Annotated in this window: 42 protein-coding genes (2 of these 42 running past the window's edge); 40 read left to right on the forward strand and 2 right to left on the reverse strand. The window is 47.7% G+C overall.

Annotated elements, in window-relative coordinates:
• Together lgrB and BBR47_RS14680 are read left to right on the forward strand one after the other, a co-directional pair.
• Positions 1-10,387: the final stretch of a linear gramicidin non-ribosomal peptide synthetase LgrB gene (lgrB, locus tag BBR47_RS14675; RefSeq protein WP_015891189.1), read on the forward strand. Its footprint begins 12,851 nt before the window's first position; 10,387 of the gene's 23,238 nt are visible here — the last part of the coding sequence; its start codon lies beyond the left edge, outside the window; it ends in the stop codon at positions 10,385-10,387.
• Positions 10,388-10,391: 4 nt separating this feature from the next.
• Entirely contained in the window at positions 10,392-29,591 is a 19,200-nt protein-coding gene (locus BBR47_RS14680; RefSeq protein WP_015891190.1) for a non-ribosomal peptide synthetase, read from the forward strand.
• 13 nt (positions 29,592-29,604) lie between these two features.
• Here the strand turns inward: BBR47_RS14680 and BBR47_RS14685 are convergent, their stop codons facing one another.
• On the reverse strand, positions 29,605-30,948 hold the full coding sequence (locus BBR47_RS14685; protein WP_015891191.1) for a recombinase family protein: 1,344 nt from the start codon (positions 30,946-30,948) through the stop codon (positions 29,605-29,607).
• A gap of 242 nt (positions 30,949-31,190) precedes the next feature.
• Positions 31,191-31,571: a helix-turn-helix domain-containing protein gene (locus BBR47_RS14690; RefSeq protein WP_015891192.1), complete on the reverse strand. Its 381-nt coding sequence runs from the start codon at positions 31,569-31,571 to the stop codon at positions 31,191-31,193.
• 209 nt (positions 31,572-31,780) lie between these two features.
• On the opposite strand from BBR47_RS14690, the gene BBR47_RS14695 reads away from it, so the two are divergent.
• The 38 genes from BBR47_RS14695 to BBR47_RS14880 all read left to right on the forward strand — a co-directional run.
• Complete coding sequence (locus BBR47_RS14695; RefSeq protein WP_015891193.1) at positions 31,781-31,999, forward strand: helix-turn-helix domain-containing protein; 219 nt, start codon at positions 31,781-31,783, stop codon at positions 31,997-31,999.
• 825 nt (positions 32,000-32,824) lie between these two features.
• Positions 32,825-33,067 carry a helix-turn-helix domain-containing protein gene (locus tag BBR47_RS14705; protein ID WP_015891195.1) on the forward strand — a complete coding sequence of 81 codons (243 nt, stop codon included), beginning with the start codon at positions 32,825-32,827 and terminating at the stop codon, positions 33,065-33,067.
• 36 nt (positions 33,068-33,103) lie between these two features.
• On the forward strand, positions 33,104-33,355 hold the full coding sequence (locus BBR47_RS14710) for a hypothetical protein (RefSeq protein WP_015891196.1): 252 nt from the start codon (positions 33,104-33,106) through the stop codon (positions 33,353-33,355).
• A gap of 146 nt (positions 33,356-33,501) precedes the next feature.
• Positions 33,502-33,786: a hypothetical protein gene (locus BBR47_RS14715; RefSeq protein ID WP_041749433.1), complete on the forward strand. Its 285-nt coding sequence runs from the start codon at positions 33,502-33,504 to the stop codon at positions 33,784-33,786.
• Complete coding sequence (locus tag BBR47_RS14720) at positions 33,779-34,060, forward strand: hypothetical protein (protein WP_015891199.1); 282 nt, start codon at positions 33,779-33,781, stop codon at positions 34,058-34,060. Before BBR47_RS14715 ends, BBR47_RS14720 begins: the two co-directional genes overlap by 8 nt.
• A complete protein-coding gene (locus BBR47_RS14725) occupies positions 34,057-34,302 on the forward strand; it encodes a hypothetical protein (protein ID WP_041749434.1) in 246 nt (81 codons plus the stop codon). The genes BBR47_RS14720 and BBR47_RS14725 overlap by 4 nt, the downstream gene beginning before the upstream one ends.
• Positions 34,299-35,066 (forward strand): conserved phage C-terminal domain-containing protein, encoded by a 768-nt coding sequence (locus BBR47_RS29750; RefSeq protein WP_015891200.1) that lies wholly within the window; start codon positions 34,299-34,301, stop codon positions 35,064-35,066. The genes BBR47_RS14725 and BBR47_RS29750 overlap by 4 nt, the downstream gene beginning before the upstream one ends.
• A gap of 109 nt (positions 35,067-35,175) precedes the next feature.
• On the forward strand, positions 35,176-35,826 hold the full coding sequence (locus BBR47_RS14735) for an ATP-binding protein (RefSeq protein ID WP_041749435.1): 651 nt from the start codon (positions 35,176-35,178) through the stop codon (positions 35,824-35,826).
• Complete coding sequence (gene dnaB, locus BBR47_RS14740) at positions 35,819-37,198, forward strand: replicative DNA helicase (protein WP_015891202.1); 1,380 nt, start codon at positions 35,819-35,821, stop codon at positions 37,196-37,198. Before BBR47_RS14735 ends, dnaB begins: the two co-directional genes overlap by 8 nt.
• Positions 37,199-37,339: 141 nt before the next feature.
• Positions 37,340-38,116 (forward strand): Rha family transcriptional regulator, encoded by a 777-nt coding sequence (locus tag BBR47_RS29755; protein WP_050763832.1) that lies wholly within the window; start codon positions 37,340-37,342, stop codon positions 38,114-38,116.
• A 22-nt stretch (positions 38,117-38,138) separates the two neighbouring features.
• Positions 38,139-38,795 carry a hypothetical protein gene (locus BBR47_RS14750; RefSeq protein WP_015891204.1) on the forward strand — a complete coding sequence of 219 codons (657 nt, stop codon included), beginning with the start codon at positions 38,139-38,141 and terminating at the stop codon, positions 38,793-38,795.
• Positions 38,796-38,828: 33 nt separating this feature from the next.
• Positions 38,829-38,993, forward strand: a complete 165-nt coding sequence (locus tag BBR47_RS31260) for a hypothetical protein (protein WP_015891205.1) — start codon at positions 38,829-38,831, stop codon at positions 38,991-38,993.
• A 145-nt stretch (positions 38,994-39,138) separates the two neighbouring features.
• Positions 39,139-39,861, forward strand: coding sequence for a glycosyltransferase (locus BBR47_RS14755; protein WP_015891206.1), 723 nt, complete (start codon positions 39,139-39,141; stop codon positions 39,859-39,861).
• Between the two features lie 67 nt (positions 39,862-39,928).
• Positions 39,929-40,573 (forward strand): hypothetical protein, encoded by a 645-nt coding sequence (locus tag BBR47_RS14760; RefSeq protein WP_015891207.1) that lies wholly within the window; start codon positions 39,929-39,931, stop codon positions 40,571-40,573.
• Positions 40,574-41,123: 550 nt separating this feature from the next.
• Positions 41,124-41,477 carry a P27 family phage terminase small subunit gene (locus BBR47_RS14770; RefSeq protein WP_015891209.1) on the forward strand — a complete coding sequence of 118 codons (354 nt, stop codon included), beginning with the start codon at positions 41,124-41,126 and terminating at the stop codon, positions 41,475-41,477.
• Between the two features lie 22 nt (positions 41,478-41,499).
• The gene (locus BBR47_RS14775; RefSeq protein WP_419761090.1) at positions 41,500-43,194 is read left to right on the forward strand and encodes a terminase large subunit; all 1,695 of its coding nucleotides are present in this window, start codon (positions 41,500-41,502) and stop codon (positions 43,192-43,194) included.
• A 5-nt stretch (positions 43,195-43,199) separates the two neighbouring features.
• Complete coding sequence (locus tag BBR47_RS14780; protein ID WP_015891211.1) at positions 43,200-44,414, forward strand: phage portal protein; 1,215 nt, start codon at positions 43,200-43,202, stop codon at positions 44,412-44,414.
• Positions 44,411-45,004 (forward strand): HK97 family phage prohead protease, encoded by a 594-nt coding sequence (locus BBR47_RS14785; RefSeq protein ID WP_015891212.1) that lies wholly within the window; start codon positions 44,411-44,413, stop codon positions 45,002-45,004. The genes BBR47_RS14780 and BBR47_RS14785 overlap by 4 nt, the downstream gene beginning before the upstream one ends.
• The gene (locus BBR47_RS14790; RefSeq protein WP_015891213.1) at positions 44,986-46,266 is read left to right on the forward strand and encodes a phage major capsid protein; all 1,281 of its coding nucleotides are present in this window, start codon (positions 44,986-44,988) and stop codon (positions 46,264-46,266) included. The genes BBR47_RS14785 and BBR47_RS14790 overlap by 19 nt, the downstream gene beginning before the upstream one ends.
• Positions 46,267-46,307: 41 nt before the next feature.
• The gene (locus BBR47_RS31975) at positions 46,308-46,424 is read left to right on the forward strand and encodes a Rho termination factor N-terminal domain-containing protein (RefSeq protein ID WP_081437242.1); all 117 of its coding nucleotides are present in this window, start codon (positions 46,308-46,310) and stop codon (positions 46,422-46,424) included.
• Positions 46,415-46,690, forward strand: coding sequence for a hypothetical protein (locus BBR47_RS14795; RefSeq protein WP_015891214.1), 276 nt, complete (start codon positions 46,415-46,417; stop codon positions 46,688-46,690). Before BBR47_RS31975 ends, BBR47_RS14795 begins: the two co-directional genes overlap by 10 nt.
• Positions 46,687-47,304 carry a phage head closure protein gene (locus tag BBR47_RS29760; RefSeq protein WP_015891215.1) on the forward strand — a complete coding sequence of 206 codons (618 nt, stop codon included), beginning with the start codon at positions 46,687-46,689 and terminating at the stop codon, positions 47,302-47,304. Before BBR47_RS14795 ends, BBR47_RS29760 begins: the two co-directional genes overlap by 4 nt.
• Complete coding sequence (locus BBR47_RS29765; RefSeq protein ID WP_015891216.1) at positions 47,301-47,744, forward strand: phage tail terminator family protein; 444 nt, start codon at positions 47,301-47,303, stop codon at positions 47,742-47,744. The genes BBR47_RS29760 and BBR47_RS29765 overlap by 4 nt, the downstream gene beginning before the upstream one ends.
• Complete coding sequence (locus BBR47_RS14810) at positions 47,737-48,165, forward strand: HK97 gp10 family phage protein (protein WP_015891217.1); 429 nt, start codon at positions 47,737-47,739, stop codon at positions 48,163-48,165. Before BBR47_RS29765 ends, BBR47_RS14810 begins: the two co-directional genes overlap by 8 nt.
• A gap of 12 nt (positions 48,166-48,177) precedes the next feature.
• On the forward strand, positions 48,178-49,236 hold the full coding sequence (locus BBR47_RS14815; protein WP_015891218.1) for a phage tail sheath subtilisin-like domain-containing protein: 1,059 nt from the start codon (positions 48,178-48,180) through the stop codon (positions 49,234-49,236).
• Positions 49,237-49,255: 19 nt separating this feature from the next.
• Positions 49,256-49,690 (forward strand): phage tail tube protein, encoded by a 435-nt coding sequence (locus BBR47_RS14820; RefSeq protein ID WP_015891219.1) that lies wholly within the window; start codon positions 49,256-49,258, stop codon positions 49,688-49,690.
• 24 nt (positions 49,691-49,714) lie between these two features.
• Positions 49,715-50,098 carry a phage tail assembly chaperone gene (locus BBR47_RS14825; protein ID WP_015891220.1) on the forward strand — a complete coding sequence of 128 codons (384 nt, stop codon included), beginning with the start codon at positions 49,715-49,717 and terminating at the stop codon, positions 50,096-50,098.
• Positions 50,099-50,399: 301 nt separating this feature from the next.
• Positions 50,400-52,109, forward strand: coding sequence for a tape measure protein (locus BBR47_RS14830; protein WP_155801090.1), 1,710 nt, complete (start codon positions 50,400-50,402; stop codon positions 52,107-52,109).
• Between the two features lie 20 nt (positions 52,110-52,129).
• Complete coding sequence (locus BBR47_RS14835) at positions 52,130-52,543, forward strand: hypothetical protein (protein ID WP_015891222.1); 414 nt, start codon at positions 52,130-52,132, stop codon at positions 52,541-52,543.
• A 4-nt stretch (positions 52,544-52,547) separates the two neighbouring features.
• A complete protein-coding gene (locus BBR47_RS14840) occupies positions 52,548-53,564 on the forward strand; it encodes an XkdQ/YqbQ family protein (RefSeq protein WP_015891223.1) in 1,017 nt (338 codons plus the stop codon).
• 11 nt (positions 53,565-53,575) lie between these two features.
• Positions 53,576-54,040 carry a DUF2577 domain-containing protein gene (locus BBR47_RS14845; protein ID WP_041749438.1) on the forward strand — a complete coding sequence of 155 codons (465 nt, stop codon included), beginning with the start codon at positions 53,576-53,578 and terminating at the stop codon, positions 54,038-54,040.
• Positions 54,037-54,474 (forward strand): DUF2634 domain-containing protein, encoded by a 438-nt coding sequence (locus BBR47_RS14850; protein ID WP_015891225.1) that lies wholly within the window; start codon positions 54,037-54,039, stop codon positions 54,472-54,474. Before BBR47_RS14845 ends, BBR47_RS14850 begins: the two co-directional genes overlap by 4 nt.
• Positions 54,474-55,532 (forward strand): baseplate J/gp47 family protein, encoded by a 1,059-nt coding sequence (locus BBR47_RS14855; RefSeq protein ID WP_015891226.1) that lies wholly within the window; start codon positions 54,474-54,476, stop codon positions 55,530-55,532. The genes BBR47_RS14850 and BBR47_RS14855 overlap by 1 nt, the downstream gene beginning before the upstream one ends.
• Complete coding sequence (locus BBR47_RS14860; protein WP_015891227.1) at positions 55,525-56,127, forward strand: putative phage tail protein; 603 nt, start codon at positions 55,525-55,527, stop codon at positions 56,125-56,127. Before BBR47_RS14855 ends, BBR47_RS14860 begins: the two co-directional genes overlap by 8 nt.
• Positions 56,128-56,139: 12 nt before the next feature.
• On the forward strand, positions 56,140-56,499 hold the full coding sequence (locus tag BBR47_RS14865; RefSeq protein ID WP_015891228.1) for a hypothetical protein: 360 nt from the start codon (positions 56,140-56,142) through the stop codon (positions 56,497-56,499).
• Positions 56,500-56,503: 4 nt separating this feature from the next.
• Positions 56,504-56,824 carry a hypothetical protein gene (locus BBR47_RS14870; RefSeq protein ID WP_015891229.1) on the forward strand — a complete coding sequence of 107 codons (321 nt, stop codon included), beginning with the start codon at positions 56,504-56,506 and terminating at the stop codon, positions 56,822-56,824.
• A gap of 1 nt (position 56,825) precedes the next feature.
• Positions 56,826-57,380, forward strand: coding sequence for a hypothetical protein (locus BBR47_RS14875; RefSeq protein ID WP_015891230.1), 555 nt, complete (start codon positions 56,826-56,828; stop codon positions 57,378-57,380).
• A 16-nt stretch (positions 57,381-57,396) separates the two neighbouring features.
• Positions 57,397-57,671, forward strand: partial view of a hypothetical protein gene (locus tag BBR47_RS14880; RefSeq protein WP_015891231.1) — the beginning only. 1,399 nt of this gene lie beyond the right edge of the window; the window shows 275 of its 1,674 coding nt (coding positions 1-275); the start codon lies at positions 57,397-57,399; its stop codon lies off the right edge, out of view.

The raw sequence follows: 57,671 nt of genomic DNA on the forward strand, positions 1-57,671 counted from the left end.
GCAGGACGTTTTCCTGCAAGCATCGACAGTATCATTCGATGCGGCGACCTTTGAAATTTGGGGTAGCTTGCTGAATGGGGCAAAGCTGGTGCTGATGCCGCCTGATCTGCCTTCCTTGGAAGAACTGGGACAAGCCATTCAGGTGCACAAGGTTACAACGCTTTGGCTGACGGCGGGACTGTTCACACTGATGGTGGATCATCACAAAGAGTACTTGGCGGGGGTTCGCCAACTGCTCGTGGGTGGAGATGTCGTTTCGGTTCCTCACGTAAGAAAAGCGTTGGAACTCGAAGGACTCACGATCATCAACGGGTACGGTCCAACAGAAAACACGACATTCACTTGCTGCTATCCAGTCACGGAGTTGCCAGAGACGATCGGTTCATTCCCGATTGGCCGTCCGATCAAGAATACGACTGTGTACGTACTGGACAGCAACATGCAGCCCGTTCCGATTGGTGTAACAGGTGAGTTGTACATTGGCGGAGATGGTCTGGCGCAAGGATATTTGAATCGTCCTGACTTAACCGAAGAGCGCTTTGTACCAAACCCGTTTTCAACCGATTCGCAGGCAAGGCTCTATCGGACGGGTGACCTGGTTCGTTACCTGCCAGATGGTGTTATCGAATTCATCGGACGAATCGACAATCAGGTAAAAATCCGCGGATTCCGCATCGAGCTGAGTGAAGTAGAGGCAGTTTTAGCCAAACATCCTGCTCTTGCCGCATCCGTCGTCATTGTCCGCGAAGATGAACCGGGCAAAAAACAGCTCGTCGCTTATGCGGTCAAGCAAGCTGAGCAAGAGGTTGACACAGCCGAGCTGCGCCAGCATTTCAAAGCACATGTTCCGGATTATATGGTACCAACTGCTTTCGTCATGCTGGATGAATTGCCGCTTACGCCAAACGGGAAAGTAGACCGTCGGGCCCTGCCAAAACCTGACTATGCGCACTCAAGTGATGAGCACTACGTGGCACCACATACCTTGATCGAGCGCAAACTGTCTGAGATTTGGCAAGACGTTCTCAGAATCGAAGAAATCAGTATCAACGCTAACTTTTTCGAACTCGGAGGAGACTCGATCCTGAGTATCCAAATCGTCTCTCGGGCTAACCAAGCAGGGATTCGTCTTACACCTAAACAGATCTTTGAAAACCAAACAATCGCTGAACTGGCAGCTCTTGTTTCCACAACTGGAAACGGGGAAGGTGCTATTCAACTGGCGGAACAAGGCCTCGTGACTGGCAATGTGTTGCTTACGCCAATCCAGAAGTGGTTCTTTGCCGCTAATCAACCGTCCATCCATCACTGGAATCAATCCTTCTTGTTGACAGTCGAGGAGCCGGTTGATACGAGCGCATTGGAGCGTGCCATTGCCGAGTTGCTTGCACACCACGATGCTTTACGCATGCGTTATACGAACAACGACGGCATATGGTCACAACACATCGAGGGCTTGGGCGAACCTGTACCTTTCCATTTGGTTGATTTGTCTGGCATCGCAGCAGAGGAACAATTCGCGCGATTGGAAGAAATTGCAGGCGAGAAGCAGGCAAGTCTCAACATCACAGAAGGCCCGATGTTCCGAGCCGCGTACTTCCATCTTGGAAAAGAACGCGCGGGACGACTCCTGCTCGTTATTCATCACTTGGTAGTCGATGGGGTATCCTGGCGCATTTTGCTGGAAGACTTGCAGTTGGCCTATGAACAAGCGGTGAATGGTCAGGCGGTGCATTTCCCGTCAAAAACGACGTCGTTTAAGGCATGGGCTGAACAGTTACACGCTTATGCCAAGTCTGATTCGCTTGATAAGGAAAAAGCCTTTTGGGCAAATCAAGCGTATGAAGTAGATCCACTTCCTGTCGACCGTACGTATGAGCCAGCTCAAAACATCGAGGCATACACGAAACAGATTACATTGACGCTGACCGCCGAAGAGACGCGCAACTTGCTTCACGAAACGCTCCCTTCCTACCGTCTGCAAATCAATGACGTATTGCTTGCTTCCTTAGCAAAAGCGTTGAATCGATGGACAGGAAAAGAGAAGATCGTCGTTACGCTGGAAGGACATGGACGCGAGGAGATTATCGAGGGGGCAGATTTATCCCATACGGTTGGCTGGTTCACAAGTATGTACCCGATACAGATTTCTATCGAGCAAGAAAAACCTTGGGGGCATACGCTGAAGGCAGTCAAGGAACAGCTCCGCCAGATTCCAAATAAGGGTGTCGGCTATGGGATTTTGCGCTATTTAAGTGATGATCTCGAGCTACAACACCAACTGAAAGCCCAACTGAAACCGCAAATCAGCTTTAACTACCTCGGGCAATTTGATCAAACCGTAGCGGTATCCTCTACATTTGGCATAGCGTCTGAATGCAGTGGAGCCAATCTTGCCCCTGATTCGATTCGAGAGAACTTGCTCGATATTATTAGTGCGGTTACAGGAGATCAGCTACACGTCACCTGGTTATACAACGAAAACATCCATGACGAACAGACGATTGCGGCGGTTGCTGATCATTACATGGAAGCACTGCGGGAGATTATGACTTACACCCAATCGGCAGAAGAAATCGGCTACACACCGTCAGACTTCCCGCTGGCTAATCTGAATCAGCAGTCAATCGACAAATACATCGCTTCGGATCGTCAGCTCGAAAATGTATACCTGCTGACCCCACTGCAAGAGGGGATGCTGTTCCACTCCCTGTATGAACAAGAGGGTGGCGATTATGTTGTACAGTTCCTCATGACAGTGCGAGAGATTAGCTTGGAAGCTTTCGAGCAAGCGTGGCAGAGAATCGTCGACCGTCATTCGATTCTTCGTACCTCCTTTATCTGGGAGGGCTTGGAACAACCGCATCAAATCGTCCGAAAACAAGTAAAAGTAAGCGTGGAAAAAATCGACCTACGCCATGTGGATGCCGATAAGCAGGAAGCTGAAATCCAAGCGTACATGGAAAAAGACCGGGTGCGAAACTTCCAGCTTAATCAGGCGCCATTAATGCGGTGGACATTGTTTCACACAAACGATAATACGTATCGCTTCTTATGGGGCTTCCATCATATCTTGCTAGATGGCTGGAGTATGCCACTTGTCTTGCAAGATTGGCAGGCGAGTTATCAAGCGATTGATAAAGGCGAAGAAGAAAAACTAGAAGCAGTCCAACCATTCAGTCGTTATATCGCATGGCTCCATAAGCAAGATAAACAAGTTGCGGAGCGCTATTGGCGCGAGCAGTTAAAAGGCTTCTACGAATCAACGCCACTTGCTATGGGAAAAGCAGGCAGTCATGCCATACAGCCTAAAGCCTACAGAGATCGCACCGTTTACTTATCCAAGGAAGTAACGGAACATCTGCAAGCTTTTGCCCGCAAGCAGCAGTTGACGCTAAATACGCTGGTGCAAGGGGCATGGGCACTCATCCTGAGCGGTTACAGCGGATCAGACGATGTTGTCTTTGGAACAACAGTTTCTGGTCGTCCAGCGGAGCTGCCAGGAGTGGAAAACATGGTAGGACTCTTTATTAATACGCTACCTGTCCGCGTCATGTTTGACCCAAGCCAAACGATTCAGGAATGGTTACAACACTTGCAAAAGACACAATTAGACATCCGCCAGTATGAATACACACCACTTGTAGACGTCCAAGGCTGGAGTGAGGTTTCACATGGACAATCGTTGTTCGATAGTATTCTCGTTTTTGAGAACTACCTGAATAGCACAAGTGAGGGATCAGATTCCGGCGTGTCGCTGAGTGAAGTCCAAGCAGTGGAGCAAACCAATTACCCATTGACATTGGTGGTAGCTCCTGGCGATGAACTTGCTCTCAAATTGATCTATGAGCAAGGACGTTTTGATTCGGAAGCGATTGTGAAAGTATTGGAACAGATGTCTCAGGTTCTACAAGCCCTAACTGCACAAGCGGAACAGCCGTTGACTACACTTTCATTTATTACAGACGAGGAACGCCACAAGCTGTTAGTGGAATGGAACGCAACGGAAACGGAATATGCTCGTGACGCGGTGATGCACCAGCTATTTGAAGCACAAGTAGTTGCAACACCGGATGCAGAGGCTTTAATCGTCGGAGAAGACAGACTGACGTACGCAGAGCTGAACTGCCGAGCAAACCAGTTGGCTCACTATCTGCGTTCTCAAGGAATCGGCCCAGAGGTCTTGGTGGCTGTTCTCATGGAACGTACGACCGAGATGATCGTTGCGATGATGGGCATTCTCAAAGCTGGTGGCGCGTATGTGCCGATTGATCCCGCGTATCCACAAGAGAGAATCGGCTATACGTTGGAGGATTCGCAAGCGGCAATCCTATTAACCCAAGGAAGCCTGCTATCCATGCTGCCTGAACATACAGCACAAGTGATCTGCCTGGATCGTGACTGGGAGGTTATCGCAGAGCAAAGCGAAGAGAACCTGCTTAATCTGGTAGAGCCAACGAACCTTTCCTATGTCATATACACCTCGGGCTCGACAGGTCTGCCTAAAGGGGTGGCGATTCAGCACAGTAGTGTCATTGCCTTCATCGCGTGGGCGAAAACGGTCTTTTCCGCAGAAGAAATGAGTGGGGTGCTCGCCTCCACATCCATCTGCTTCGATCTGTCTGTCTATGAAATATTCGTTACCTTAGCCTACGGCGGGAAAGTCATCTTGGCTGACAACGCCTTGCATATACCGACCCTGCCAGCAGTCAACGAAGTGACATTGATCAATACCGTTCCATCTGCTGCCAAAGAACTCGTGCGGATGAACGCGATCCCGTCGACGGTACGCGTGGTCAACTTAGCAGGAGAGCCACTGCCAAACACATTGGCGCAAAGTCTATATGCAATGGGACATGTGGAAAAAGTCTTTAATCTTTATGGTCCGTCTGAAGATACGACTTACTCCACGTATGTACAGGTCACCAAAGGCGCCACGTCAGAACCGACAATTGGTCGTCCTTTGTCCAACACACAAGCGTATATTCTCGATGCCAACCTGCAGCCTGTCCCGTTGGGCTTACCTGGGGAACTGTATCTTGGTGGTGACGGATTGGCTCGCGGGTATCTGAATCGCCCAGAGCTTACCGCAGAACGATTCTTGTCCAATCCATTCCACGCTGACTCACATGCGCGGATGTACGGCACCGGTGACTTGGTCCGTTATCTCCCAGATGGACAAATCGAGTACTTGGGACGGATTGACCATCAGGTGAAGATTCGCGGTTATCGGATCGAGTTGGGAGAGCTGGAGGCTGTCCTTCGCACCCATCCGGCTGTCAAGGAAGCCGTTGTGATGGCAAGAGAAGACAAGCAGGGTGACAAACGTTTGGCGGCTTATGTAACGACAAGAGAGGAAAGTAGCGAAGGGGCCACTGACTTAGCCGTCTGGGCAAAAGCAAAATTGCCAGAGTTTATGGTTCCATCCGTCTTTGTCTGGCTGGACGCGATGCCGCTCACACCAAACGGCAAGATCGACCGGAAGCAACTGCCAGAGCCGGAGTGGGGCCAAATCACTTCTACCCAAGAGTATGTAGCGCCACGCAACCAAACGGAGGAGATGGTCGCCACCATCTGGTCGCAAGTGCTCGGTATCGAAAAAGTCGGCGTTCATGACAACTTCTTCGAGTTAGGCGGGCATTCTCTCTTAGCGACACGGGTCATTTCCCGTCTTCGTGAGATGTTTACAGGAGAAGTACCGATCCGTACGCTTTTTGAAAACCCAACCGTTGCAGAACTGTCCGAAGCACTCGGAAGCTTTTTGCAAGAAACAACCGGAACTGCGATCGAACCTGTTTCACGGGAAGGTCATCTGCCATTGTCCTTTGCGCAGCAGCGCCTGTGGTTCCTGGATCGTCTGATGCCAGACAGCGCTTTGTACAACATCCCGTCAGCCATGCGATTGCATGGAGACCTGAATATAGAGGCTTGGAACAAGAGCTTGCAGCTACTGATCCAACGCCACGAAAGCTTGCGGACAACCTTTGACCACGTAGATGGTCAAGCTGTACAAATCATTCACCCTTACCAAGAACAGCCGCTACGCGTAATCGACTTGCGCGAGCTACCAGCGATCAAGTGCGAAGCAGAAACACAGCGCTTGGCAGGAATCGAGGCAGCTACGCCATTTAACCTGAGCGAAGGTCCGTTGTTCCGTACCACCTTGATTCGCGTAAGCGAGCAAGAAACGGTCTTCCTTTTGAACATGCATCACATCATCTCTGACGGTTGGTCGATGGGCGTATTCATTCGCGAATGGTTCACTTCCTACGAAGCGATTAGTCAAAACGACTTACCCGCATTGGTTGATTTGCCTGTACAGTATGCGGACTACGCGGTTTGGCAACGGGATTGGCTCCAAGGTTCAGTATTAGACGAACAGCTTTCTTACTGGAGTGAAAAATTAAGTGGTGCTGAACCGCTTCTGACCCTACCGACCGACCGTTCACGTCCAGCTGTACAAACGTACGAGGGAGCGATTTACTCAACGACGCTCGCAGGTGAACTTCTCGACAAATTACAAACACTTAGCCGTAAAGAAGAATCGACGCTGTTCATGACCTTGCTGGCTGCGTTCCAAACTCTGCTCTACCGCTACAGTGGACAGGAAGACATCCTCGTCGGAAGCCCTGTCGCAGGCCGCAATAGACCAGAGACGGAACAATTGATTGGATTCTTCATTAATACAATGGTGCTCCGTACGGATATGTCAGGGGAACCGACATTCCGTGACTTGCTGGCAAGAGTGAAGGAGACGGCGCTAGAAGCCTATGCCCATCAGGACCTACCGTTTGAAAAATTGGTCGATGAACTGGCGCTAGAGCGTAGTCTCAGCTACTCGCCGCTGTTCCAGGTGATGTTTGTCCTCCAGAACTTCCAACTAGATTTAGACGAACAGGCTGGCATACGCGTATCGGAATTCGATATGGACAAACACCTCGTCACCGCCAAATATGACCTGACGTTGACGATGGCAGAAAAACAAGACGGATTGATCGCAACATTTGAGTACAATACAGCGCTGTTTGATGAAACGACGATTGTGCGTATGTCACAGCACTTCCATCACTTACTCGAGGCCATCGTCCAGATGCCGGAGCAGACCATTACCCAATTGCCGCTTTTGCCTCAGGCAGAACGAGAGCAGCTGCTGGTGGAATGGAACAACACCACGACGGCTTACCCACGAGATCAACGCGTGGATCAATTGTTCCAGCAGACCGCGATGCGTTTCCCGAATCAAATTGCAGTGGTAGCGGGAGACCAAAGTCTCACCTACTCCCAGTTAGAGAAGCGAGCCAACCAAGTGGCCAACTACCTGCAAAAACAAGGCGTTCGCCCAGGTTCACTCGTTGGTATTTGCGTGAAGCGTTCGCTCGAAATGCTGATCGGGGTGCTCGGGATTCTCAAAGCTGGTGGGGCTTACGTACCGCTCGATTCGGATTATCCGAAAGAACGTCTGGCATACATGATGGACGACGCGCACGTTACGGTTTTGCTCACACAGGAGCAGCTTCTACCGTCACTCCCATCCGGAGAGCATACCGTGATATGTCTGGATTGCGACTGGGTGATGATTGCCGAAGAAAGTGAACAGGCACCTGACATTGACACCACAGCGGAAAGTCTCGCTTATGTGATCTACACCTCAGGCTCTACCGGGTTGCCAAAAGGAACGCTTGTAATCCATCGAGGCATTGTCCGTCTCGTCAAAGAAACCGACTACGTGACGATTACAGAGCAGGACGTTTTCCTACAAGCGTCCACGGTATCATTCGATGCGGCGACCTTTGAGATTTGGGGTAGCTTGCTGAATGGGGCAAAGCTAGTGCTGATGCCGCCTGATCTGCCTTCCCTGGAAGAGCTGGGACAAGCCATTCAGACGCACAAGGTTACGACGCTTTGGCTGACGGCGGGACTGTTTACACTAATGGTGGATCATCACAAAGAATCGCTGACAGGGGTTCGCCAACTGCTCGTGGGTGGAGATGTCGTTTCGGTTCCTCACGTAAGAAAAGCGTTGGAGCTCGAAGGACTCACGATTATCAACGGGTACGGTCCAACGGAGAACACGACATTCACCTGCTGCTATCCAGTCACAGAGTTACCAGAGACGATCAGTTCATTCCCGATTGGCCGTCCGATCAAAAATACGACTGTGTACGTACTGGACAGCAAAATGCAGCCCGTCCCGATTGGTGTAACAGGTGAACTGTACATCGGCGGAGATGGTCTGGCGTATGGATATTTGAATCGCCCTGATTTGACGGAAGAACGCTTTGTACCTAACCTGTTCTCAACCGATCCGCAGGCACGACTCTATCGGACGGGTGACCTGGTTCGTTACCTGCCAGATGGTCTTATCGAATTCATCGGCCGAATCGACAATCAGGTAAAAGTCCGTGGATTCCGCATCGAACTGAGTGAGGTAGAGTCCGTTTTAGCCAAACACCCTGCTCTTGCCGCATCCGTCGTCATTGTCCGCGGAGATGAACCAGGCAAGAAACAGCTCGTCGCTTATGCGGTCAAGCAAGCTGAGCAAGAAGTTGACACAGCCGAGCTGCGCCAACATTTCAAAGCACATGTTCCGGATTATATGGTGCCGTCTGCTTTTGTCATGCTGGATGAATTGCCGCTTACGCCAAACGGGAAAGTAGACAGAAAAGCACTTCCAGTCCCTGTCTATGCTCGCAGCCACGATGTTGATTCGTTTACAGAGGCTACCAACCTCATCGAACAAAAACTGGTGGAAATATGGTGCGGCGTTCTGCGAATGGATCGCATCGGCATTCACGATAACTTTTTTGAGCTCGGGGGCGACTCGATCCTCAGTATTCAAATCGTCGCACGTGCAAACAAAGCTGGCATTCATCTGACTCCGAAGAATCTTTTTGACCATCAAACGATTGCAGAGTTGGCAAAGGTTGCAGGCCAAAGCACGAAAGTAGAAGCAGAGCAAGGCATGGTAACAGGTGAAGCTCCACTATTGCCGATCCAAAAATGGTTCTTCGAGCAAGAGCAACCAACACCACATCACTGGAACCAATCGATGCTCCTGCAAGTGAACGAACAATTGGACGAAGAGCATCTGGAGCAAGCCATTACCCACCTGCTCGCTCACCACGACGCACTCCGCCTGCGTTATACCTACACAGATGGCCAGTGGAAGCAGACACACGCAGAAGTCGAATCGGAAGTTTTGCTCAGCGTGGAGGATCTTAGCATGGTCTCGCCAGCTCAGCACAGTAGAAGAATCGAAAAACTTTCACACCAAGCACAAGCGAGCCTTGATTTAGAAAATGGACCGCTCATGAAGATCGTGTACTTCGATCTCGGTTATGATCGACCAGGCCGTTTGCTGATTGTCATTCACCATTTGGCGGTAGACGGGGTATCATGGCGTGTTCTGATCGAAGACCTGCAAACCGCATACAGACAGGCTGCGGAGGGAACAGAGATTCAATTGCCCGCAAAAACAACCTCCTACAAAGCATGGGCAGAAAAAATGAATGAGTACGCATCTTCTGAACATATTGTCGCTGAAAAGGAGTACTGGGTAGCTGCAGCAGACGAGATGATGTCAACTACAACGTCAATCCATGACAGTGGGTCGAACACAGAAGGGAACTGCCGGACGATTACGATTGCAATGGAGGAGCAAGAGACAGAAACCCTGCTACAAAAAGTACCGTCCCGTTACCGCGCGCAAATCAATGATGTTCTATTGACCGCGTTAGCATTGGCACACGCCAAATGGACGGGAGAACAAGCCCTACTAGTCAACCTAGAAGGTCACGGTCGTGAAGAATTGTTCTCGGAGGTCGATCTCTCCCGAACGGTCGGCTGGTTTACGTCCATGTATCCACTTTTGATTCGACTGGATCAGAACATGTCTCAGGAAGATGCGCTGGTAAGAGTCAAGGAGAAGCTTCAACAAATTCCGAACAAAGGCCTTGGATACGGCATCCTGCGCTATCTGACGAAAGATGATAATGAGGCGTCCGAAAAGCTAGCGGCTATTCCGCAACCACCGATTAGCTTCAACTATCTGGGACAATTCAATCAGGCGGGAGAAGGAAATTCCCTGTTTGGATTTGCGGAAGGAGAAAGAGGCTCCAACATCAGTCCGGACAACAGAAGGGCTCATCTGATTGATGTGGTAGGGGCAGTCGTAGGAGGCAAGCTGAACCTAAGCTTCCTCTACAGCGAGTCATTGCATAGCGAAGCGAGCATCGAAACTTTCGCTCGTCATTTCACGGAAATTCTGCGTTCACTGATACAAGCGGAGAAACAAAGCTATAGAGCCGAAGACTTCGAGGATGCAGACTTGAGTCAGATGGCGTTAAACAAGGTACTCTCCAAGCTGAAGAAAAGAAAGGGGAATTAATCCAATGGGGGATTTTACTGATCTATACACCTTATCCCCGCTGCAAGAAGGGATGTTGTTCCATTCGCTGTACTCTGAGGGTTCAGCCTATATGGTACAGAACATTGCCATTCTTACAGGCGAGCTTGATATCGTCAACTTTGAAAAAGCCTGGAACAAAGTGGTTCAAAGACATTCCATTTTGCGTACTGGATTCCTTTGGGAGGAAGTAGAGAAGCCACTTCAGGTGGTCTTCGAAAGTGTTCCTTTTTCCATACACCAGGAAGACTGGTCACATCGCACTGATGAAGAGCAAAAAACCATGCTGACATCGTTTTTGCAAACAGAAAAAGAGGCGGGCTTCGACTTGAGCGAAGCCCCCCTCATGCGAGTGACGGTCATCAAAAAGGCCAAAGATGTGCACCAGTTCATCTGGACCTTTCATCATTTGCTCTTGGATGGATGGAGCAGCCCCATTCTTTTTCAGGAAGTCCTCGATTTCTATGAGGCGTACTGCCAAGGCAAGGACTTGAGACTTCCACAGCCAAAGCCATTCAAAGATTATATCTCCTGGCTTCGCCGTCAGGACAACAAGGAGTCTGAAAAGTTCTGGCGCGAGTTCCTAGCGTCCGTCGAGGGTCCCACACCTCTTCCCTTTGAATCTTATCCCTTGAGAGATTCAGAAGAGGAAAAAGGGATTCATGAATCGACTCGAACCTTGACTGCTGAAGTCTCGAAAGCTCTCTTAAAATTAGCTCGAACGTATAAGGTAACGATCAACACCATCGTGCAGGGAGCGTGGGCCATTCTCCTCAGCCGTTTGAGCGAGGAAGAAAGCGTGGTATACGGCGTAACCGGTTCCGGGCGCCCGAGCGACCTGCCGGGTGTAGAGCAGATGGTTGGAATGTTTATCAACACGTTGCCGATGAAAACGAAAGTCGAGCCTGAGCAGACGTTGGATCAGTGGTTCAAAGCGTTACAGGATCAGCAATCAAAAGTCCGACAATATGAATACTCGCCATTGGTGGATATCCAAGGCTGGACCGATGTACCCCGTGGGCTACCACTGTTTGAAAGTATCTTCGTTTTTGAGAACTATCCGCTGGGAGAAGGAGAAGAGAAGGAATTCGGTTTTTCCATCTCCAATGTACAGCACTTCCAAGAGGTGGATAACCCGCTCACGATTGTCGGGGTTCCGGGCGAGCAGTTTAGCATCAAAATGATATACAGGACTGACCGCTTTGAGCAGGCGGCAATCGAACGGACACTTGACCAAATGGCATCCATTTTAATGGCCATCGTCGAGAATCCGAAACAACGCCTGTCCGCTATCTCTTTTCTCAGTCAAGAAGAAAGACAACATCTACTAGTCGGGCTAAACGATACGACGAGCGATTACCCTCGGGAAAAAACCGTTCCACAACTGTTTGCCGAAACAGCGGCCCAATACCCGGATCGTATTGCCGTCGTTGCGGGAGAAGAGCAGTTGACTTACGCAGAGCTGGAGGTAAAAGCCAATCAGCTTGCCCACTACTTGCAAAAGCAAGGAGTAGTAACAGGTACTTTTGTCGGGCTTTGCGTAGAGCGCTCGTTAGATATGCTCGTGGGTATGCTCGGGATTCTCAAAGCAGGTGGAGCGTATGTGCCACTTGACCCTGCGTATCCAGAAGAACGTTTGGCGTTCATGCTGGCAGATGCCCAGATTTCCGTTCTATTGACACAAGAGCATTTGGCTAACAAGTGGCAAGGACAAGAGCTTACCATTCTCACTCTCGACCATGCTGCGGAACAATGGGCGGAAGAAAGCACGTTTGCTCCACAAGTAGATATGACAGCCGACAGCCTCGCCTACGTCATTTACACTTCGGGTTCAACAGGTACACCAAAAGGAGTGCTGGTCGTCCATCGCGGGATTGTTCGCCTGATCAAAAACACGAACTACGTGACCATTACGGAAGAGGACGTATTCCTGCAAGCCTCTACCGTATCGTTTGATGCTGCTACCTTTGAAATTTGGGGCGCGTTATTAAACGGAGCGAAGCTGGTGTTGATGCCGCCACATCAGCCTTCACTCGATGAACTGGGAGAGACGATTCAGAATCACAAGGTGACGACACTTTGGCTGACAGCTGGTCTGTTTACGGTCATGGTTGACCACAAGGTGGAGCACTTGCGTGGCGTGCGACAGCTACTTGTCGGTGGGGATGTTGTCTCTGCATCCCATGTACGCAAGGTACTTTCACTTGGCGGGATCACGGTGATAAACGGCTATGGTCCGACGGAAAACACGACGTTTACTTGCTGCAATCCCGTCACGGAGCTTCCAGAAGGCGTCAACTCCTTCCCGATCGGCCGACCGATCAGCAATACCACGGTGTACGTATTGGACAAACATCAACAACCTGTCCCTCTGGGTGCAGCAGGAGAATTATATATAGGCGGAGATGGTCTAGCTCTAGGCTATTTGAACAATCCGGAGCTAACCGCAGAGCGTTTTGTGGAGAATCCGTTTGATCCACAAGGAGGTTCTCTCCTGTACCGTACTGGTGACTTGGTTCGTTATCTACCTGATGGCACGATTGCGTTTATCGGACGTATCGACAACCAAGTAAAAATCCGCGGCTTCCGGATCGAATTAGGTGAGGTGGAAGCAGCACTCAGCTTGCATCCGTCTGTGAACGAAGTTGTGGTCATGGTCCGTGAGATGAAGTCAGGCGAGAAGCATGTTACGGCGTATTTTACCGTTTCAGAAGATAACACGCTCGAAACTTCTGATTTACGTGCATGGACAAAAACGAAGTTGCCAGAATTCATGAGGCCATCATTTTATATTTTCTTGGATACGATGCCTTTGACGGCAAATGGTAAAATCGACCGCAAACAATTGCCGGAACCAGAATGGACAAATCCTGCTTCCGACAAAGGTTACATGGAGCCGCGCAATCAGGTAGAAGAGCTGATTGCCAACATTTGGTCGCAGGTGCTCGGAGTCGAAAAAGTAGGGATTCACGATAACTTTTTCGAGCTGGGTGGACATTCACTTTTGGCGACACGAGTCATTTCACGCCTGAGAGAGGCGTTTGGAATAGAGCAAACGGTGCGCTCCATTTTTGAACATCCAACCATTGCAGCATGGAGTGAACAAGGAGCAGCCCTTCATTTGGGAGAGAAAGAAGCGATTGGTGGATCGATTCAGCCTGTTTCAAGACAGAACAATCTGCCGTTGTCTTTTGCCCAACAGCGATTATGGTTCTTTGATCAATTCATGCCAGGTAGCCCGATGTACAACATCCCATCTGCCCTTCGTTTGCAAGGCGAACTCGACGTAGTGGCATGGGAGAAGAGTTTACAGGCGATCATTTTGCGTCACGAAAGCTTGCGTACCACGTTCCACGAAATAGACGGACAATCCATACAAGTGATTCATTCGCAGATCGACTGGAAAATGGACATTCTGGACTTACGCGACCTACCAGATGAAAAGAAAGAACAAAAGATAGAGCAGTTGGCCGAAGCAGAAGCGGCCCGAGCATTTACTCTCGGACAAGGACCGCTGATACGCGCGACGATGATCCACGCAGATGATCACGCCTATGTCTTCTTGATCAACATGCACCATATCATCTCTGATGGTTGGTCGATGGGCATCTTCTATCGCGAATTGCTTGCCAATTATGAAGCCTTCCGTAAACAAGAAACACTAGAGCTAGCTGAACTACCGATTCAATATGCGGATTTTGCCTCATGGCAGCGTGAATGGCTGGAAGGCGAACTCTTAGAGCAGCAGGTTACTTATTGGAAAGAAAAACTGAGTGGAGCAGAACCGCTTCTAGCACTGCCGACTGACCGTTCGCGCCCTGCTTTGCAATCCTATAAAGGAGCCATTTACACCAGGACCTTTTCCGCGGACTTGCTTACCAAATTGAAAGTACTTAGCCAGGAGTCCAATTCTACCTTGTTTATGACATTGCTGGCTGCCTTCCAAATCCTTCTATACCGCTATAGTGGTCAAGAAGACATCGTTGTGGGAAGTCCGGTAGCAGGACGCAATCGGCAAGAAACCGAGAATTTGATTGGCTTCTTCGTTAACACGTTGGCACTCCGAACCAACGTAACAGGAGATGTAACCTTTACGGAATTACTGGCACGTGTTCGGGAAACAGCGTTGGAGGCCTATGCACATCAGGATTTACCTTTTGAAAAATTGGTTGATGAGCTACAGCTAGAGCGTAGCCTCAGCTACTCGCAGTTGTTCCAGGTCATGTTTGTCCTGCAAAACTTCCCGCTGGAGGAGGCAGTAACGTCCGGCATTCAGCTCACACCATTGGATTCTGAGCGACATTTGACGACATCCAAGTTTGACCTCACATTGACGATGCGAGAGCAGGCAGACGGACTCGTGGCTTCCTTTGAGTACAGCACAGATTTGTTCGACAGATCGACGATCGAGCGAATGACTGGACATTTGCAAAATCTGCTTGAGGCTATCATCGTCCAACCAGAACAGTCGATTGAAAAACTTGATCTTCTAAGGGAAAGCGAACGAAATAAACAGGTGGTAGAGCTTAACAACACAGCGAGCGAATACCCTCGGGATAAAACCGTTCCACAACTGTTTACCGAAACAGCGGCCCAATACCCAGATCGTATCGCCGTCGTGGCGGGAGAAGAGCAGTTGACCTTCGCAGAGCTGGAGGCAAAAGCCAATCAGCTCGCCCACTACTTGCAAAAGCAAGGAGTAGAAACAGGTACTTTTGTCGGGATTTGCGTAGAGCGTTCGTTAGATATGCTCGTGGGTATGCTCGGGATTCTCAAAGCAGGTGGAGCGTATGTGCCACTCGACCCTGCGTATCCAGAAGAACGTTTGGCGTTCATGCTCGCAGATGCCCAGATTTCCATTTTATTGACACAGGAGCATTTGGCTGACAAGTGGCAGGGTCAAGAGCTTACCATTCTCAATCTCGACCATGCTGCGGAACCATGGGCGGAAGAAAGCACGCTTGCTCCCCAAGTAGATATGACAGCCGACAGCCTCGCTTACGTCATTTACACATCGGGTTCGACAGGTACACCAAAAGGAGTGCTAGTCGTTCATCGCGGGATTGTTCGCCTGATCAAAAACACGAACTACGTGACCATCACGGAAGAGGACGTGTTCCTGCAAGCCTCTACCGTATCGTTTGATGCTGCTACCTTTGAAATTTGGGGGGCGTTGTTAAACGGAGCGAAGCTGGTGTTGATGCCGCCACATCAGCCTTCACTCGATGAACTGGGAGAGACGATTCAGAATCACAAAGTGACGACACTTTGGCTGACAGCTGGTCTGTTTACGGTCATGGTTGACCACAAGGTGGAGTGCTTGCGCGGCGTGCGTCAGCTACTTGTTGGTGGGGATGTTGTCTCTGCATCCCATGTACGCAAGGTACTTTCACTTGGCGCGATTACAGTGATTAACGGCTATGGCCCGACGGAAAACACGACATTTACTTGCTGCAATCCCGTCACGGAGCTTCCAGAAGGCGTCAACTCCTTCCCGATCGGCCGACCGATCAGCAATACCACGGTGTACGTATTGGACAAACATCAACAACCTGTCCCTCTGGGTGCAGCCGGTGAATTATATATAGGCGGAGATGGTCTCGCTCTAGGCTATTTGAACAATCCGGAGCTAACCGCAGAGCGTTTTGTGGAGAATCCGTTTGATCCACAAAGAGATTCTCGCCTGTACCGTACTGGTGACTTGGTTCGTTATCTACCTGATGGCACGATTGAGTTTATCGGACGTATCGACAACCAAGTAAAAATTCGCGGCTTCCGCATTGAGTTGGGCGAAATCGAGACCGTATTGCAGAGCCACCCGGCTGTAAAAGAGTCCGTACTCATGGTCAGAGAGGAAACTCCTGGGGACAAGCGCTTAGCCGCCTACCTCGTTTTTGCAGAAGAAAAAGAGGTTACTCACATCGAGATGCGATCTTATCTCAAGGATAAGTTGCCTGAGTACATGATCCCATCCGCGTTTGTGAATATGGACAGCTTCCCGCTGACACCAAACGGTAAAGTGGATCGGCGGGCACTCCCGATCCCTGATTATTCCCGAAATGAGGAGGATAGCGGTTATGTAGCACCTGCAACGGATCTGGAAGTGAAATTGGCGGAAATCTGGAAAAGTGTGCTGGGTGTTACGAACATCGGCATCTACGATAACTTTTTCGAATTGGGTGGCGACTCCATTCTCAGTATCCAGATCGTCGCGAGAGCCAATCATTCCGGAATTCGCTTCACACCTAAGCAACTTTTTGAAAATCAAACCATTGCAGAATTGCTACGTGTTGTTACTGATTTTAGCCAAGAAACGGATACAACATGGAAAAATGAACAGGGTACTGTTACTGGAAATGTACCGCTCACTCCCATCCAAAAATGGTTCTTTGACTCCAATCAACCGTCGCTGCACCACTGGAATCAGTCGGTACTTCTGACTGTTCAGCAACCAGTAGACCTTGTTGTCCTGGAGCAAACAATTGAGAGCCTGCTGGCCCATCATGATGCGTTGCGTATGCGCTTTTCACACCATGACGGCATGTGGACACAAATGATGGAAGGTCTAGAAGAGAATGCTCCATTCCGTAGCGTGGATCTTTCTCATCTCCCTAAACAGGAACAGGAGTCTAGACTGGAGGAAATTTCACAAGAAGTACAAGCGAGCCTAAATATCACGGAAGGTCCCATCGTACAGGCTGTGTACTTCAATATGGGCGAAGAGCAAGCTGGCCGACTGCTGCTCGTCATTCACCACTTAGTTGTTGACGGTGTATCGTGGCGTATTTTGCTGGAGGATTTGCAGCATACCTATGATCAAATAGCGAGTGGTCATGACGTACAAATGCCAGCAAAGACGACTTCGTTCAAGATGTGGGCTGAACAATTAGTCGCGTATGCCAATTCAGAAGCCATCCAGCAAGAAAACGAGTACTGGCTCAAACAAGATCAAGAGGCAAGTCCGATCCCGATTGATCACCTTTATGAACCGAGTCAGAACACGGAAGCGACAACCAAACAAGTAACGTTCTCTTTAGATGCAGGAGAAACCCGTGCCCTGTTGCAGGAGACACTTTCTCCTTACCGCTTGAAAATAAACGATGTCTTACTTGCTGCCTTAACAAAAGCAATGCACCGCTGGACAGGGAAACAGACGTTATCTTTCCATCTCGAGGGGCATGGACGCGAAGATATTTTGGAAGGAGCAGATTTATCCCGCACCGTTGGCTGGTTTACGAGTATGTATCCTGTACATCTTACACTTGACCAGACAAAAACGTGGAGTGAACTGCTAAAAGCGGTCAAAGAACAGCTTCGAGCCATTCCGCAAAATGGAGTTGGCTATGGTATCCTGCACTACTTACGTCAGGATGACGAACTGAAAGAGCAGTTGAAGTCTCGAATGAAACCAGAGATCAGCTTCAACTACCTCGGCCAGTTTGATCAAGCTGTCTCGTCTAATGCTAAATTTGGCATGGCTGCTGAATCAAGAGGCTCGAATCTTGCACCTGATTCCATTCGCGGGCATTTAATCGATGTAAACAGCGTCATTTCCGGAGAACAACTGCATGTCACTTGGTTTTACAACGAAAACATCCACGAGAAAACTACGGTGGAAGCAGTTGCTCGTGATTATATGGACGCCTTGCGTGAGATTATGGCACATTGCCGCTCCGAAGAAGCAGGGGGTTATACTCCTTCTGACTTCCCGTTATCTCGTCTGGATCAGCGTACAATCGACACGTATGTGGGTAAAGATCGTTCCATCGAGAACATATACCCACTGACGCCGTTGCAGGAAGGCATGCTTTTCCATTCCCTGTACGAGCAAGAGGGCGGAGACTATGTGGTTCAATTCTCCATGACGATCCATCATTTGCACGTCGATGCACTCCAACAAGCATGGCAAAAAGTCACTGATCGTCATTCCATTCTGCGTACCTCGTTTATCTGGGATGGAGTAGTTAATCCGCATCAAATTGTCCGCAAGCACGTACGGGTGACAGTTGATGAAAGAGATCTGCGACATTTACCGACGGATAAACAGAAAGCAGCGCTAGACGAATTTTTGGAAGAGGATCGGAAGCGGAACTTCTCCATTACAGAACCACCTCTCATGCGTTTGACTTTGTTTAGGATTAGCAACGAAGCGTATCGCTTTATCTGGAGCTTCCACCACGTATTGCTGGACGGTTGGAGCTTGCCGCTCGTCTTAAAAGACTGGTTTGCCGCTTATCTAGCGCTGGCAGATGGAAAAGACATTCAGCTTGGGGCTGTACAGCCATTTTCCCAGTATGTAGCGTGGATTCAGCGCCAAGACCTGCAAGCTGCGGAACATTTCTGGCGCAACCATTTGAAGGGGATATACGGGCCGACACAAATCAATCTCGGACAAGCTCATCAATCCATGGGTGAACCAAAAACCTACGACGAGCGCATTATCCGATTCTCGGCCGAGTTTACCGAACAGCTGCAATCCTTTGCCCGTCAGCATCAGGTAACGCTGAATACCTTTATACAAAGTGCGTGGGGCATGATCCTTGGAGCTTACAGTGGGGAAGCAGATGTCGTATTCGGGGCAACTGGTTCAGGACGTCCAGCCGATTTGCATGGCGTAGAAAATATGGTGGGTCTGTTCATTAATACGCTCCCGGTTCGAATCACAATCGATCCAAGCAAAACCGTTCGGGTATGGCTGCGCGAATTGCAAGAAATGCAATTGGAGATTCGCCAATATGAGTACACGCCGCTGGTTGACATCCAGAGCTGGAGCGAATTCGAGCGCAACACCTCTCTGTTCGAAAGTATTTTTATCTTTGAGAACTACCCGATCGATGAGTCTGTGAAAGAAGCGGACAGCAGTATTCAGATTTCTGATGTAGACTCTGCGGAGCAAACAAACTATCCACTTACCGTAGTATGTGGGCCTGGCAAAGAATTTGTCCTCAAAATCGTTTTTGATCAAAACCGATTCGATCATGTACGGATCGAACGTGTCCTAGAGCAAATGACGCTTCTGCTCCAATCGATGATAGCAAATCCTGATCAACCTCTGGCTAATGTGTGCATGATCAGCGAAAGCGAACAAGAGCAGGTTTTGGTCGAGTGGAACGATACGAAGGTCGATTATCCAACCGGGCTTTGCATTCATAAAGCATTTGAACAACAAGTACAAAAGACGCCAGCTGCGATCGGACTCATGTACAAAGAGATGGAAATGACGTATGCCGAGCTGAACCAGCGAGCGAACCAATTGGCGCATCATCTCCTTGCCCAAGGCGTGAAACCAGATACACTCGTCGGGATTTGCATCGAGCGCTCCCCTGAGATGATCGTCGGGATTCTCGGTGTGATGAAAGCAGGTGCCGCCTATGTTCCAATTGATCCGGCACATCCGCTAGAGCGTATTGCCTACATGATCGAGGATTCGCAGGCAAATATCGTGTTGACTCAGCAATCTCTGGCAAACCAATTGCTTACAACGAAGGCCCAGGTAATTTGCCTGGATAGTAATGCGCTAGAGAATGAACCTGTTCATGATGTGATGTGCGGGGTTACCGAACAAAATCTTGCCTATGTCATTTACACATCTGGTTCCACAGGCTTGCCCAAAGGCGTGATGGTCGAACACCAAAGTGCAATGAATATGGCTCATTACCTGATTGAGTTGTTCCAAGTCCAGCCGTCTAGCCGCGTCTTGCAGTTATGTTCGTTCAGTTTCGACGTATCTGTCGCGGAGATCGTCATGGCTTTGATTTCGGGTGCGACCCTAGTCATTGAGGATCGGGAAATGCTCATGCCAGGCCCTGAACTCATCTCTGTCTTGCAAGAAAAACAAATCACGACTGTGATGACAGTGCCCGCTGTACTTGCGGCATTACCTGAAGCCGACCTACCTGATCTGAAGACACTCGTGATCGGTGGCGAAGCACCAAGCTATGAGCTCATCACTCGCTATGCAAATCATCGTCAATTTTTCAATTGCTACGGTCCAACGGAGGCAACCGTCTGCACCACGCTGATGCTTATGGATACGAATCTGGCGAACACGCCAATTGGCCGTCCTATCGCCAACGCGACCATCTACGTATTAGATGCCAATCTGAAGCCGGTCCCTATTGGCGTACCAGGTGAGCTGTACATTGGTGGAAAAGGCTTGGCACGCGGTTACTGGAATCGTCCAGAGCTTACAGAGGAACGCTTTATTACTCATCCGTTTGGAGTGGAAGGCGAACGTCTTTATCGCACAGGCGATCAGGTGCGCTATCTGCAAGACGGTAACCTTGAATTCCTTGGTCGTATCGATAATCAGGTGAAAATTCGCGGCTTCCGCATCGAATTAGGCGAAATCGAAAACGCATTGAGAAAGCACGATGCGATTCGGGAAGCTGTCATTACCGTACGAGACAATCGTTTGGCCGCTTATCTGATTGCAATGGGTGAAGAGAAGCCAGCCACAGAGGAGCTCGCTCTTTATCTGAAAGAAACATTGCCAGATTACATGATTCCAGCAGGCATGGTCTGGATGGAGGCGATTCCGCTTACGGTCAACGGAAAGGTAGACCACCGGGCACTGCCCACACCGGATTGGGGACTTTTGACCACACAACAGGAGTATGTCGCACCTCGTACACCAACAGAAGAAATAGTGGCGAACATTTGGACACAGGTGCTTTCTGTTGAGCAAGTCGGAATTCACGACGATTTCTTTGCACGAGGGGGACATTCCCTCTTAGCTACCCAAGCGATTTCCCGTATGCGTCAAGCTTTTGGCGTAAACATGCCGCTTCGTACGCTGTTTGATTATCCGACAACGGCAGCGATTAGCGAAAAAATAACGGCATTGTTACAAGGGGAAGCCGGTCTCACTGACATCCCGCTCGTGCCCATGTCGCGTGACGAACACTTGCCGCTATCATTTGCACAACAACGTTTGTGGTTCTTGGACAAGCTGTTGCCAGACAGTTCCGTCTACAATATCCCAACTGCTGTTCGTCTGATGGGTGAGCTGGACGTCGAGGCGTGGGAACGCAGTCTCAAGCAGATCATCCATCGTCATGAGAGCTTGCGTACAACTTTCTCCGATAGCAATGGGGAAGCCGTTCAAGTCATTCACCCGCAGATTGAGTGGAACATGGAACGAATCGACTTACGGGACTGGAACGAAGAGGAGCGAGAAGGGGAAGTATTGCGTCTTGCCATAGAAGATGCTGAACATTCGTTTCATCTCAATCAAGGGCCGTTATTGCGCGCAAAACTGATTTGCATGGATGAACAAGCGTATGTATTTTTGCTCAATTTACACCACATCATTGCGGATGGCTGGTCCATGAGTGTATTCATGGGTGAGTTAGTCTCCATCTACGAAGCGTTATCTGCTGGAGAAACCCCACAGCTTGCCGAAATGCCGCTGCAATATGCAGACTATGCCACATGGCAACGCAATTGGTTGCAAGGTGAGGTATTAGAGCAACAATTGGACTACTGGAAAAAACAATTAGGCGATGCAGAACCACTTCTGAGATTGCCGACAGATCGTCCACGCCCTGCCGTTCAGAGCCATAAAGGGGCGATGCATACGATTAAGCTCTCAGAAAAACTGCTTGCCGATCTAAAAGCGCTCAGCCGTGAAGAGGGATCAACCTTATTCATGACCTTGCTAGCTGCCTTTCAGACCCTGCTCTATCGCTACAGTGGTCAAAAAGACATCCTCGTCGGAAGTCCGGTCGCAGGACGAAATAGACAGGAACTGGAGTCACTTATTGGTTTCTTCATTAACACCTTGGTAATGCGTACAGACATGTCTGGGGAACCAACCTTCCGAGACTTGCTAGCAAAAGTACGAGAGACCGCACTGGAGGCTTATGCGCATCAAGACCTGCCATTTGAAAAACTGGTAGATGAACTGGAGCTGGAACGAAGCCTAAGCTACTCACCGTTGTTCCAAGTGATGTTTGTCCTGCAAAACATCCCGATGGAAGTGCAAGAATTGTCCCAGATTCGCATCGAGCCTTTCCACAGAGGTCAGGAGGGTGTAAGCGCCAAGTTTGACATCACCTTGACCACCGTAGAGGCACCAGATGGACTAATCGCAACATTCGAGTACAATACCGATCTTTTTGATCCAGCAACGATCGAGCGCATGGGGAACCATTTCGCGAGCCTGCTAGAGGCGATTTCGGCAAATCCGATGCAACCAGTCACAGACATCCCTCTCCTGAGCGATAGGGAAAGGGAGCAGCTTCTCCATCAATGGAATGATACAAATGTACCTTTTGAACGTGAAACATGCGTTCATGAAATTGTTGCACGGATTGCACAAGAGTTGCCAAATCAATTAGCCGTTGTTTCCGAAGAAGGGCAGATCACCTATGCAGAATTGGATGCCAAAGCGAATCAGGTAGCGAACTACCTGCAAAAACAGGGAGTATCCTCCGAAACACTTGTCGGTATCTGCGTAGAACGTTCGATCGATATGCTCATCGGTCAACTGGGAATCCTCAAAGCTGGCGGTGCATATGTCCCAATGGACACAGCGTATCCACAAGAGCGTCTTGCTTTCATGATGAAAGATGCCAATATGCCAGTTGTAGTAACCCAAGAACGACTGTTAGGGCGATTGCCAGAAGGAACTGCATCATTCATCTGCTTGGATCGTGATTGGCATATCATTTCGGAAGAGAGCAGCGAGGCACCGATCGTGGCAATGACAACAGAGAATCTGGCGTATGTCATCTATACGTCTGGCTCTACTGGAACGCCAAAAGGGGTAGAGATCGAACATGCCGCCTTGTTAAATCTGATTTGCTGGCACCAGCGGTTATACAGCGTAGATTCAAATGATCGAGCTTCACAAATCGCAGGGACAGCCTTTGATGCATCTGTTTGGGAAATCTGGCCATACCTGACAAAGGGAGCAACACTTTATCTCCCATCAGAAGATATTCGTCTGGTGCCAGAGGAACTAAGAGATTGGCTTGTTGCATCGGGTATTACGATTAGCTTTTTGCCAACGCCTTTGGCGGAAAGGCTGCTTACCTTGGAATGGCCTATCGACACGAAGCTGCGGTATATGCTCACAGGGGGCGACAAGCTACACGATTACCCACTAGCAACCATGCCGTTTACTCTTGTAAACCAATACGGTCCAACCGAAAACGCGGTTGTTGCCACAGCAGGCGTCGTTCCACCAGAAGCTGCTCATGTTTTCGCACCATCAATCGGACGTCCAATAGACAATGTGCAGGTATACGTCCTTGATGAAAAGCGAAATCCTGTGCCGATTGGTGTAGCTGGAGAGCTCTATATCGCGGGAGACAGCTTGGCACGGGGCTATCTGAAGCGCCCTGATCTAACCAAAGAGCGGTTCGTAGCCAATCCATACTCACAAAAACCGGGAGCACGCATGTACCGAACAGGAGACCTGGTTCGTTACCTGCCAGATGGAAGCATAGATTTCATTGGTCGCGCAGATGATCAGGTGAGCATTCGAGGATTCCGGGTCGAACTTGGCGAAATTGAAACCGCTCTGTACACACATCCGGCGGTAAAAGAAACCATCGTCCTCGTACGTGAGGATATGCCGGGCGTAAAACGACTCGCTGCCTACGTCGTACTCAGAGAGAGACAAGAGATTCAAGCAAGTGAATTCCGTAGCTATCTAAAGGAAAAGCTTCCTGAGTACATGGTACCAGCTGCATTTGTCGTCATGGATAACCTGCCGCTGACGCCAAACGGTAAGGTAGACCGACAGGCATTGCCTGTACCTGATTTCTTACACAATGACACAGAAGGCAGTTTTGCTGCTCCGACAACTGCTATTGAGGCTACGCTTGCAGATATATGGAAAAAAGTCCTAGTCATTGACAATGTTGGTATCTATGACAACTTTTTCGAGCTTGGTGGAGACTCCATTTTGAGTATCCAAATTGTTTCTCGAGCCAATCAGGCTGGAATTCGTTTGACACCGAAACAGCTCTTGAGAAATCAAACCATCGCGGAACTGGCAAGTGTCGTGACAACGACTGACGGCATACAAACAGGAAAAGTCCAAGCAGAACAAGGAATCTTGACGGGAGAGGTGCCGATCACGCCAATTCAATCGTGGTTCTTCACGACTGAACAACCGTCGATCCATCATTGGAACCAATCCTTGCTTTTGACGGTGCAACAACCCGTTGACCCAACCGTTCTAGAGCGTGTCATCGAGAGCCTGCTCACGCATCATGACGCATTACGTATGCGTTATACCCATACGGAGCAAGGTTGGATCCAACATATAGAGGGACTTCCTGAGACCATTCCATTCCGTAGCGTGGACCTGTCCGCTGTTCTTGAAGAAGAACAAGCCGATCGTCTGGAGCAAATCGCAAACGAGGTGCAATCAAGTCTACATGTAAGTGAGGGACCCGTTTTCCAAGCCGTATACTTCCATCTAGGAGCGGACCTACCTGGCCGTCTGCTGATTGTTGCCCACCATCTCGTGATTGACGGTGTGTCCTGGCGCATTTTGCTAGAGGATCTGCAAGCTGCTTACGAGCAATTGGTAAACGATGAGCCGGTACAATTCCCAGCGAAAACGACTTCATTCAAGTCATGGGCAGAGCAATTGCAATCCTATGCGAATTCCGAAGTGATCGAGCCGGAAAAAGCGTTCTGGCTGGGCCAAAGTGATGAAGTGAGTCCACTTCCCATTGACCGTGCTTTCGAGCCAAGCCAAAACACAGATGCAACCTCCAAGCAAGTCAGTCTTGCACTTACTAGTGAAGAAACTCGCGCGTTGTTGCAGGATTCGCTTTCGCCTTACCGTCTACAAATCAATGATGTATTGCTTACCGCTTTATCCAAAGCAATGAATCGTTGGACAGGTGAAAAGAGAGTAGCCGTTCATCTGGAAGGGCACGGACGTGAGGAAATTATTGAAGGAGCAGACTTATCCCGTACCGTCGGCTGGTTTACGAGTATGTACCCGGTACAGCTTTCAATTGATCCGTCGAAGCCGTGGGGTGACGCTTTGAAAGCGGTCAAGGAACAGCTTCGTCGCATTCCGATGAAAGGTGTCGGCTACGGCATCCTTCAATACCTCAGTCAGGATGAGGAGTTGAAAAAACGTCTAAGTGAAAAGCCGAAGCCAGAAATCAGCTTCAACTACCTCGGACAGTTTGATCAGATGGTTCAAGCCGAATCGAGATTTGGCATGGCGCAAGAATCAAGAGGCTCCAATCTGGGGAAAGACACAATACGCCAGCACCTGATTGATGTAAACAGTGTCATAACCGGAGAACAACTCCATGTTACGTGGATCTATAGCGAAAACATTCACGAGGAAAGCACGATTCAAGAGCTTGCTTGCAACTATCTGGAAGCTTTGCGCGAAATCATTGCACACTGCCAGTCTGAAGAAGCAGGCGGCTATACGCCATCTGACTTCCCACTAGCGCGAATGGATCAACGGGCCATCGACAAGCATCTGGGACAGGATCGCCTAATCGAGAACGTCTATCCACTCAGTCCATTGCAAGGTGGCATGCTGTTCCACTCCCTGTACGAGCAGGAGGGGGGAGACTATATTGTTCACTTCGCGATGACGATGGAGGGCTTGCACGTTGAAGCGTTTGAACAGGCGTGGCAAAAAGTAGTGGATCGCCATCCAATTCTACGTACCTACTTTGTTTGGGAAGGTTTAGAGGCTCATCAAATTGTACGCAAACAAGTAAAAGCAGCTGTAGAAAAAATCGATCTTCGTCATTTGACAACGGAGCAGCAAAAAACGGAACTGGCTAACTATCTAGAAGCTGACCGTAGACGAAATTTCGAGATTGCGTCACCACCACTCATGCGTTGGACGCTGTTCCACTTGCGTGAGGGAATCTATCGCTTCACTTGGAGCTTCCACCATGTATTGCTTGATGGTTGGAGCGTCCCGATTGTACTAAAAGACTGGTTTAGTGCTTATGTGTCCATAGCAGAAGATAAAGAGGTTTCGTACAGCTTCGTCCAACCGTTCTCTGCGTACATCGATTGGGTACAGCGTCAAGACTTGCGTGCTGCCGAACATTTTTGGCGTGAACAGCTTAAAGGCTTCCACGAGTCGACACCATTAGCAATGAGTAACCAATCAGGCGGCAGGGATCATATGCCGAAAGTGTACGAAGAGAAAGAAATCCGCTTATCGGCGGAAATGACTTCACGATTGCAAGCCTTTGTCCGTACACATCAGTTGACCTTGAATACGCTTGTCCAAGGAGCATGGGCTCTCATCCTGAGCCGATACAGCGCAACGGATGATGTCGTCTTCGGTGCAACCGTTTCCGGTCGTCCAGCTGATCTGCCTACGGTAGAGGGCATGGTAGGTCTCTTCATCAACACCCTGCCGATTCGGGTTTGGATCGATGCGAACAAATCGGTGCGGGAATGGCTTCGTGAGATTCAAGAACATCAAGTGGAGCTTCGCCAGTTTGAGTACACACCGTTGGTTGACATCCAAGGCTGGAGTGAAATGGCGCGTAATACTGCCCTGTTCGAGAGCATCTTCATTTTCGAGAACTACCCGATTGGTGAATCGGTAAAAGCAGAACATAATCAGCTGCAATTATCTGACGTAGAGACGATGGAACAAACGAATTATCCAATCACCGTTGTCTGCGGTCCGGGTAAAGAGTTCATCCTCAAGATCAAATACGACCAAAGCCGATTCGCATGTGAAAATATTGAACGTGTTCTGCACCAGATGTCTTACTTGCTCGAATCCATGATGGCAAAACCTGAACAGTGCCTCGCAGAGGTGTCGATGATCAGTGATAGCGAGCTTCAGCAGGTAGTAGTCGAATGGAATGATACGCGCGTGGATTATCCGGCGCAGCTTTGCATCCATCAGGCATTTGAGAGACAAGTAGAAAAGACACCTGATGCGATTGCACTCGTCTACAAGAAGAGGGAGTTGACCTATGCCGAGCTGAACAACCGTGCAAACCAGTTGGCACACAGGCTGATTGCATCGGGTGTACAACCGGATAAGCTAGTTGGTATTTGCGTCGAACGTTCTTTCGAGATGATCATCGCATTCCTCGGCGTAATGAAAGCTGGTGCTGCTTATGTACCTATTGATCCGGCGCATCCGCAAGATCGCATTGCCTACATGATCGAAGATTCGCAAGCGAACATTTTGTTGACGCAAGAATCGCTGAAAGACATGCTACCAGTTCCTTCTATACAGGTCATTTGCCTTGATAGCGATGAACTGGCAAATGAGCCTACCACAAACGTGGATAGCAACGTGAATGAGCATCATCTCGCCTACGTCATCTATACGTCCGGATCAACCGGATTGCCGAAAGGGGTAATGGTCGAGCACCATTCCGTTATCAATTTGACCCATGCCCTGATTCATTCGTTCCAAATCGAACCGACGAGCCGGGTTTTGCAATTCACATCCTTTAGCTTTGATGTTTCAGTCTCCGAGATCGCTATGACCCTGCTGGCTGGTGCCACGCTCGTCATGGAGGATCGTGAATTACTTTTACCTGGTCCGGAATTGATCCAAGTCCTACAGGAACAGTGCATCACGACCGTGACAATGGCTTCCTCTGTCGTATCGGCCTTGCCACAAGCGGATTTGCCAGACCTGAAGACGCTGATTGTCGGTGGGGAAGCGTTAAGTCGTGAGCTTGTTGCCCGTCATGCCACGGATCGCCAGTTCTTTAACTGCTACGGACCAACGGAAACAACTGTCACTGCTACTCTCACACGTTGTGAGAATAACGGCCAAAATCCAACAATCGGCCGACCTATCGCCAATGTGAAAGTGTATGTACTGGATGCATATCTGCAACCTGTGGCAATAGGTGTACCAGGAGAGCTATACATCGGCGGAAAAGGAATAGCCAGAGGGTACTGGAATCGTCCTGAGCTTACGGAAGAACGCTTTATCAATCATCCGTTTGGCAAGGAAGAAGAACGCCTCTACCGGACTGGCGACCTTGTACGCTATACGGAAGACGGGCAGCTCGAATTCCTCGGACGAATCGACGACCAAGTCAAAATTCGCGGTTATCGAATCGAGCTGGGGGAAATCGAGAATAGACTCAGACAGCATCCAGCCGTTCAGAATGTCGTCGTTATTGCGCGTGAGGATCGAGAAGGAGACAAGCGTTTGGCGGCTTACCTCGTTGGAGCAAACGAACAACAACCGGGTGATGCTGAGCTTATCCACTACCTGAAAGAGACCCTACCAGAATACATGGTTCCTACAGGTTATGTATGGATGGCAGAGATTCCACTCACGGTCAACGGGAAAGTAAATCGCCGCGCTCTTCCCGTACCGGATTGGGGACAGGGGGAGACAGAGAAGGAATATGTGGCACCACGTACACCAACCGAAGAAATCGTTGCCCATATTTGGTCGCAGGTTCTTTCCGTTGAGGGAATGGGAATCCACGATGACTTCTTTCAACTGGGTGGACATTCGTTATTGGCTACCCAAACCGTTTCCCGCTTAAAAGAAGCATTTGGTGTGGAAGTACCGCTCCGTGCCTTGTTCGAAAACCCTAGCGTGGCACAAATGAGCGAAAAGTTAACGGGGCTACTGGAAGCCAAATCGAATGTTGCCAGCATTCCACTCGAACCTGTTTCTCGCGACCAGCATCTACCGCTCTCCTTTGCACAGCAACGCTTGTGGTTCTTGGATCGCTTAATGCCGGACAGCGCCTTGTACAACATCCCGTCTGCCATGCGGATGCAAGGAGACCTCAACATTCATGCATGGGAACGCAGTCTGCAGATGATTATCGAGCGACACGAGAGCTTGCGAACAACCTTCACTGACATCAACGGGGAAGCGATACAAGTCATTCATCCAGAAGTCGCGTGGAGCCTGGGCAAGATTGATTTGCGTGAGCTACCAGAAGAAGAGCGTGACACCCAGGTACATCGCCTGGAGAGAGAAGAGGCAGCCAAGCCATTTGACCTACGTACAGGACCGTTACTGCGGGCCACGATCATCCAGATTGGCGAAGAGAATTTCGTCTTCCTGCTAAATATGCACCATATCGTATCTGACGGCTGGTCGATGAACATTTTCATACGAGAGCTGGTTACGATCTATGAAGCGCTTTGCAAGAAAGAGACGCCACAACTCACGGACATGCCACTACAGTATGCAGATTTTGCAGCTTGGCAGCGTGAATAGCCCGTTATGAATACTAAAAATTCCACTCAATCTCCAACCTGTCTTTATGGATTGCAAGACGGCGAATTAGTTTTTGAACGATGGCCTGCCGATCAGGGAAAGCAGCCGATTCAAGAACAATTGCGTAATCTTGCAGTTGCTTGCGATTAACGCTCCGTGCAGCTCGTTCCGTCTGTGCGGCCTGTTGTTCTGCGATATCACGCTTTTCGTTGTTCAGTTTAGTGACTTGTTTGTCTAATACACTTTTTTCTATGCTTCCGTCAGCATATAGGTCAACTAGCCGCTCAAGTTTTTGGTCAATCTTCTTCAATTGCGTCCCATAATCAATTGCAACAAATTCACGTTCGGATGTTTCCTTTTCATCTGCGATCGTATAAAGGGCATCTTGTATAAATTTCTCTATTGCTTCTGAGCGCCAATTTTTGTTATGGCATTTCTCTGGGTATTCTGAGGGAAAGCGTCTTGCGCGACATGTGTAATAGCGATAGTGCTTGCCCTTGGCGCGGCAATGGTAAGACACGTAAGACTCGCCACACTCTCCACAAACGGCAAGTCCGGTTAGTAGTGCTTCTTTTGCTTTAAAAGCGTTGCGTCCTTTGTGCCGTGATAGGAGTATTTGTACACGGTCAAATTGTTCTTCTGTTATGATCGATTCGTGTTGACCTTTATAGTGTTTGTCCGCAAATTGGACATACCCGCAATAGAGCTTATTAGATAGAATGTCTCGATATCTGCGGAACCGCCAGACTGGATAATTAAGCTCTTTAAGGCGTTTTTGAACTTTGGTAATGGAAAGATACTGCTCGTAAAGATTAAAGGCTTCCTGGATGTGCTGAGCCTCTTCTGGCACGAGTACAAGACGCCCATCCTGTCTTTTATACCCAGCAGGGTCGTAGTCCCCTCCCATTCCTCGTAGTCCTTCTTCTGCACGTTTAATATGTCCCAGTCTCATTCGCTCCGCAATTGTTTCGCGCTCCAGTTGAGCAAACACAGCTAAAATGCCGATCATAGCTTTACCAAAAGGTGTTGAGGTGTCGAGTGCCTCGGTTAGTGATACGAAATCGACTTTGTTTTTCAAGAAGTGATCCTCAATTAGTGTCAACGTGTCACGTTGGGATCGGGATAGCCTGTCCAGTTTATATACGGCAACCACATCCACCTTATCTAGCTCCATTAGTAGGCGCTGTAAACCCGGTCTATCGGTATTTGAGCCAGTAAATCCAGCGTCTACGTAGACATCGTACACCGTCCAGCCTTTTGCTTTACAGAAAGCCTCCAACCGTTCACGTTGTGCCTCGATAGAGTAATTGTCTACCTGCTCCTGGGTGCTGACCCGTAGATATATGGCAACTTTCATGCCGTTCCCTCCATTAAGTACAAGATTTTTTTACTTTCGACACAATTCGACAACATTATACATAAAGCTTGTACTAAAATAACAACAACTAGAACGTTTGTTCGCTAAAACAGCCAGGGAGGAGTACAAGCACATGCAAAGATTTTTGTTAGATGAACAAACCGTGGATTTAGAAAAATTGCTAGAATACCTAGACCTTATGGGTGTGGATACGGGGGAGTTAGGGAGCTATCTTGAAGGCGTTAGGACTTCCAGCGTTTTAAAGTCATCTCCATAAGCTTGATCAAGTCTTCGGACTCCTCTTTAGATAAAACAGTCCCTTTGTATGAGAGCTTGAAGCTGTTCAATTTCTCAATTGGTATCTCGGCTAACTCCGATTCTTCATGTGAGTCGGGGCTTTTGCTTTTATGCTCATACAAATTTTCGTCTGTTTTACAAAGAAGGTAATCAGTAGTTACCTTGAAAATATCAGATAGTTTCCCAGCTATCTCCGCATTAAGCCCTCGTTTATTTCGCTCAATGTCATACAGGTATTGCGTTGATATACCTAGCTTTGCAGCGACTTCTGGCCCAGACATTTTTAACGACTTTCTTATCTCTCTAATCCTATTATGAGTACTCATATTTCCTCCCAAATAAAGCTATTTGCTGTAACAAGGTTATCATTCAGCTTGATAAAATACAACACGCAAATAGCTGTAAAATTAAGCAAAATAAAGCTTTTTGCGTAATTTAGTGAGATTATCGGCAATAATCACGCGTTTTGCTTGATTTTACGCATTGTTAAATAAAGCTAATAGCTTGATAATGTGATCAAGGAGGTGAACGCAACTTGAATTTTACAAAAGTTGTTTTAAACGCATTAGAAAAAACCAACATGAAAAAAACGGAGCTGGCACGGGCTACGGGATATAGCAATCAATACATTTACGATCTGCTTTCAGGTAAGCGTCGGTGGAATGAAGAAAGCATTAACAAAGTTTGTGGTGCACTTGGGTTCGAAATAGTAATCGAGAGGGAAGAGGACAAAGCCGATGGTGCCACAGTTTAAGCTTACAAAGCTAATAATTGATGGGTTTGAGGTAGACGCACCAGTTGGGTTGTCCGAATTGCTAAACAAGTCTGGTGCCTGGGGGCCGAGGGGAAATGTTGATCGATTAAATCAAAAGACGGAACGACGAAACGGTCGATTGGTAACTACTTTTTTTCTAAAGAAGTGAAGAGAACATTAATTAAAGTCGTTTACATGATTGGAGCTAAACTGGTTGTTCATCTTGAAAGATAAGATCGGAAGGACATCCTGTACCAAAGGGTGATGAGAGAGGGAACTCGTTACGGATGGATTACCAAATGTCTTGAGTTCATTCATAAATGCTGTGGCAGCACCTCCAAGTGTGAGATCGTCAGCGATTCTGTTGACTGACTTGAATTCCTCTATGGCGAGTGAACCAAGTGTAGGCGTATCTCCGAATGGGGTGGAAAGGGTGCCAACAACAATCGAATCCTCAGCAAGTTCCTTAATCGATTTGTTAACGTGTGGGCTTTTTATCCCTCACTTCTGCAAGTTTCCTTGCAGTTCAGCATATCTCATCACCCTCTGGTTCAGGGTGTCGGGCGCTCGTGGATGGTTTATTGGTAGTCGTCCTCACCATCTATGCGTTGCACCTTCCGAAGTACTTTTATCGACTTCCTTCGGCTTGGCTCATGGTTGCCATATCCTTGATAAGACTTAGGTTTTCCATGAATTCACCCGATGCAAAGCTACAAATTTCTTCATAGCAGGGCAATTTCCGTAACGAGTTTCTGTGAATTTCGACAGCGTAGGAGGAAAGTCCTGCCAGTCAATATGGAATTTCGAGGGGAGGTTAGCAAAGGCATGTACCGGATAACTCTACGCGAAGCCCGCTTGAACTGCCGAATGGAGCTGAAAGAAGTATCAGAGAAAACCGGAATTCCCGTTCGTACTCTTAAACGTTGGGAAATTGATAGCGGGAGAGCAGAGTATGAATTGGTTGATAAACTCTTAATCTTGTATGGGTTCATTTCTTGGAATCATATCCATTTCGGTTCAGAATCCGAACTGCTTGCACAAAGGCAAGCGGCAATAGCAAACACTTAAGAACCCGCATGAATTCGAAAGGAGGCTAAATAACGGATGAGACATGAGAATGTCAAGGAAACGCTGGATGGGGTGGATGAGGAGCAGCTTTCGATGATCGTATCTGCTCTTGAGGAAACAGCTAGACGCTATGACCAGCAGGGGATGATTATGGTAGCTCTCAAAATGCGAATTACTGCTGAAAAAGTAACGGAAATAAAAAAAGCTCGGGAGTCCGAACAAGCAGCCAAAATCCTCGGCCGTTTGGCAAAAAAAGAAAAGCCCACCTGCTATGAGCAGATGGGGTAAAACAGTCATTTCCAAAATTGTCTTGGCGGACCAAGGAAATGACAACCGTATCAACGGAGGACAAGCCTCGCTATTAATTATTATAGCGAATGTTGCAAATATGTATACATAAAAGTTTGTCCTCCCACAAAAAGGGAGGGTATAGGGTGGAAACGATATTTCAAGAGGCAGCTACGACGATCCTCGAATTGTCAAAAGGGGTTGGAGTGGATATTGTCCAGTTTATTAAGCCAGACAAAGGTTTTTCAATCATAGAGTGGTGGGAAGAAGTTGTGTCGTGCATGACGCTGGCTGAATTAGAGGAATACATTGTTTCTGCTCCTCAAGGGTCAAGCAATAGTGATCTAGTGCCTATGCTCAAAAATATAGCTATCAAACAGCGTGATCTTCTTCGCCAAGAACAAGGAAAAGGAGTGGAGCTTTATGCATAATCCGAGCAATGTGTCGGTTGACGCCATTAAGCTACTCGGCTTGATGGATGAAGTGTGCGAAAAGCTGGGTTTGAGGTTGCGGGACTACACCACTCCAGAAGATTTGTTCGAAGCTGTGTTCAGTAGAACATCCATTAAGATTCTCAGAAAGCTGGATGAAAAGATGGGTGACGAATACTTGCAGGACGATTTGCTTGGTATCATGCATCGAGCAGTACGCGCACGTATCAGGAAGGTATCTCCTGAAACTGTAGAAAGCGGGCGATCTGCATGAGTAAGACAACAGCGCTTAGCCTATGTGAACGATATGCAGACATCTGCCGTAGAGCTGCAGACGGTGATCCATCTGCACGCGCAATCAAAATAATTACCGAGGCTGTTATAGAAGACAAAATTCACATCGATCAATTACGGATGATTAGCGATGTAAACAAGAAAGTCGGTCCAATAGCAGCATATGAACTGTTCTTAAAGTTTTATCAACAACCGCAACAAGAGGGGGCCACCGCGATTTGAGCATTTTCAGGGTAAGGAAGAACGACAATTTCGTTGTAATGGACAAAACAGCCTTGCATGATGATCGTTTGAGCTGGAAGGCAAAAGGCATTATCGCCTATATGTTGTCGCTGCCCGATGACTGGACATTCTTCGTAGAGGAGTTGGCTACTCACGCATCTGATGGTGAGGACAGTCTAAGAACGGGGCTAAAGGAATTAAAGCGGTTGGGTTATCTACATCGCTTCCCTGTAAAAGAAAACGGCAAGATCGTCAGATGGGAGACACATGTTTTTGAAACGCCACAAGAGGAGTTGCCAGAAGAGGTTAAACCACAACAGGAAAAACCAGAAGTGGAAAAACCAGATGTGGAGTTTCCAGATGTGGAAAATCCGACACTACTAAGTATTAATAATACTAAGTATTTATCTTTACTAAATAATAATGATAATGTCCCTTTTGCTGAAATCATTGAATACCTAAACCAAAAAGCAGGGACAAGCTATCGAGCGACCAGTAAAAAAACAAAGCAGCTTATTACTGCTCGATGGAACGAAGGATTCCGCCTAGATGACTTTATTCGAGTTATTGATAACAAGACGACTGAATGGCTGAACAATCCTGAATGGTCTAAATACCTCAGACCTGAGACGTTGTTTTCGCCTAAGTTTGAAGGATATCTGAATCAAAAGGCTTTTGGCAAAGGAGGCGGAGCAATTGGAACCAATTCGGCAGTCCTTACACCAAGTCGTGAAGAATTGTATCGAAAAGCAGGGATCAAGTGAGCGGAACTGCCCCCATTGCGGAAAGGTTTTAAAACCAATAGAGCTATTTTCCGAGGTAATCGGAAAGTTTCAGGTAACTCCAGTATGCAAGTGTGAAGCGGAGCGGGAAATGGCCGACATCAAACGTTTTGAGAGAGCCAAGCGCAACGGAGAAATACACGAATATAGCGATGATGACCAAATGGTTATAGGGGCTACTTTAACGGAATATGAGACGGAAACTGGAACCATCCGTGGCTTTCAGGTGATCCAGGACTTTACTCGCGGCATCGAGGAGTGGGGAGCCAAAGGAATATACCTATTTGGAGAAAACGGACTCGGAAAGAGCCATCTGCTGTCGGCGGCGACGAAAGAATTGCGAAATCATGGTATCAGTGTCGTGTATACGACAGCCAAACTCTTGATTGCTCATACTCGCAAACCGATCGGCAAATGGGATTACCTAAACGCCTACAGAGCTGCAGATGTTTTGATCATCGACGAGCTGGGCGCAGAGATTCCGGCGGATTGGGAAATGGGGGAATTGTTCACAGTGTTAAACGGTAGACAGAACAGAAGCCCCATATTGTACGGTTCAAACTTTACGGTCAAGGAGCTGGAGTCAAGGTTTAACGAACGCCAAAAAGGATGGGGTACCCGCTTGATGGAGCGCATTATTGAGTCCAGCGTTTTGGAAGAGTTGACCGGAGACAGTCGCCGCTTTGACTTGCACATTGAAAACACGGAGCAACTAAACAGGAGATTGATGAAGCATGATTGATATTCAGGAGATGCCCCACAGCGAAGAAGCGGAGAAAGCGGTACTCGGGGCGATCTTCTGTAAGCCCCCAGTTATTACAAAAGTCATCGATGAGCTAACAGCTATGGATTTCTACCGGACACGACATCAAATCCTCTATCAAGGCATGGCTGACTTGTATGAGAAAGGCGATCCGATTGACCTGGTAACGATAACAAGTCATTTACAAGAAAAGAAGGCGCTCGATAACGTGGGGGGCGTCCCGTACATTACAGAATTGGTTAGCTATACACCGACGGCAGAGAACATCGACTACTATGCAGGGATCGTTTTACACAAGGCCCGGCGCAGAAAGCTTATTGAAATCAACTACCAAGTGTACAAGGACAGTCTCAACAATGAAAATGTCGATGAAGTGCTTGCTCAGTCCGAGAAACTGGCTGCTGAGATTCGGGAACGTGGTAAAAAGCGGTCTGTACGACCAATCAGGGAAGTTGCGCTCGAGGCATACGAAGAAATTGACAGAACGTTTCAGCAGCGCGGGAGGACGATTGGGGTGACGTCTGGATATCCTGATTTGGACAAAATGACAAGCGGATTTCATAAGCAAGATTTGATCATTCTGGCGGCTCGACCATCCATCGGAAAAACAGCTCTGGCGCTAAATATCGCACAGAACGCCTCGAAGAGTATAAGCGAACCAATCATGATCTTCTCATTGGAAATGAGTGCTGGGAAACTTGTGACACGAATGGTGTGTGCGGAAGGCAATATTGACGCCTCAAAGCTACGAAGCGGTTGGCTGGAAGGGGATGACTGGATTCGTTTGACACACGCCTTGGGCATCGTTTCCAAGACCAACATCTATATAGACGATACGCCTGAGATCGCACTTGGAGAGCTTCGGTCAAAATGCCGGAGTATGAAGCAGCAAGAAGGGCTTGGCTTGGTCATCATTGACTACCTAACGAAAATTAGGATGGACAAGCCAGGGCGAAGCAGAGAGCAGGAAGTGTCTGAGATAGCCCGGACACTCAAAAGCATGGCTCGTGAGTTGGAAGTCCCTGTGATCGCGCTCTCTCAGCTCAGTCGCGGTGTAGAACAGCGACAGGATAAGCGGCCGATGATGAGTGACTTACGTGAGTCAGGTCAAATTGAGCAAGAAGCAGATTTGGTCGCCTTTCTCTATCGTGATGATTACTACGATAAAGCAACGGAAAACAAGAACATCTTGGAGGTCATCATTGCGAAACAACGGAACGGACCTATTGGAACGGTGGAGCTGGCATTCCTCAAGGAGTTCAATAAGTTCGTGAGTCTCGATCATCGTTTTGGTAAGCAACAAACAATTGACGATGAACCAGAGGAGCGGGATACGCAATGGCGGCAATGAGAAAGATTGTTTTGAAATGAGTTACCTATTTCATTGGATGCCTGGTTGTAAAATTCTCGGGTTTTAGGCGAATTGGTTGTAATGACCTTTGTCAATATCCACTTAAATTATTCCAAAAATTATTCCGAGGAGGGAAATCCGTTGGACAAGCTCGTTTTCATCGGGAATGGAAAAGCAGTAACAGATAGCCTGTTAGTTGCTGAAAAGTTCGGGAAAGGACACGACAACGTATTACGAGATATACGAAACCTCGATTGCAGCAGTGAATTCCGACTCCTCAATTTTGAGGAGTCAATCTATACGAATGAAAGAGGGCGAGTTTATCCGAAGGTAGATATGACTCGAGACGGGTTTACCTTCTTGGTTATGGGTTATACCGGAAAGGATGCCGGACGATTTAAAGAGGACTATATAAAAGCCTTTAATTTGTTGGAGCAAACAATTTCCCAACAAACACAACCGCAATTGACAACGATGGAAATGGTTGCTTATCTGGCGAATCAGGCGGTCCAGAAAGAAAAGGAGGATGCCCGGCGCGATCAGGAACTAAAGGCGCTAAAGAGCGGCTTTGAAACAATTACAGACAATCTGACGGCTGTGCCGGACGCTGCCAAGGTAGTCGATTTAATTAACGAATACTCTCGCTGGACTAGAATGGGGCACAACGAAATATACAACCGTATCTATGACACGATGAAGGATCAACATGGCATTAACGTCTTAGAGCGGGTGCAGCGGGAGCGAGACAAGATTAATGCCGAACGAATCAAAAGTAACGGCCGGTCATATGCCGAATCAACACTCAAAAAAATGGTCAATGGGATCGATGTCATGGTGCGAATGGGAGTGCTAGACAAGTTTCACTCTATTCTCGTCGGAATGTTAGCTAAAGCAAAAAGTGAACGAATTTTTAACTAAACCACTAAAGGAGCGGATTTATATGACAACCATTCAGATGATTAATTCAAACGCTGGAGAAGCAATGCACCTTTTCGAAGTGATGAAGAAGTATGGAGCAACATGCAGCCTTGAATTTAACAAGGGTATCGGAAATGATCCGTTTATTGGTATCTCCGGGGTAAACGTCGATGTTGAATACCTAGAGGGTGACGTGGCAGTTGAGGGAGATACTCTGATTGTAAAGTTGGGGGAAACAGATTTTGCTTTCGGTTTGAGAGATCATTCATTTAGCAAATTTATTTCTAGCTCCCAAATCACTGTGGCTGTTATGGCAAATGACACCGATTATACTGCTTGGTTCAATAGTAGCGTTATTACTCCAGAAGGAATCGAAGAAGCAAGTAACTACGATGCCACCATTGGCGATAACGATATGAGTGATCCTATTTTCACCTTAGAAGAACAAGAGCTGATCTGCTTTTTAAGAAACCTTGATTTTGACACCGTGTTAGATGCTATATCGGGAATCCATCGCACGGCGGATCAAAGCAAGAATAAAGCGGCAATGCATTCACGAGTTGGAAGGACTCAAACAGCTAACGCATTCGATAAACAGGTTGCCAACCTGGAGCAACTGGCCTACTTACTTGGGAAAGCAAACAAAGACTACAATGCACACGTTTTGCAAGTGGATTAATCTTCTTCACCCACAAACAAGGAGGGAAAAGCGATGCAATGTGCATTTTGTGATGAAGAGATCGTGGGGGACAAGCCAGAGTGGATATTGGTAAACAAGAAACCTTCTGTCGATCATTTTTGTACCTTGGGATGCTTGTCAGGCCATGTGGATGAAATGGCAATCGAGGCGGAAGAGAAAACCGGATTGATTAATTAAATTGATAACGTGTATCCAGTGGCGAGGATCGAATGCACCTGGATACACAAGAGAAATTGTGATTTTGTCCATGTAAACTTGTACCTTTCTCTCTTATAGGAGTTTGAATAAAGTATACAAACTTTCGAAAAAGGGGGAGTGAGCGATGAGAAAAAATATAAACAGCATTCGGGGCGGAGTTTCCGTTATAACTTGCACTAACCGACCACGTTTTTTTAATAACATCATCGCTAATTATAAGACCCAGTTGTATCAGAAAAAAGAGCTGATAATTGTGATAAATAAAGATAGCATGAGCTTGGCAAAATACCGCCAAAAAGTACGGGGCTATAAAAACATTTCTGTCTACAAAGTTCCAGAAAGGGTCTCTTTGGGCAGATGCTTGAATTATGCGATCAGCAAAACGAAATACCCATTCATCGCAAAGTTTGATGATGACGATTACTACTCACCACATTATTTAAAGCAGCAAATGAATGATCTTCATCGTACAGGAGCTGATATGGTTGGGAAAAGAGCATTTATGACTTATCTCCAATCAAGAAAGCTATTAATTTTACGTTACCCTAAACAGCACAATAAGTTCGTGAGGGCGCTTGCAGGGGGAACTATATTATTTAGAAAACGTGTATGTAACCGCGTACGTTTTGCTAACATTTCGCTTGGGGAAGATGCGAAATTTATAAGGGCCTGTCTGGCAAGAGGCTATAAAATTTACGCTTCTCATCCTCGTAATTACATTGCAGTTCGTAGAACGAACAAAAAGAGTCACACTTGGAAAGCCGGAGACAGTTATTTAATGTCGGGAAGTCGGGTTCTGGCGAGGTCGATTCGTTTGCGTATACTCGCTTCTCGAAAATTGATCTAACGTGAAGCGGATGAACAAGAATTGGAATTTAACATAATATTTCACAAGAAAAGGGTAGGCGGTGTAGGTGAACGATAAACTGATCGAACGTGTTTGCGAAAAATGTCCCGCTACTCAATGGGGCAAGAAATCGATCTGTAGTGTCCATAACCTCCACGTTGGTAAAATCGAAACCTGCCCGGAGTGGGACAATTACATCATAGAGAATCAAGGGTTAATGGATCGGAGCGGGCAGCTCGCCTTTATTAATCTTGAGCCAGCTCTTGAAGTAGTCACGAAAGTCGAGGAAGAAATCAAGGGATTTAATTGGATGGTCAAAGAGGTAGAACGTCTGAGGAAGGAAATCGACAGGGCGATATCTTCGAATCCGATGATACAAGAGAAATTAGTCGCTACCTATGGTGATGCAGCAGGTATGCCGAGCGGGAAAGGATTGCGCCTCTCTAGCCTGACCATTTCGGAAGAACGATACGAAAAGCAAATCCAGCGAATGAAAAACCTTGAAGACAAAGTGCGGAAGATAAACGAGTTTGCATTAAACCTCCAGGATGATAAATACAGAACAGTCATGGAATGCATGATGGACGGAATGCGTATGAACAGCATTGCCAGACACGTAGGTGTATCCCGACAACGATTAAACGAGATCAAGCGGGACATTGTGAAACGAATGGCAAGGGAGCTATACAGTGACGAATTGTTAGGCTCCTGACAGGTTGACATATCTGACACATCTGACGCTTTTGACGTTTTTTGCAAATAAATCGGAAACCGCTCTATACTAAGTGTACGCACGATGAATAAGCCGCTCAGGGGAATATACCTGGGCGGTTTTGTTTTGGTCTGACAAATTAGAAAGGGGGAAGAGCATTGAGCCAGTCGGTATACAAGTCACGGCGTTGGAAGCGGAAGCGGGAAGCTATCTTACGAAGAGATAAATACATGTGTCAGGAGAGTAAGCGGTACGGTAAGACTGAACCTGCTACTACTGTGCATCATATTTACCCGTTGGAGTTTTACCCTGAACTAGCGTTCGTGGACTGGAACCTTATTTCTCTCAGTGACAAGCAGCACAATGCTATGCATGACAGGGTGACTCACGAGCTAACAGCATTAGGACAAGCTTGGCAGGAAAGAGTTCGTTCAAAGTTTGAAAAAAAAAATCCCCCCACTTTTTAAAATTTTAAATTTTTTTTCGGTGGACCGACTCGGCCAGCCATTTCCAATAGCGCGAGTTCTGGGAAAATTTTTTTCGGGAGGTGATGGCGGTGACTAAAGTGACGAAAGCGGCGGTGAAACGCACGACCATTCGTGATATGAAAAGCTTGGGAACGTACAAAAAAGAGTACGATCGGATCATCGAAATTTATGCAGAACTGGTGGAGCAATACGCTATTTTGAATGAGCGCTTTGCTTCGGAGGGGTACCAATACGAAGTTTCAACAGCAGATGGTAGTACGAAAAAAGCGCCTATCGTCGCTACACTCGAATCCCTCCGAAAAGATATTTTGGCGTACACGGATCGCTTGTGCTTGAATCCGAAAACCATCGACGGAATCAAGATTGAGAAGAAAAAGACGTCCGCGCTGGCTGCAGCGCTAAGTGGACTTGAGTGAGGCAAAGAACCTTGACGTTGTGATGGAGTACGCCAAGAGCATCGTCGAGGGTAGGAAGATCGCTGGCAGAGAGTTAGTTCAAGCGTGCCGACGATTCCTTAGAGACTTAAAAAAACCGGAGTATGATTTTCGCACGAAAGACGCGGAGTTCGTTATCGGCATTATCGAGCGAACCTTTGTTCATGATAAGGGCGAAGCACTGGACGGTACGCCATTACGTGGGAAGCCGTTTCTCCTTGAACCGTGGCAAAAATTTATCATTTACAACCTGCTTGGATTTTTCAAAGCAGGCACTGAGGAACGCCGATACAAAGAGGCGTTTATTTTTATTCCTCGGAAAAACGGTAAGACTCGGCTCGTTGCCGCGCTTGCTTGGGCGCTTGCGTTGCTTAGTCGAAGATCAGGGGCGACTATCTACATCACGGCCCACGCTTTGAAGCAGTCGAAACAGGCATTCGAGTTCATCCTATTCAACATCAAGAGGATGGGGGAAGAAGAAAGCTTCCGCATCCTGAACAATAACCAGGAACACAGCATCACTGGCGAAATGGGCGACGGCTCAATCTACATTGAAGCCTTGGCAGCAAACCCGGATCGTCAGGATTCGCTGAACTGTAACATTGCCATTGCGGACGAGTTGCACGCCTACACAAAGCCAAAGCAATACAACATCATCAAAGAAGCTATGAAGGCATTTACAAACAAGTTGATGATCGGGATTACGACTGCTGGCGATGATATGAGCAGCTTTTGCTACCAGCGGCTCCAGTATTGCAAAAAAATCCTTGATGGCACAGCCCCTGATGAGGCTTATTTTGTGTTCATCGCCAAAGCTGACCAGGATGAGCGCGGGAATGTAGATTACACGGAACCAGTACAGCATGAAAAAGCGAATCCGAACTACGGTGTGACGATCCGGCCGGAAGATATCCTCAATGACGCACTGCAAGCACAGAACGATCCGCAGCAACGTAAGGATTTTCTGGCGAAATCGCTCAATATTTACACTTCCGCGATGCTTGCCTACTTCGATATCCACGAGTTCCGTGCTAGTGACCGCGAACACAAGTGGACTCTTAAAGAGTTGACCAGTCTGCCGATCATTTGGTATGGCGGAGCGGACATGGCGAAGATGCATGACCTTACCGCAGCAGCGTTGTATGGAGAATACCAAGATATCGCTGTTGTCATCACGCACGCGTGGTTCCCTATTGTCGCGGCGGCGGCGAAGGCGGACGAGGACGGCATCCCACTGTTTGGTTGGCAAGATGATGGATGGTTGACGATGACGAACACGCCCGTTACAAACCATGCAGAAGTGGTCAATTGGTTCGTGGAAATGCGACGGAGCGGGTTCAAAATCAAGCAAATCGGATTTGACCGAAAGTTTTCCGCTGAGTTCTTTCGAGACGCAAAAAATGCAGGTTTTAGGCTGATAGATGAACCGCAATTTTTTTGGCGCAAGTCGCAAGGATTCCGCCGAATTGAACAAAAAGCCAAGTCTGGCAAACTGTATTACCTGCATAGTGAAGCGTACGAATACTGTGTGCAAAACGTAAGGGGCGTAGAGAAGACAGACGACATGATCCAGTATGAAAAAGTCGATGAGAAGAAGCGTATCGACCTTTTTGATGCGTCTGTTTTTGCGTGCGTGCGGTTCATTGAGGATACGGACAAAGGCAAGTCCACCAACGAATGGCTAAAAGGAGGTGAGTAGGTATCATGGGCAAAAGACGGAACCGAACTGGTCCACAATCAAGGTCGGAATCTCAGTCTCCAGTGGGAATTTTCATGGCTGGTGGGGATACATCGATCCTTGTACCGGACGGCTATGTGCGGCTATCAGATAATCCCGAGGTACGAATGGCCATTGGTCGCATTGCGGACCTGATCAGCAGCATGACTGTTCATTTGATGCAGAATGTCGAAGATGGGGATATCCGTGTACGAAATGCCCTGGCGCGTAAAATCGATATCGACCCTTACAGCCCCATGACGCGTAAGGATTGGATGTATTTCATAGTACATACGATGCTGCTGGAGGGAGACGGGAATTGCATCGTGTTCCCAACAACGCGTGACGGGTTAATTGATGAGTTGATTCCGTTGCCATCAAGTATAGTTGGGTTCCCGTCATCGACTCAGAACAGCCTTGGACTAGTGACGGGCTATCAGGTAACGATTCAGGGGCGTATATATGAACACGATGAGGTCCTGCACTTCAAGATCAACCCCGACCCCGAAAGACCTTGGATTGGCCGTGGCTATCGTCTAATCTTGCGGGATGTTATTGGCAATCTAAAACAAGCAGCAGCAACAAAGAAAGCTTTCATGGGGGATAAGTGGCGACCTTCCATCATCGTCAGTGTTGATGCGGATACTTCGCAGTTCACCAGTCAGGAAGAGCGCGACAAAATTATTGAGCGTTACATCGGTGATGGGAAGAGTGGCAAGCCATGGATCATTCCGGAATCGATCATCAAGATTGAACAGGTCCGACCACTCAGCTTGCAAGATATTGCCATTCATGAATCAGTCCAAATCGATAAAAGGACGGTAGCCGCGATGCTGGGCGTACCGCCTTTTTTTGTTGGTGTTGGTGACTTCAAAAAGGATGAGTACAACGCCTTTATCCAGACTCGAATCCTGCCATTAGCGAAAGGAATTGAGCAAGAACTTACGCGCAAATTGCTTTTCGCTTCAGATTTATACTTCAAGTTTAATCCGAGGTCGCTTTACGCCTACGACACGAAGGAACTTGCAGAGGTGGGTAGCAATCTCTACGTCCGTGGCTTGATGTTAGGCAACGAGGTCCGGGATTGGTTGGGCCAATCGCCTCTCGAGGGCCTGAACGAGCGGGTCATCCTGGAAAACTACATTCCTGCTGGCATGATTGGCGATCAGAAGAAATTGAATCAAGGGGGTGATGATGGATGAGTAGGGAATTGAAGCAAACTCGTAGCTTGCTTACAGAACTCAAGACGCGGGCAGAACCGGATAGTCAAGAAATGATCATCGAAGGCTATTTTGCCGTATTCAATCGCCAAACGGAGTTATGGCCGGGAGCATTCGAGGAAATCGAGCCAGGGGCTTTCGATAAAACACTCGGAAATGACATTCGAGCACTTATTAACCATGACACGATGTTTGTCCTAGGACGAAATAAGTCAGGGACACTGGAACTCAGGGTAGACAGCCATGGGCTATGGGGCCGAGTCAAGATCAACCCGAACGACAGTGATGCCGTGAACCTATACGAGCGTGTGAAGCGTGGCGACGTGGACCAGTGTAGCTTTGGCTTCAACATTGTACGAGAGGAAGCGGACTGGCGGGATGACGGAACGGTGAAGTGGACAATCAAAGAGATCGATCTTCATGAAGTTTCCGTTTGTACATTTCCGGCTTATGAGGATACTGGCGTGCAGGCACGAAAGGCAGAGGTCACACAACATCGAGAACGGCAGATGCAGCAGCGCAAACACCAATTGAAAGAGAGGTTGAAAAGGACATGGCTCTTAGACAACTGATGCTGGGTAAAAAGATCGAACAGCGGAAGGCGGCACTGACCGAATTGCTTTCACAGGAAGAAGCCTTTAATACGCGGTCCGCTGAGCTGGAGGTTGCAATTGATGAGGCGAACACAGACGAGGAGATCGCAGCAGTGGAAGAAGAGGTAGGCAAACTGGATGCCGAGAAGGCAGACCTAGCTGAAAAGAAATCAAAGCTGGAGGGCGAGATTGCTGAACTAGAAGGCGAGCTGGACCAGTTGAACAGCAAGGCACCGAGTAACGAATCTCGCAGCAAGCAGAATGACAATGAAAGAGGTGGAAAGGAAATGGGCAAAAGAGCAATCAATCAGGAATATTTCACACGAGAAGTAGAGGACTTTTACGGTGAGCTCCGTTCGCGTTTGCAATCCCGAGCCAACGGCAACGTTCTTCCTCCAGGTGAAGCAGGAGCCGAGCTGGTTATTCCGGATATTGTCGTTAACCGGATTCGCGATCGCATCGGTGATTTTACAACGCTTTATCCTTTGGTGGATAAAATCACAGCGGGTGGACGAGTCAAACTCATTCTTGATGTGGACACTGCCGAGGCTACATGGCTTGAACAACGGGGAGCATTGCCAGAAAATGATGATTCAGCTTTGACTGCCGTTCAGTTCGATGGTTTTAAGGTTGGGCGAGTTGTTTACATCGACAATTCACTGCTGGAAGACAGTATTATCAACCTTGACGATTATTTGACGAAGCGGATCGCACGTTCGATTGCAAAAGCCTTGGACAAGGCTATCTTGACTGGAACTGGTAATGCAGGTAAACAGCCAGAGGGAATTTTGCCAGCAATTCCGGCAGCAAACAAGAAGTCAGCTTCAGCTAAGTATCAGGAACTGGTTCCTCTACTTGGTTTAATTGACACGGGCGAGGATGCATCTGGAGAGATCGTTGCAGTCGTTCATCGCCAAACATACTACGCAAAATTGGCTGTCCTCTCCTTGCATGTAAATTCAGAAGGGAAAGACGTTGTGATGCTGCCTAACTTGTCTCAACCGAATTTCCTTGGTTTGCGAGTTGTGTTTAATAACTATTTGCCAAAGGATAAAATTCTATTTGGTGTGTTTGACAAGTACACCCTTATCGAACGTGAGGGTACACGTGTCGATATGTCAGCCCACTACAAATTCCGCGAGGACCAAACGGCGATTCGGGGCGTTGGTCGATATGACGGGAAACCTGTTAAACCGGAATCGTTCGTCCTTGTGGATATTGCCGCACCAACAAACCCGTAACAGCTTTCAGCAGCCCCGTGACGCAGCCTGACTTAGATGCTATGACCAAAAGCGAATTGCTACAGTTTGCTTCGGAACATGGCATTGAAGGCGTGTCGTCTACTATGCTGAAAGCTGAAATAATCACGGCCATCAAGGGGGCGTTGGGATGGACGTAGAAACAGCCGTAGGGCTTGTGAAAGAGCGTCTAGGCATTCGAACTGCTGTCCGCGATTCTTACCTCACAGCGATTGTCAAAGGTGTCATAACAGAGCTAGAAGATGAAAAAGGGGTGGTGCTGGTTGGAACCAACCCCAATCATCTTCTTTTTGTTTGTGACTATGCCACATGGCGATATCAGAGCCGGGATAGCAAAGAGGCCATGCCAAGACATCTCCAGTTCAGGCTCCACAACTTGATGATTCATGCTGGAGGGAGCAAATGACGTGGGATGAACTTGTAGAGCTGATTACCGTCTTGCAATCGAATGGTGCGACAGCCAGTGTTTCCGAAACAACCCGTAGCGTGTATGCCAATCAAAAGTCTGTGTCACGAACTGAGTTCTATCAGGCCATTGCTAATAACCTCAAGCCAACAGTGGTATTTGAGATCCATTCCTTTGAATACGAAAACGAGCAAAAGCTTAGACACAACGGAAAAGACTATCTGATCTTGAGGACATACAGCAAAGGAGATGAATTGATCGAACTGGTTTGCCAAGCCTATGACGATGTACAGACGAACTTGGCACGACTTCGAGACAAGATTGAAATTTGGAAAAACACATTCGTTGAGAATAGCATGTACGAGCTAATTCCAAAGCCAGAGCTTCTGTATTCCCTGCCTGCACAGGTCGAATTTAAAGGCGGTGCGGAGCGAAATGTCAGCAACACCATTGAGACATCGAACAATGCAACAGTCACGATTCAATATCGCCCAGGTATCACAGCGGATATGTTTGTGAAGATCGAGGGACAACGTTATGACATCCGTTTTATTGAGGACCCGTTCAACCGACATGAAACGCTTGTTTTACAGCTTGAAAGGGTGATTCCATGAGTAGGTTAACGCGAGCTCAGATAAACGGGGCGATCACGAATAAGATCAAGGCCGCATTCCCGAAGGTAAAAATCCACAGTACTGATGTAAAAGAGGGATTTTCCAGACCGTCATTTTTCACAATGCTGGAAACAGGGGTAAATGACTCGACTATGTTTTCCACCTATCGAGAGATGACATGTCGCATTCTCTTTTTCCCATCTGATCGTTACGTTTACAAGGAAGAAGCATATGACGTCCAAGACAAGTTGGATGTGTTGTTTGGGCTCAATTTCGCAGTTGAAGATAGGACGATTACGATAAGCAATGCAAGGTCAAATATCATTGATGGCGTATTGCATTTCGATTTTGATTTCTCTTTTCACGACGATGCTTCAGAAGATCCAATGGATGATGATAATACAGCGAAAATGCAGGAGTTGAGCATAAGTCATGAGTAGCTTTGACGTTGATTGGACAGGTCTGGATGACTTTCTCAGCAATATACGTGACCTGGAGCGTCACTTTCCCAACGAAGCCAAGCGCATGATGCGAAATGCTGGTGGGGTTGCGCGGAAGATGGTACTCAAAAGGGCCAAGCAATCTGTAGTTGAAGATACTGGCGAATACTTTGCGTCCATAAAACGGGGAAAAGCGTGGGTGGACCGGACTACAGGCGAGTATAAGATCAGAGCGTACAGTAAGAGCAGACACGCCCACCTGATCGAGCATGGCCACAGGATGGTAGGTCCTGAACCAAATAAACAAGAGGTTAGTTTCGTGCTCGGCTTTCATGTTTTTGACAAGGCGAGGCAAGAAATCAATCGAGTTTATCCATCTATATTGCAACAAGAATATCAGAAAATACTACAACGATTATAGGAGGTAGACGCCGTGGGGTTGCCAGAAATATCGATCATTTTTTCGTCACTGGCCGTTTCCGCTATTCAGCGAAGCCAGCGCGGTATCGTGTCACTCATACTGAAAGATGGGACAGGATCGTTTGATACGATAGAGTACAAGAATATTTCCGATGTAAAGCCCAGCGATTGGACTGCAAAAAACTTACAATACATCAAGGATGCCTTTTTAGGCGCACCGTCGAAAGTAATCGTGGAACGGATTGCTGCTGCCGCGACCGACTACAACGATGCACTTAACCGTCTGGCAAGCAAACGGTGGAACTATCTAGCTATTCCTGATATTGCAGCAGCGGATTCAACTACCATAGCCACACAGATAAAAACGTGGCGCGAAGTTAACAAAAAAACGTTTAAAGCAGTGCTGCCAAACGTTGCTGCCGATCACGAAGGCATCATTAATTTCACGACCGAGGGTATCAAAGTTGGTTCAAATACGTACACGGCTTCTCAATACACAGCCCGCATCGCTGGGATTCTAGCCGGGTTGCCACTGACTCGGAGTTCTACCTTTTTCGTATTGCCGGAAGTAGAGGCAATCACCGAAAGTGAAACTCCTGACGATGATATTGACAAAGGAAAGCTTATTCTGATCAATGATGGCGACAAAATAAAAATCGCCCGTGGAGTAAATTCCTTGACTACCCTTTCAACCGATAAAAAAGCGGATTTCAAAAAAATCAAGATCATTGAAGGTCACGATCTGGTCAAAGAGGACATTACACGCACCTTCAACGATGAATACGTCGGCAAAGTCAATAACAGTTACGATAACCAAGTGCTGTTTATCATCGCGACTAACTCATATCTTCGCGGGCTGAGAGGGACTATACTCGACCCTGCCGCAGACAATGCTGTTGGTGTCGATGTTGATTCACAGCGGCAAGCATGGGAAAGCATCGGGAAAGACACAAGCACCTGGGACGATCAAAAGGTCAAGGAGAGAACCTTTGAGTCAAAGGTGTTTCTGATGGGCGACAATGTGAAATTTGTGGATGCTGTAGAAGACCTGAAAATGAAAATCTCTGTTTAAGGAAGGAGGGTGACAGCATATGAAGAGGCCAGATGCAAGTCGTGTCATTAACGGAACATATGGACGTATATGGGTGGACGGCGAATTGTGGATGGAAGTAGACGAGTTTGAGGCAAAAATAACCATCGCATACGAAGAGCTCAATTTTGCGAATGAGCCTGGCACCTTTCAGAAAGGTCTTGGCTGGTCCGGGGAAGGCACTATGAAGATTAAGAAAATCTATTCTCGTGTACAACGGAAAATGGCGGCAAATGTGAGAAAAGGCATCTACCCGAGGTCTAGCATAGTAGGTAAAGTCGCTGATCCAGAAGCACACGGGGCTGAACGTGTTGCGCTATATGACACAACCTTTTCAGAGTTCATGCTGCTGAAATTTGCACAAAAAACAGTTGGCTCCGAAGACATCCCGTTTAGATTTAGCGATTATGAAATGTTAGATATGATTCCAGGTTAATACCTGATAAAAATGGAGGATAAAATGGGAAAAACACTTACTGTAAAAGATTTACTTTCGCGCAAAGACCAGATTAAAAACCGCCAGTTAAAAACACTCAAACTTTTTGTCGATTCGCTCGATGGGGAAATTATTATTCAAGAACCACCTAGAGAGATTGCCGTTGAAACGCTTGCGATGGCTCAAGATGACACGATGAAAGCCGATCAGTTTGCAGCGTACCATTGTGTTATCACACCCAATCTAAAAGACCCCGATTTACAGAAGGAGTACGGTTGTGTTGAGCCGACAGATATTGTTGAAATGCTTTTCCGCGCAGGTGAGATTGCAGCTATTAGCGGACATGCTCTAAAACTGTCTGGATTCGCAGGAAGCGTGCGAATGGTGGACGATGAAATAAAAAACTAATTAGTAGTGGTGACGAAGATTTCTATTTTCTCCACCACTACTTGCAAAAAGGATTCACGGCCGAATATCTGCTTAACGTCGATTTTGTAACCAAAAGGTTGATGTTACAGTCTATGGTCGTGGCACTGAAAGAACAGAGTATGTAGATAGGCGCACGCTTGTGCGCCTATTTGCGTTGAAAGCGGGTGGTGAAGTGTCAACAGGTAGTGTTAGCTTAATTTTGCGCCTCAGAGATGGAGTAACATCGATTCTGAACCGGATAGGATCGGGTACCGTCAGATACAGGCGAACACTTCAAGACTTGGAACGACAGGGTAAGCAGACGTGGGATTCGATTAAATCAGGCGCAAAAAATGCGGCTACCGTAGTTGGAATGGCAACAGCGGCTATGGGTACAGCGGCTATCGGATTAGGGATCAAGGCAAATGCAGGAGCAGAAACCGCGGAGAAATCTTTTGATATCCTCCTCGGATCAGCAGCAGCAGCAAAAAATATGGTTCTTGATTTGAAGAAGCTCGCAGCAATATCACCGTTTAACTTTGCCGGGCTCCAGGACGCCGCCAAAATCATGCTAGGCATGGGGTTTGCAGGCGAGGGATTAATCCCCATTATGTATACGCTGGGTGATGCAGTAGCCGCAACAGGAGGTACGGTTGACGAATTCAAGGGGATCGCCTTAGCTATTGGTCAAATCCAATCAAAAGGCAAGGTAAGTGCGGAAGAGATAAACCAATTGGCCGAACGCGGTGTACCAGCCTGGCGCATATTAGCACAAGAGATGGGCAAATCGACTGCTGAGGTCATGAAGATGAGCGAGAGAGGAGAATTGTTTGCGGAAAAGGCAATTCCCCTCTTGTTCAAGGGCTTACAAGGACGATTCAAGGGCTCCATGCAGGAAATGTCAAGCACCTTCACCTATACACTGGAGAACATCAAGGAAACAGGTACACAGATGCTAGCAGACCTGACCAAGCCTTTGTTCCTTTCAATTAGGGAAGATTTGTATGGCATCCAAGCACTCATGGAAAAAGGCACTGAGGCCAAATGGGCGGACGAGTTCTCTGGAAGGTTATTGAAGGTCTACGAGGGTACGAAAAAGATAGCCAAGAACGTGGTGGATTTCTCGTCCTATGTGATTGATAACTGGTCAAAGATCGAACCAATTGTATTCGGTGTTGCATCCGCCTATGGTGCGCTCCATATCGCGATGGGCGTCCTGACCATAAAACAACTAGCTTTAAATGCAGCCATGTACGCCAACCCTATAGGGCTCATCATATTGGGTGTGGGTGTACTGGTCGGGTATTCAATTTGGCTGTGGAACAAGTGGGATGAACTTGGAGAAAAAGGGAAATGGCTGGCGGCTGTACTTGGCGGTCCTTTTGGGGTCTTAATAGGCATATCCAAAGAAGTAGTGAATAACTGGGACGTTATCAAGGAAACTTTGTCATCAACTTGGGATTACATTGTGATTAGAACTGAGGAAGGCACAAACGTTGTGATAGGCACGGCGAACTACTTGATTAACGGATTTAACTTCGCATTCGAGGCGATCAAGTATGGAGCTGCTGTCATGTGGAATGGTCTAGTGACACTGACAGAAAATGGCGTAAGGGATATGCTTATCCCCTTGAATGCAATGCGAGAAATGGCAGGCATGGAAGCCATAGCTGTCAACTTCGGTGCGGTAAAATCATCTGCCGCAGCTCCAACTATGGGCGATACAGAGTATTTCTCGCCAGTTAAGTTCGCAGTAGAGAGGACAAAGCGAGACAAAAACTTTACAGGTATGCAAGACGACATAGCCAGCGCTCGGAAGGAACAACTGGACAAGCGCAAAGCGAGTAGCGAAAAAATGGAACGCGCATTGATGGCCAACACGAATGCGCTTGCTAATAACACCAAGGCAACAGACAAGAATACAAAGGCGACGTTACGCGATAATTTAAGTCCGATAGATTTAGCAGACAGCTTGCTGGGACGAATTGAGCGTCATATGTGGAGCACATAGGGGGTGTTGACTTGATCAATGTGTTCTTGTCGATTAACACCAATGCAGAGGTCTTGCAACTGCCCGTACCTCCATCTGAGTACAACGTACCGTCTCCTTGGGGTACGGAGCAGGTGGACGGGCTGCAACAGTCATTACTATTGATCGGGCTGGAAGGGCTTCAATCCGTCGATATCAAAAGCTTTTTCCCGATCCGAGACTATCCATTCTTGCAAAACCGTAGCATGTGGGGGATGGAGTATGTAAATACAATTAAGCGGTGGCGCAAGATGCGGATTCCGATACGGCTGGTCATCGTTGACTCGCAGGGGGTTCAATCGTTGAACATGGCGGTTGCTATTACGAATTTTGAGCATGGTGTAGGTCGTAGCGGCGATATTGACTATACCTTGCAGATGATAGAATTCCCATTTGTGAGCACGGCAAGGAGCTGACGTGATGTTTCAAGTTCTACTAATCAAAAACGACGGTCAGAAAAGCCACGACCTCACGCCCTTGGTGGGCAGTATCTCATGGGACTCGAATCTGTCTCTTATGTCCGCGATGAGTTTTGATGTGAACTGGTCGGATGCGAAATACTTCCCCGTCAATCCATGCGATCTTGGAGACGTTGTGTTGCTTCTCAAAGATGGTGAAGAAATAAACCGTGGTGTGGTCGTGAAAGAAGGGAGACAGGGACGTAGCGCGATTACATACACCGTATATGATTATGCCTGGTATCTTGGTAAGTCAAAGAGCGTGTATCAATTTAACAAAATCCCAGCATCACAAGCCATTACGAAGATTCTCAGTGATTTCGGTATGCTAATCGGCAATGTTCCGGACATGGCCACTCCAATCGACGACATTTTCTTGGAGAAAAGCCCAGCCGAAATTATTGAGACGATTTACAAGCTGCATGAACGACGGAGCGGTAAACGCTACAACGTCGAGATGCGGCAAGGAAAAATCTATTTCGAGGAAATGAAAGATTTGCTCATCAAAGGCACCTTCAAGCTGGCTGAGAACATCGCACCTGTGGACGTCATGGCAAACCCATTAGGTGCGGATCGCACGAGATCCATTGAGGAAATGCGAAACCGCGTGAAAATCCTTATCGAGCGAAACGAGAAAGAAAAGTCAAAGCCCAAGTATGAGATCGTGGCGATGTCCCAGGACGAGGAACTGATACGAAAATACGGTTTGCTAGAAGACGTGTATAAGATCGATGCAGAGGACGCGGCAAAGGCTCGGGAAGTCTCTCGAATTCTGTTGAAGCGCCTGGCACGAATCCATGAGACAAACAGTATCCAGCTATTGGGTGACGTTGCTTTTAAAGCAGGCCGTCTGCTCGATGTAACGGAGCCAGTCACTGGTATGCAAAATCGATTTATGATTACCAGCGCCAAGCATGAAGTAAGGAATCAAATTCATACGATGCAACTGGATTTGGCTTTACCCGAGGACGTTAAATAGGAGGCGATTACGTGAGCAGCATTGATCGACTCGCTGAAATGTTTGTAAAGATGCACAACGAGAACCGTAACCCGCCGAGTACAGCTCCACGGGTCGGGACGGTTGTTTCTGTAACGCCTCTCAAAATTCAATATGGTGACAGCATTATCTTAGAGAGGCGGCACCTGATTATTGGCGAAAGTCTTATGCCCGGCTACAAGCGTACCATCGAATTAACGGACCTGCTGATGTCCGGACAGGATGAGAAGTGCCCAGCAACGATTTCATTTTATCGAAATGGTGGAAGTATACAGGAGCGCATCACAAAGCTGGCTGTCCCTATCACGGACAATCTCGATAGTCCAGAAAATAAGATCAAGGCAACCATCACGTATACCGATGGGCTGAAAGTAGGCGATCAAGTTATTTTGCAGCCAGACGAATCACTGAAACTGTGGTTTGTCAAAGATCGTGTATGGAAGGAGCCGGATGAATGAGTTTACCTCAGATCACTCAACTAAAATTGCCAGAAACTCATATCACCCAGCAGACAAAGCCCAAGAACGTACACAAAACGTTCTTATGGGATTTCGATGCGGGTGATTTTGTTTTAAAAGACGGGAAACTGATCGAGGTAACGGGTCTGGAATACTTGAAGGTCTGGATAGAGAAAACACTTCGAACCGTTAAAAACAGTTTGATCTACCAGGGAACAGGCTACGGCAGCGAGCATCATGTACTGATTGGACAGAACTTCCATCCCGACTTTTCCAAGGCTGAGTATGAGCGAATGATACGAGAGGCGTTGTTACAAAATGATGCCATTACGCGGGTGGATGGCTTTTCGTTTTCGCACGAAGGCTCTCGGTTAGTAATCGGTTTTGAAGTATCAAGCATTTACGGCACGCTAGAAAAGGCGGTGTTGATTTAGTGGCATTCAAAGAAGAACATCTCGCTATGTTATTGGCAGCAGTACCGGACAAATATGACAAACTCCCCGGGAGCTTTATCTTTGATGCACTTGCCCCTGTAGCCGAAAAGATGGCCAAACAAGATGACAGGATTGAGGAAGTCGAAGACAAACTTAGTATCGATAATTTGTCAGGAGCCGAATTGACACAACGGGTTAGGGAAAGGACGGGACAGGAACGTAGGGCGGGCACTCGCTCCAAAGGAAGTGTTACTGTCACAGGGACAGGTACGATCCGGATAGGAGACTTGTTCGAGACACCAAGCGGCACACAGTTTCGATCTACGGAATCAAAGGATATTACAAGTAGCGGGATGGTCATGATTGAAGCATTGATAGAAGGGCCTTCTGGAAATGTACCTGCCAACACCATCACGTTGTTTCCGGTCACATTGTCAGGGTTTACTGCTGTCACAAATCCGAGTTCCACATCAGACGGTTTTGCAGAAGAATCAGACACAGACCTACGGAAAAGGTACTACGAGCACATTCGTACACCTGCATCGAGCGGGAACAAGGCTCATTTTCGCAATTGGGCAAAGGAAGTGGCGGGTGTCGGTGATGCACGAGTCATACCGTTGTGGGCAGGAAATAACACAGTGAAAGTGGTCATTATTGATAGTGACCGAAAACCTGCAAGCAATAATATCGTCGCTGCGGTGCAGAAGTACATCGACCCAGGTGCGAATGGAAAAGGAGAAGGAGCTGCTCCAATAGGAGCGTTTGCTACGGTGGCCAGCGCAACGGGTGTGACAATCGAAATACGAGTCACCGCTGTTTTAAATCCTGGATTCTCACAACAACAGGCTATAGACGGAATCACTTCAAAAATGACCCATTATCTAAGGGATGCTGCTTTTGTCGAGACGTTGGTTAGTTATGCAAAAGTAGGAGCTCTCATATTGGACACAGATGCCGTGGCGGACTATACGGGCCTCACCATCAACGGCGGAACGTCCAATATTCTTATCGGTAACACGGAAGTAGCGGTCTTAGGGACGGTGAGTGTAAATGTCTAAGGCAAATGAGATGCTGAAGCGCCTACAACCTCATCAACGTAACTCCTCCACATTTCGGGTGATTTTCGAAGCAGACGCTAAACAATTAGACAAGCAGGAAGCCAAGATTATCGATCTACAACAACAGTTGTCGGTAGATACAGCAACCTGGGCACTGGACTATTACGAAAAGGAGCTCGGACTAGCCGCCAATAAACATAAACAAATTTCCGAACGCCGGGCTGCCATCAAGTCGAAAATGCGGAGCCAGGGCAAAGTATCCTTGGCACTCTTGCAAGCGATTCTTGATGCATATACAGATGGTCAAGGAACAGTCACCTATGATGGATCACTTCGGTTTATTATTCGAAAACTGGATGGCCTCAAACTGTCTGATATCCGAGCGGCCATCGAAGAAACAAAGCCAGCTTATATCGGTGCAGAATTCTTGCTCTCTCCAGAAGCTCCGACCATCATTATAAAGTTGCGGAATGCTTCTTTCCAAGTGGACTACTTTGTGTGCAATACTTTTTATCCAAATGAAATTGTGGTGAATGCCCCGACCTTGCCTGTCTTTGTTGTACCAGGAATGCCGATGTTTACAGCCACGGAATAAGGAGGGAATCAGATGCCTATTGGAACAAAACATATATTACGTGACGGCGGTCTACTTCCGGTCCCGCAATATTTCAATGTGACGAAGGATGAATTTCAGGAAATTCAGGGTAATAAAGGCGCTATGTTCGTGCAACTTCGCGGCTTATCTGCAAAAGAGCCTTTTAGCGGTGCCACAGATACTACCCAAATTTTCACTGAGCCCATGTATGGGTTTGTTATCAAAAACGATGGAACGAGCGATTTGACCTTCACCATTAACACGCACACCTTTACAGTCAAAGAAGGAGAAGTGTTCGAAGAATCTTTCGAACCGTTTACACAAGTGATCATCAAAACAACTTCTCCATTTCGTGCATACGGAAAAGGGTGATTAGATGGCGTTAAAAGTGGAACCAGCCTTTTTGGAATTCATACGCAATGCGGTGAGTGCAAAAGTAGTCAATGCCATCATCACCGTAGATGGAAAATCGGATATTCGCCCGATTACACAAACGAAGCACCTTACCAGCGCACAGAAAACGGTTGTGCAGTTATACGTCTACCTAGACGCCTTGGATGCAGCAGGGACCATCACAGAAGCAAAGTTAGTCGATGCAAGTGGAACGGCAATGATTACTTCCGACGCCAATATTACCTCTCATGAAACGGGCGTCTTACTATTGTTCGAAATACCGTTTGAAGTAGGAGTGGTGTAGGATGCCATACGAACGTCAATTTTGGGCTGATCGACTTGTTAATCCAGAAACAGGTGAAACGATTCAGGAGGGCACCCGTTACACAGCGAGGCGCATGAATCACATAGAGGAAGGCATTAAGGGTATCGACGACATCGTAATCAAAATGGAAAACCGAATTCTCCATTTGCACGCCAAGATCACAACAGGTGACAGGACCGCCGGAAATAATGGGATTTTCGTCGACACATTTGACGGCATCCAGGATGCGGTCATTTCCTTGGATAAGACGAGAACAACCATCCAGTCGATCTCCGGAACGAACGTTACCGTTGCATCGGTGGCAGGATTTGCAGTTGGGCAAGAGGTGACGTTAGCATCTGTCAACAATCAGGAGGAGCGTATCATCACCGCAATTAATGCGTTGACCCAAGTCATTACATTAAACGCGGCTCCCACAGCAACTTATTCTTCCAATGCCATCCTTGCAAGGTCAACGGTGGAGATTGATACGGTGGCAAAACGCATGAGGCGAGGGTCGATTGATACCTATAGCGTGAGAATAGCCGTAACGTAAGAAAGGAGGCGGTTAGATGGCTAGTAAATCAACCGTTGTGAGCATACCTGAGTCTACATCGCAAAGCCGGTCACAAAAGATAACTATTCCGAATCTACGGCGTGTTGTGTCAGTCGCGGTCAATACGGGCAAAGTTACACACTCTGTCAATGGCAGCGAAGTGACGGTCAATGTCAGCGATGGTTCATATACCCGATATACCACATCCAGCGTGCCGAACACAAAAACCGTATCGGAGACTCGTACAAGCAGTACAGATAGTTTTCAGTCTTCGATCAGTTACAACGATGG

Source organism: Brevibacillus brevis NBRC 100599 (assembly GCF_000010165.1).
GTDB lineage: Bacteria > Bacillota > Bacilli > Brevibacillales > Brevibacillaceae > Brevibacillus > Brevibacillus brevis_D.

What these genes read in the sequence shown, in the direction of transcription:
- BBR47_RS14680 (WP_015891190.1), top strand. Translation starts at nt 10,392, where the DNA reads ATGGGGGATTTTACTGATCTATACACCTTATCCCCGCTGCAAGAAGGG.
- BBR47_RS14685 (WP_015891191.1), bottom strand. Translation starts at nt 30,948, where the DNA reads ATGAAAGTTGCCATATATCTACGGGTCAGCACCCAGGAGCAGGTAGAC.
- BBR47_RS14690 (WP_015891192.1), bottom strand. Translation starts at nt 31,571, where the DNA reads ATGAGTACTCATAATAGGATTAGAGAGATAAGAAAGTCGTTAAAAATG.
- BBR47_RS14705 (WP_015891195.1), top strand. Translation starts at nt 32,825, where the DNA reads ATGTACCGGATAACTCTACGCGAAGCCCGCTTGAACTGCCGAATGGAG.
- BBR47_RS14710 (WP_015891196.1), top strand. Translation starts at nt 33,104, where the DNA reads ATGAGACATGAGAATGTCAAGGAAACGCTGGATGGGGTGGATGAGGAG.
- BBR47_RS14720 (WP_015891199.1), top strand. Translation starts at nt 33,779, where the DNA reads ATGCATAATCCGAGCAATGTGTCGGTTGACGCCATTAAGCTACTCGGC.
- BBR47_RS14725 (WP_041749434.1), top strand. Translation starts at nt 34,057, where the DNA reads ATGAGTAAGACAACAGCGCTTAGCCTATGTGAACGATATGCAGACATC.
- BBR47_RS14735 (WP_041749435.1), top strand. Translation starts at nt 35,176, where the DNA reads ATGGCCGACATCAAACGTTTTGAGAGAGCCAAGCGCAACGGAGAAATA.
- dnaB (WP_015891202.1), top strand. Translation starts at nt 35,819, where the DNA reads ATGATTGATATTCAGGAGATGCCCCACAGCGAAGAAGCGGAGAAAGCG.
- BBR47_RS14750 (WP_015891204.1), top strand. Translation starts at nt 38,139, where the DNA reads ATGACAACCATTCAGATGATTAATTCAAACGCTGGAGAAGCAATGCAC.
- BBR47_RS31260 (WP_015891205.1), top strand. Translation starts at nt 38,829, where the DNA reads ATGCAATGTGCATTTTGTGATGAAGAGATCGTGGGGGACAAGCCAGAG.
- BBR47_RS14755 (WP_015891206.1), top strand. Translation starts at nt 39,139, where the DNA reads ATGAGAAAAAATATAAACAGCATTCGGGGCGGAGTTTCCGTTATAACT.
- BBR47_RS14770 (WP_015891209.1), top strand. Translation starts at nt 41,124, where the DNA reads ATGGCGGTGACTAAAGTGACGAAAGCGGCGGTGAAACGCACGACCATT.
- BBR47_RS14775 (WP_419761090.1), top strand. Translation starts at nt 41,500, where the DNA reads ATGGAGTACGCCAAGAGCATCGTCGAGGGTAGGAAGATCGCTGGCAGA.
- BBR47_RS14780 (WP_015891211.1), top strand. Translation starts at nt 43,200, where the DNA reads ATGGGCAAAAGACGGAACCGAACTGGTCCACAATCAAGGTCGGAATCT.
- BBR47_RS14785 (WP_015891212.1), top strand. Translation starts at nt 44,411, where the DNA reads ATGAGTAGGGAATTGAAGCAAACTCGTAGCTTGCTTACAGAACTCAAG.
- BBR47_RS14790 (WP_015891213.1), top strand. Translation starts at nt 44,986, where the DNA reads ATGGCTCTTAGACAACTGATGCTGGGTAAAAAGATCGAACAGCGGAAG.
- BBR47_RS31975 (WP_081437242.1), top strand. Translation starts at nt 46,308, where the DNA reads ATGACCAAAAGCGAATTGCTACAGTTTGCTTCGGAACATGGCATTGAA.
- BBR47_RS14795 (WP_015891214.1), top strand. Translation starts at nt 46,415, where the DNA reads ATGGACGTAGAAACAGCCGTAGGGCTTGTGAAAGAGCGTCTAGGCATT.
- BBR47_RS29760 (WP_015891215.1), top strand. Translation starts at nt 46,687, where the DNA reads ATGACGTGGGATGAACTTGTAGAGCTGATTACCGTCTTGCAATCGAAT.
- BBR47_RS29765 (WP_015891216.1), top strand. Translation starts at nt 47,301, where the DNA reads ATGAGTAGGTTAACGCGAGCTCAGATAAACGGGGCGATCACGAATAAG.
- BBR47_RS14810 (WP_015891217.1), top strand. Translation starts at nt 47,737, where the DNA reads ATGAGTAGCTTTGACGTTGATTGGACAGGTCTGGATGACTTTCTCAGC.
- BBR47_RS14820 (WP_015891219.1), top strand. Translation starts at nt 49,256, where the DNA reads ATGAAGAGGCCAGATGCAAGTCGTGTCATTAACGGAACATATGGACGT.
- BBR47_RS14825 (WP_015891220.1), top strand. Translation starts at nt 49,715, where the DNA reads ATGGGAAAAACACTTACTGTAAAAGATTTACTTTCGCGCAAAGACCAG.
- BBR47_RS14840 (WP_015891223.1), top strand. Translation starts at nt 52,548, where the DNA reads ATGTTTCAAGTTCTACTAATCAAAAACGACGGTCAGAAAAGCCACGAC.
- BBR47_RS14850 (WP_015891225.1), top strand. Translation starts at nt 54,037, where the DNA reads ATGAGTTTACCTCAGATCACTCAACTAAAATTGCCAGAAACTCATATC.
- BBR47_RS14860 (WP_015891227.1), top strand. Translation starts at nt 55,525, where the DNA reads ATGTCTAAGGCAAATGAGATGCTGAAGCGCCTACAACCTCATCAACGT.
- BBR47_RS14865 (WP_015891228.1), top strand. Translation starts at nt 56,140, where the DNA reads ATGCCTATTGGAACAAAACATATATTACGTGACGGCGGTCTACTTCCG.
- BBR47_RS14870 (WP_015891229.1), top strand. Translation starts at nt 56,504, where the DNA reads ATGGCGTTAAAAGTGGAACCAGCCTTTTTGGAATTCATACGCAATGCG.
- BBR47_RS14875 (WP_015891230.1), top strand. Translation starts at nt 56,826, where the DNA reads ATGCCATACGAACGTCAATTTTGGGCTGATCGACTTGTTAATCCAGAA.